Genomic DNA, 55,188 nt, shown 5'->3' with positions numbered 1-55,188 from the left:
TCGTGACCGAGCGTCATCGGCAGCGCGTAGGGGAACTGCTCCTCGGGCCAGCCCATCACCGCCAGGTCCGAGTGGCACAGCCCCGCCGCCGTCACCTTCAGCAGTACCTGGCCCGGCCCGGGTTCCGGCACCGGAACCTCCACCACCTCGGGGGCGTGCCCCACCCGTCGGTACTGAACAGCTTTCATCGTCGGACCTCCTTGCTGGTGGTTTCCGCCTGACGGGTCCCCGTCCGGCGGCGCAGAACGGCGGGCAGGGCGACCCTGCCACCCGTGAGGACCAGCGCCACGATGAGGACCGAGCCGGTGAACAGGCTCGCGGCCCACTGCGCGCTGGTGGCGAGCCCGAGTCCGGTGATGCCGGTGCCGAGCAGGAGGACAGCGAGGACCGTGCCCCAGGCGTTGAAGCGGCCCGCCCGCAACTGGGTCGCCCCGACGAACGCGGCGGCGTACGCCGCCAGCAGATAGGGGGTGCCCGCGGTGGGCGAGCCCGAGCCGACCGAGGACGCGAAGACGACGCCGGCGAAACCGGAGAGCAGCGCGGAGGCCACCAGGGTCAGGAAGCGCAGCCGGTCCGTGCGCACCCCCTGCAGCCGGGCCGCGTCCGCGTTGAAGCCGGTCGCGTACAACCGCCGCCCGGTGGCGGTGTGTTCGAGCAGGAACCAGATGGCGACGGCGGCGAGCAGCAGATACAGCACCGGCAGCGTGATGCCGCCCGCGTCGAGCTGGGCGATGCTCGCGAACGGCTCGGCGAGCAGTTGCACACCGGTGATCGAGCTGTCGTTGGTGACCATGGTGATCAGGGACTGGATCAGCGCGCCGGTGGCCAGGGTGGCGATGAACGAGTCGACGCGCAGGACCACCACCACGATGCCGTTGACGACCCCGATCAGCAGCGCGGCGGTCATCGCCAGGGCGATGGCCGCGCCGGGACCGAGCCCGGCGGAGACCATGAAGTAGGCGGTCAGCACGCTGGTGAGCGACATGGTGTAGGCGATCGAGAGGTCGAAGACCCGTGCGGCCAGCGGCGGTACGACGCTGAGGGCCACCAGGCCCGCCACGGCGTTCCCGTTCAGTACCTGCTTGACCGTGATGGCGGTCGGGAACGTGTCCGGCGCCCACACGGAGAAGAGCACGACGATGACCAGCCACACGTACACGGCGCCGATGTTCCGGAACGACAGGGCGGCCACCGCCCGTCGGACCGCTGTCCCCGGTACGGACACCATGGATCTCTCCGGTGCGGCCGGCGGGAGCCCCGCCGCCCGGGTCGGGGTGGACGTCATGTCACTCGGTTCCTTCCAGGACACATGTCACTCGGTTCCTTCCATGGCGTGCACGAGCGCGGACTCGGTGATGTCCCGGCCGCTGATCTCCCGTGCGATCCGGCCGTCCCGCACCACCAGGACGCGGGTGCACAGAGCGAGCAGGTCCTGTGTGTCGGTGGAGGACACGATGACGCCCATGCCCTCGCCGGCCTGCCGCTCTATCAGGTCGTACAGCTGCAGACGGGTGGCGATGTCCACGCCCGCCGTGGGTTCGCACAGCGCCAGCACCGGCGGGCGCTGTGCCAGACAGCGGGCCATCACGACCTTCTGCTGGTTGCCGCCGCTCAGTGTGGTGATCCGCGCCCCGCGGCCGGCCGTCCGGACACCGACCCGCCGGATCCAGTCCTCCACCAGGGCGGACTCGCGGCGGCGGCGCAGCCGCCCGGACCGGGCGCGCAACCGCCCCAGGAGCGGCAGGGTGAGGTTCTCGCCGACCGAGAAGTCGCCGATCACGCCCTCGCCCGCCCGGTCCGCGGGAACCAGGGGAAGGCCCAGACCGTCGGCGTCGCGCGCCTGCGTCCACCGCTCGGAGCGCCGGGGCAGCCGCAGCCTGCCGCTCACCCGCCCGGCATGGGCCCCGCAGACCGCGTACGGCACGATCTCGTGGCCGGAGCCGGCCAGGCCGGTGATGCCCAGACGCTCGCCGCCGGCCAGGTCGAAGCCGACGCCCCGCAGGGGTCCGGCCCACAGGTCCCTGACCTCCAGCACCGGGTCGGCGCGGCTCGAAGGGGGCGGTGGTCGGTGGTCGGTCTCCATCTCCTCGCCCGCCATCAGCTCCGCCAGCGCACGCGGGGTGAGCTCGGCGACCGGGCGGGTGGCGATCCGGCGTCCGCCGCGGATCACGGTGACCCGGTCGGCGAGCGCGAAGATCTCGTCCATCCGGTGCGAGACGTACAGGACGCCGGCGCCCGCGTCGCGGACCTCGCGCACGATGTCGAAGAGGCGGGCCACCTCGCCGGGCGGCAGCACGGCGGTCGGCTCGTCGAGCACCAGGACACCGCGCCGGCCCTCCCAGCCCTGCAGCGCGGCGGCGATGGCCACCACCGTGCGCTGGACGGGGGTCGCCGTCGCCAGCGGCCGGCGTACGTCGATTCCGAGGCCGAACCGCTCGACGAGGGCGCTCGTGCGCCGCTCCATCTCCGGCCAGCGGATGTTGCCGAAGGCCGTGCGGGCGAAGCCACGGCTGAGCGCGAGGTTGTCGATGGCGCTCAACTCGCCCACCAGCCCCAGCTCCTGGTGGACGAAGCGGAGCCGGTCGTGCCGGGACGCCGTGACCTGGCCGAGGTCGAAGGGCTCACCGTCGAGTTCGGCCACGGCGCCGGGCTCGGCGTGGTGGTAGCCGGCGAGGATCTTGATGAGGGTGGACTTGCCGGAGCCGTTGGGCCCGATCAGGGCGTGGATCTCGCCCGGCGAGACCTCCAGATCGACGTCCTGGAGTGCCTGGGTGCCGCCGAATCTCTTCGACAGGGCGGACACCCGGAGCACCGGCCCGGTCAACTCAGCCCCCACAGCGCCTTGAACTGCGCCTGGTAGTCCTCGACGATCGGGAAGTCGCCGTCGGCCGAGGGCAGGTTGTCCTTGGTGACGAGCATGTTGGGCAGCGCGGCCTTCTGGTCCACGTCCATGGGCTGGCCGGTGAAGTGCCGGGCGAGTGCGTCGGCCTGGAGCCAGGCCGTCTCGTGGGAGTTGAGCGCCATCGCGCCGTCGGTGAGACCGCTCTGGATGTACTGGTAGTTCTGCGCGTCACCGACGTTGACGACGATGTGCTTGCCGGTGATGCCGGCGGTCTTCAGCGCGCTCGGCACGCCCACGTTGAGCAGGCCCAGGGAGAAGACGACGTGGGTCACCTTCGGGTGCGACCGCAGGTACGACACCACGCGGTCCGGCATGTCCTTGCCCACGGCGGTGATCGGCACGTCGACGTTGTCCAGCCCGCAACCGTCGCACCACTTCTTGTACTTGGCGGCGAAGGAGTCCTTGACGGGCTTGAGGATCGTGTACGCCGGAAGGTCGAAGTAGACGGTGTTCGCCTTGGCGTCACTGTTCGACACCACCCATGAGGCGAGCATCTCGCCCTGGACGCCGACGTCGTCCGGCCCGTTCTTGAGCAGGGAGATGCCGTCGCCCAGCAGGTCGTCGGCGTTCGACTGGATGACGGGGATCTCGGCGGCCTCCAGCCGGGCCAGCTGCTTGGCGTAGACGGCGCGGGGGAAACCGGAGGCGACGACGGCGTCCGGCTTGTCGCGCAGGGCCTGTTCGTAGGCGGCCTGGACGGACTCCGGGGTGCCCTGGGTGGCGATCTGCTTCACCTCCCAGCCGAGTTCCTCGGCGGCCTCGGTGAAGAAGTCGGCGAGGTCCTTGCAGGACTGGACGCCGCAGAGGATGAAGTCGATCTTCTTGCCCTTGGGGATCTTCTTGCCGACGGGCTGGGTCACGGAGATCGTGGCCGGTCGCTCGGAGTACTTCGCGAGGGCCTCGCGGGCCGCCGTCAGGCCGGGGGAGCCCGGCGCGGCCGCCTGCGTGGAGTCGGTGGCGGGAGTGCTGCCGCCGCCGCACGCCGCCAGGGCGAGCAGTGAGGCGGCGGAGAGGGTGGCGGTGAGGGCACGGCGGACCGCGCGACGGGGTCTGGAACTCATCGTTGAGTACTCCCGAGAGGTGTCGCCTGCGCTGCCGCGACCCACGTCGCTCCCGCGTCCGCGGTGGTCGGGCTCCGGTCAGGCGGATCGATTCTGTGTCGCCCCGGGGCGAGGACGCCGCGGCGCTGGGGCCGGGACGGCGAAGACCGTCCAGCAACGGAGAAACTTTTGAGGAACTACAGCCTCAAGTGGGTCGGAGTGTGACATGTCCCAGCGGTCTTGGGGAGAGGTCCGCCCTAAGAAATTCCGGTCCCGGCGGCGAACATCGTGGTGGGCGAGGAAACCGTGAGCGTCCATCCATCGGTACGAGTGTTGCTCCACGCCGTCACCCGTAACTACACTCACTCTAAAGTTTCTGCCGGAGGAGAGATGATGGACGAAACATCGGAGCTGGGCGCCGCGCGGTGCCCCGGGCCCAGCGTCCAGGACTACCTCGACCAGGACAGCCGCCCCGTTCCCCCCGCCCTCAGGTTCGAGCGGAACGACCACCTCGGCAGCGAGGACGTCGACACCGCCCGCTTCACCTCCCGCGAGTGGGCCGAACGGGAGATGCGGCAGGTCTGGCGGCGTGTGTGGCAGTTCGCCTGCCTGGAGAGCGAGATCCCCGAGGTCGGCGACCACGAGGTCTACGAGATAGGCGACGACTCGCTCATCGTCGTCCGCACGGCGCCCGAGGAGATCCGCGCCTTCGTCAACGTCTGCCTGCACCGCGGACGCAAGCTGCGCACCGCCGGCGGCAACGTCGGCGAGTTCCGCTGCTCGTTCCACGGCTTCACCTGGAACCTCGACGGCACGATGCGGACCCCGCCGTGCGCCTGGGACTTCCCGCACGTCAGCCCGGAGAAGTTCGCCCTCCCCGAGGCCCGGGTGGCCACCTGGCGCGGCTTCGTCTTCATCAACATGGACCCGTACGCCGAGTCCTTCGACAGCTACCGCGGCACCTTCGACGACTACTACATCTGGCCGCTGGAGAACCGCTACAAGTCGCTGCACATCGGCAAGGTGCTGCCCTGCAACTGGAAGGTCGCCCAGGACGCGTTCATCGAGTCCTTCCATGTGATCGCCACCCACCCGCAGATGCTGCCGTGGCTCGCCGACGCCAACTCGCAGTACGACGTCATGGCGGACCAGCCGAACTGGAGCCGGATGATCAACATCCAGGGCGCGCCCAGTCCGCACGTGGCGGACTCCGTCACGGAGGAGGACGTCCTGGAGACCTTCTACGACTCGCGCGCGTTCTACTCCGCCGCCCAGGGCCGTGACCTGGTACGGCAGGAGGGCGACGAGCTGCCGACGATCCCGCCCGGCGGCACCGCCCGCCAGGTCCTCGCCGAGCGGATGCGCGCGCAACTGGCGGTCACCTCGCGGCAGGACTTCTCGAACACCCCCGACACCGAACTGCTGGACGCCATCAACTACTTGCTGTTCCCCAACTTCAACCCCTGGGGCGGCGCCAAGTCGAACATCATCTACCGGTTCCGGCCCAACGGCCTCGACCCCGACTCCTGCACCGCCGAGATCATCTTCATGTCGTCCCCGAAAGAGCCCGGCGAGATGCCGCCACCGGCGAAGATCCGCTGGGTGCCCGAGGACATGCTCTTCGCCGACATCCCCGAACTCGGCGTGCTCGGCCCCGTCTTCGACCAGGACTGCGAGAACCTGCCCTACGTCCAGCAGGGCCTGAAGGCCATGCGCAAGCCGGGCATCACCCTGGCCAACTACCAGGAGAGCCGCATCCGCCACTTCAACCGGACCCTCGACCGGTGGATGGACAAGTGACCCACCGGGTGTCGGTCAGACCCTCCGGCGTCGAGCTCGAGGTCCTCGACGGCGAGGACCTGTTCACCGCGGCCCGGCGACTCGGCTACCGCTGGCCCACCGTCTGCGGCGGCGAGGGCACCTGCCGCATCTGTTTCGTCCGGGTCGAGGAGGGTGCCGAGAACTGCTCTCCCGTGGGCCCGCTGGAGCGCGAGGGCATCGAGTCCCTGCGCCGGCCGGTGGACGGCTCGACCAGACTCGCCTGCCGGCTCCTGGTCGAGGGCCCGGTGACCGTGACCAAGAGCGGCGTGCGCCGCCGAGTGCAGGAGTGAGACCCCATGTCCAAGCAAGTGATCCACCCACTGACCGGGCATGTGTACCGGCTCACCGAGGACGGGCTGGTCGAGGTGACCGACCCCGGGACGGGGGTACAGGGCGTCTTCGACTTCCAGGCCCGGTGGCAGTCGGGCGAACTGCGCCACGCCGACCTCCAGATGGCCGGCTGGGTCGGCCGCCTCGCCCAGCGGCGCACGACGCCGCAGCCCGAGGAGTGACCCGGTGACACCCCGCACCACCCGGGCGGTCTGTCTGGTGCGCCGCCCGGACGGTGAGCCGCTTCCCGGTGACTTCGCCGTCGAGGAACGCCCGCTGCCGCCCCTGGGGGAGGGGCAACTGCTCGTGCGCAACCTCTACATGAGCGTCGACCCGTCCATGCGCGGCCGCCTGGAGAGCACCGAGAAGCACTACACGCACAACTTCACCCCGGGTGCCCCGCTCGACGGACGCGCCCTCGGCGTCGTGGAGGAGAGCCGCTGTGCCTCCGTGCCGCCCGGCACCTACGTACGCCACCAGCTCGGCTGGCGGGAGCGGGCCGTGCTCGACGAGAGGGCCGTGGACGGCGCCGGTCGCATCGACCCGGAACTCGCCCCGCTGCCCACCTGGTTGGGCCTGCTCGGCCAGACCGGGTTCACCGCCTACGTCGGCCTGACCCGGATCGCGCAGCTACGTCCGGGCGACACCGTCCTCGTGTCGGCGGCGGCCGGCGCGGTCGGCACCGCCACCGGTCAGTTCGCGCGCCTGCTGGGCGCGGACCGCGTCGTCGGTACCGCCGGTGGGCCGGACAAGTGCGCCCTGCTGGTGAAGGAGTTCGGCTACGACGCGGCCGCGGACTACCGTGCCGAGCCGGTGCGCGACGCGCTGGCCCGGCTGGCGCCCGACGGCATCGACGTCTACTTCGACAACGTCGGCGGCGAACAGCTCGCCGCCGCGCTGCACGCGCTGCGCACCGGTGGCCGGGTCGCGCTGTGCGGCATGATGTCGCAGTTCGGCGGCGACCGGCGGTCCGCGGACATCAACCAGCTGATCCAGGCGGTCCTCAAGCGCCTGACCCTGCGCGGTTTCATCGTCCGCGACCACGACGACCTGCGGCCGGAGTTCGAGCAGCGGGTCGCGGACTGGCTCGCCGAGGGCCGGATCACCGCGCGCGAGACGGTCGTGGACGGCCTGGAGAACGCCCCGGGGGCACTGCTGTCCCTGCTCGACGGTGGCAACGTCGGCAAGATGCTGGTGCGGCTCGGGGAGTGACAGGACGAACGGCGCCCCCGGAAGGGGCGCCGTTCAGCGCATCGGGCGGGTCTCGGCGACCGTGTGGGCCTCCAACGAGACGCCCACCCGGGTCAGTCCGGCCGACGCGGTCCTGAACTCCTTGATGTGGGCGGTGCCGAAGTGCTCGTCGAGGGCCTGCTGGGAGACCCACCGCTCGTACACCCGGATGCGCCGCTCGTCGCCGGGGTCCGCCGTCATGGCGTAGTCGAGACAGCCCGGCTCCTCCTCGCGGGTCCGCCGGCCCAGTGCGACGAGATGCCGCAGCATCTCGTCGCGATCGCCGGGTTCGTAGTCCATCCAGCCGGCGACGATGATCTCCTCTGACACGGTGGTCCTTTCCCCTTCCACGGTCATGGCTCATGACCGTGGGCCCGCCGCCCTCTGCCAGGAAGGAGCGACGGGCCCACGGTTGCTCAGATGCCGAGTGCCGCCGGGACGCCGTCCACGGTGACCGTGCCCTTCTCGCCGTCGACCGTGATCACCATGCCGTCCCGCAGCCGCCGTGTACCGCCCTCGACGGAGATGACGGCCGGGATGCCGAGTTCGCGGCAGACCACGACGGCGTGGCTGTTGAGCGCGCCCACGTCCACGACGGCCGCTCCCGCCACGAGGAACAACGGGGTCCAGGCCGCGTCCGTGATCGGCGCCACCAGCACCTCGCCCGGCTCCAGCGCCTCGCACGAGGCCGGGTCGGTGACCACCCGCACCCTGCCGGTGTAGGCGCCGTGGCTTCCGCCTACGCCCGTCAGCACATCGCCCTCCGCGGCGGTCGCGACGCCATCCTCGCTGCGCCGCGGCCAGCCGTCGATCTCGGTCTGTTCGTCCTGTGCGACGAAGAACGGCGGTTCCAGCTCGCGCAGCCCGGCGTATTCCTGAAGTCGCTGGGCGATGACGGGCTCGAAGCCGCCCGGGTCGGCGACATAGTCGTCGAGCTCCGTCTCCAGCAGCATCATCACGTCCTCGGGCTCGGCGAAGCGTCCCGCCTCGACCCCGCGACGACCCAGCTCCCTCACCGTCATGCGGATTTCGTTGATGACGGTCACACAGTTGGCCTTGGTCCGCTCACGTGCCGGGATCCACACCTGGGAAGCGTGCATGCCGGCGTCGAACATCGGCCGAGCGTCCTCGGGGAGGGCCGCTCGGATCTCCGCCGCGAGTTGTTCGCGGCGCTCGGTCAGCCTGCGGTGACGCGCGGCCGGAGCGTTGTCGTCGGAGGTGTGCCGGATCCGATCGACCAGAGCCAGCGCCTGGACCGGCGCCGCCTCCCAGGACAGCGCGTGGATGTCCCACTCGTTGGGGCCGCGGTCGCCGGACTCGGCGATGAACTCGTCGAAGGAGTCACGGAACGCCTTGACGTCTCCGGTCGCCCCTTCGAGGGCCTGCCGCACCGCGGCCGGACCCCGGTCGAACAGAGCTGTCAGCTCCGCCGAGGCCACCACCTGGCGGGACAGCGTCCACAGCCCGGTCGACGGAGAGGCGGAGTCCACGCCTCCCAGCCCGCCGATGAGGTCGAGCATCGCGCCGGGACGGTCGACGCTCGCGCACAGCGGTCCGAGGATCGCCGGCCCGACGGACGCGGGCAGCGAGGACTCGACATGCCGTTGGAAGGTCGTCTCCACGTCGGCCAGCAACGAGCGGGCGTGGGCCACCAACTCGACGTCGGACAGGGACGCCAGGTCGGGTCGCTCGCGCCTGACACGGCGCAGCCGCTCATGGTCGGCGTCGCCCTCCGGGTAGCCGGCCTGGCCGAGCATCCCCTGCAGCGTCGCTGTGGCCTTGGCCGTCAGTTCCGCGTCCAGGTCGTCGGGGTGCGGCACGTACACCGGCGTGTCGGAACGCTGGCCCACGAAGGCGGCGTCGATCTGGTCCGCGGTCTGCCCCATGCGGATGCCGAACAGCCGCAGGTGGGACAGGTTGAGGTAGAAGTAACCGCCGAAGATTCCGACGAACGGAGGGCGAGGGCCGCTGATCTCGTCCCCGCGGTAGATGCCGAACTCGACGAAACCGTGACGCCAGCCCTGCAGGCCGCGCCCCCATACCAGGGTCCAGCCCAGCGGGCTGGCCGGCTCCGGCAGGGTTTCGCCCGCGTTGGCCCGGGTGTAGTGGGGCAGTCGCTCGCTGCGCTGCCAGTCGGTGATCCAGTGCTTCATGGCGAGGGGGTTCCCGCCGTCCGTTCCGGCGCTCACCACTGCGCCGTTCCGCCGTCGACGCTGATCAGCGTGCCCGTGATGCCCGCGCCGGCGTCGCTCGCGAGCAGCGAGGCGACGCCCGCGATCTGCTCCACGGTGGTGATCTTCTTGGTGGCGGCGTGCTCGGCGAACCGGGCCAGCCACTCCTCGTACGAGATGCCCTCGGCCTCGGCCGCGGCCGGTCCGGCGGCCCGCATCAGGTCGGTGTCGACGGCGCCGGGGCAGATCGCGTTGCAGGTGATGCCCATGGTGCCGTACTCGAAGGCGGTCGCCTTGGTCAGACCGTGGATGGCGTGCTTGTTGGTGATGTAGTGGCTGATCGCGGGCTTGTTGGCCTGCTTGCCCTCGACCGAGGAGATGTTGATGACCCGGCCCCAGCCACCTTCCAGCATGGGCCTCAGCGCACGGCGGGTGCCGTAGAAGTAGGCGTTCAGGTTGAGGTCGAGCGCCTTGTGCCACGCCTCGTCACTCAGCTCGTGGACCGGGGCGAAGCCCTCGGTGCCTCCGACGTTGTTGACCATGACGTCCAGTCGACCGAAGCGCTCGACCGTCCAGTCGACCAGCGCCTCGATGTCCGACTGGCGGCTCGAGTCGCAGGTGTGGAAGACGGCCTTGTCGCCGGCCTGGAGTTCTTCCAGCGCCTGCTTGCCCTTGATCTCGGAGCGGCCGCTGAGCACGACCGTGGCTCCGTCGGCCAGGAAGGCCTCGGCGATGGCGCGGCCGATACTGCGCGTGCTGCCCGTGATCACCGCGACACGTCCGTCGAGGCTGCCCGTAGCCACCATGTTGTTCTCCTGCGGTCTCTGAGGGTTCGTCATCTGGACGCTTCGTCCAGGAGGCGGTGGATGGTGCGGTGGAAGTGCTGCAGTCCGGGTTCGTTGCGTCCGAAGACGAAGTCGGTCCCGGCGAGGGCCTTCAGCCCCCGTTGGACTCCGTAGGTGGTCGCGTAGTCCTCGTCGCGGACCACCTCGTAGAACCACTCGCCGAACTGGTCCGCGGCGTGGCGCTCCTCCTCGGTGACGGCCGGTTGGCGCAGCAGGATGATCTGCTGGGTCACCGATTCGGTGGCCGTCCGGGGGATCACGATGGAGACGGCGATCTTGTTGCGCCACGTACCGGCGATGGCCAGGCCGGGGAAGAGCCAGTAGATGGCTCCGACGATGTCGCCGGGGTCACGCTTGTCCGCGGGCAGGTCCACCATGTCGGCGATGGGCCGTAGGGCCGCCGCGAGACGCTGGTGGGGCCCCCAGGTGTCGTGGGCCATCATGTTGGAGAAGTTCGTCTCGAAGACCGTCTTCGTGTGCAGCGAGGCGAAGTGGTACGTCTCCAGGTACCCGTCGAGGGTGACTTTCCAGTTCGGGCTGGTCAGCTCTCGGGTCGCGTAGTGGTGGCAGTCCGCGAAGCGGAGCCCCTCCAGCAGCGGCTGCAGATCTCCCAGCCAGGCGTCCAGGTCGTGCTCGGCGTTCGGATCGAGCGATACGAAGACGATGCCGGCGCGCTCACCGACGGGGAGCTGGATCAGGCTGCGCTTGTCGCGTGGTACGTCGCCGAAGGTCTTCTCGGCGTACACGCCGCGCAGTTCCCCCGACAGGTCGTAGGACCAGGCGTGGTACGGGCAGGTGATCCGCTTCGCCACGCCGCAGCCCGGCTCGACGAGCTCGGCGCCACGGTGCCGGCAGGCGTTGATCATCGCGTGCACCACGCCCTGGCGGTCCCGGGTGATCAGGATGGGAGTGCCGAGCACGTCCAGTGCCTTGTAGGTGCCGGGCTTGGGAAGCTCGGACGACATGGCGAGCGGCAGCGGGACGCTCCGGTGGACGGCGTCCATCTCACGCAGCCAGCGGTCGACGTCGAGGTAGTTGTCGACGGGTTCCGTCCACTGCTCCTCGGCCTCGTGCGTCGTGTTGTTCCGGTAGTGCTCGATGACACGCTCGGCAAGGTCGGCCGCATCCTGCCGCATCGCCTTGCCCGCGTCGTCACTGGAGCGGTCCTGGCCGATCCATGAGTGGTATTCCGGGGCGGGGGGCGGCAAGGGGCGCTCGTCGCCCGCCGCTCGGGTCTCCGGTGAGATCTGGACCACGGTGTCCTCAATCCTCCCAGTCGCGAGCTGGTGAAGGGTTCCTGTGCTTCAGCTCCGCTGTGACCGACACAACAACAGGAGTTAGTGTTGTGTGTCAATAGAAAGTCGCGAAGTTTGGCTGTGCGGCATTCCGCAGGTCACCTTCGCTTTCTGCTGCGAGGGTAACCCCCGCTCAGCTCGATCTTTCTGGGGATCGACTCCAGCTGACGGGTGGGTGCGGGTGGCGAGTGGGCGGAGGGGGTCCAGTGGCCGATGAGAGGGCCGAGCCGGCTCGGGTGTCCCGAGGAGTGGCGATGACCCAGCCCTTCGAGGTCGGTGTCGTGGTGCGCGACCTGGAGGTGTTGGAGCGCTTCTATGGCGAAGTGCTCGGCTGCGTTCCGGTGCACCGCTCGCACATCCCGGACGCGATCGGCGGCCCGGCCGGATTGGGCGGGCCCCTGTCGGTCGTCTGGCTTCAGGTGCCGTCCGGGGGCCGGATCAAGCTGATACGACTTCGGGCGGATGCGGATGCGGATGCGGATGCGGATGCGGATGTGGGTTCGGCTGTGGCTGCGCGGCCGTCGGCCGTATCGCTGTCCGCACGCCGCGGCTTGTCCTACGTCACCTTCCACTTCGACGACATCGTGCCGGTCGTCGCCGCACTGCCGGCCGCCGGTGCCCGGCCGCTGTCGTCCCCGGTCGTCGTGGTGGCGCGGGACCGGCGGATCAGCTTCTGGGTCGATCCGGAGGGCAACGTCCTCGAACTGGTGGACCGGCGAGGCGGTGAACAGGAGACCCGTTGAACCCGGCCCATAGTAATTAGAGAACCTCTTCAGTAAGGTGCGCCCTGCTGGTTACTGTAGACCGGCAACAGAAAGTCCGATCGGTTGGAAACCTCGCAACGGGGCGAAGGGGCGGACGATGGTTCAAAGAGCACCGCGGAAGTCGGCCGCGAAGACCACACACCCAGCATCCGCGCAGGTCATCAAGGACCTGCACGAACGCATGGTGCGCATCAGGCTGTTCGAGACCGAGGCGGGAAAACTCATGGAGGCCGGGAAGCTGCCCGGCTTCCTGCACCTCTACGTCGGCCAGGAAGCCGTGGCCGCAGGCGTGATGGCGGCTCTGCGCGACGACGACCAGATCACCTCCACCCACCGAGGCCACGGGCACGCCGTGGCCAAGGGCGTCGGCTTCCGCGAGATGTACTCCGAGCTGTACGGCCGGGTCACCGGCGCCTGCCTCGGCCGCGGCGGGAGCATGCACATCAACGACCTCACCCGCGGCATGCTCGGCGCCAACGGCATCGTCGGGGCCGGCGTCCCGATCGCCGTCGGCGCGGCCTTCGCCGCCCGGTACAAGGGCGAGGACAACATCGCGGTGACCTTCTTCGGGGACGGCGCCACCAACATCGGCGCCTGGCACGAGGGCGCCAACATGGCCGCGATCCTGGACCTGCCCGTGGTCTTCGTCTGCGAGAACAACGGCTACGCGGAGTTCACCCCGCAGTCCGCGCACATGCTGATCACCGACGTCGCGGACCGGGCCGCCGCCTACGGCATGCCGAGTGTGATCGTCGACGGCATGGACGCGGTCGCCGTCCACCGGGCCGCCACCGAGGCCGTCGAACGGGCCCGGTCCGGCGCGGGCCCGATGATGATCGAGGCCAAGACCTACCGCTTCTTCGACCACCAGGGCGTCAAGGGTCTGCGGCACCCCTACCGCTCGGACGAGGAGGTCGCCGAGTGGAAGTCGCGCGACCCCATCGACCTGATCGAGGCCCGGGCCGTCGCCGACGGCACCGCCACCCGTGCGGAGCTGGACGAGGTGTGGCAGCGCACGCGCGACGAGATCGCCGAGGCCATCGCGTACGCGGAGGCGAGCCCCCTGCCCGACCCCGCCGACATGCTCCTCAACGTCTATTCGGGATGACCGCCATGACCCTCACCACCGAAGCACCGGCCGGCGTCCCGGTCGCAGCCGCCCGCAGACTGTCCTACGTCAAGGCCTTCAACGAAGGTCTCGCGCAGGCCATGCGCGAGGACGAGAACGTCTTCGTCGCCGGCGAGGACGTGGCCGGATACGGCGGCGTGTTCCGCATGTTCGACAACCTGCTCGACGAGTTCGGCCCCCGCCGCATGATCGACACCCCGATCTCCGAAGCCGCCCTGGTCGGCCTGGGGGTGGGAGCCGCCGCCCGGGGTCTGCGCCCCGTCGTCGACCTGATGTTCATGGACTTCATCGGTGTCTGCCTCGACCAGATCGTCAATCAGGCGGCCAAGATGAAGTACATGTTCGGTGGCGGGTTGTCCGTGCCGCTGACCATCACCACCGCCTCCGGCGCCGGCCTCGGTGCCGCCGCACAGCACAGCCAGAGCCTGGAGGCCTGGCTGGCCCACGTGCCCGGCCTCAAGGTGGTCATGCCGAGTGACGCCTACACCGCCAAGGGCCTGACCGTCTCGGCCATCCGGGACGACAACCCGGTCGTCGTCATGCTCAACAAGGTCCTGCTCGGCAGCACCAGTGAGGTGCCCGAGGAGATCTACGGCATCCCGCTGGGCCAGGCGCACACCGCGCGGCAGGGCTCCGACGTCACCGTGATCGCTCTCGGCCGCATGGTGGGGGAGGCACTCGCGGCCGCCGACGAACTCGCCGCCGAGGGCGTGGAGATCGAGGTCATCGACCCCCGCACCGTGCAGCCCCTGGACACCGAGACGATGTTCGCCTCCGTCCGCCGCACCAACCGGGTCCTCGTGGTGCACGAGGCCGTCACCTTCGGGGGTCTCGGAGCGGAGATCGCCGCCCAGATCCAGGACGTCGTCTTCGACTATCTGGACGCGCCGGTCCTGCGCATCGGCGCCCCCTTCTCCCCGGTTCCCTTCTCGCCGGTCCTGGAGAAGGCGTACGTGCCCGATCGCGCCCGTATCGCCCAGGGCTGCCGGCGTCTCCTCGAAAGGTCGTGACGGACGTGGCGGTCGAGGTTCTGCTGCCGAAGATCGGCCTGACCATGCAGGAAGGCACGATCGACGAATGGCTGGTGGCCACCGGCGCGGCCGTCGCGGAGGGCGACGCACTGCTGCGGCTGGCCACCGACAAGGTCGACGTGGACGTCGAGGCGGAGGCCGGGGGACTGTTCCACCCGGTGGTTCCGGCCGGGACCACCGTCCCCGCCGGAGCCCTCATCGGCTGGCTGCTCGCCGAGGGGGAGCAGCCGCCGGACCCGGGGGGTACGCCGATGCCTCCCGGGTCCGGATCCAGCGCGGGTGTGGCGGTCGTGCCCGCCCTGGACGGCGGCGGCGCGGAAACGACCCTCGTGCCCGCTCCCGCAGGCGGTGCGACTCCGGCCGGCCGGCCGGGGCTCACCGGCACCGGCGCCGCCCTCGACGCCGGGGTGCCCTCCGTCAACGGCACCGGCGGCCGGCTGCCGTCCTCACCGAACGCTCGAAGGGTCGCCGCCGACGCCGACGTGGACCTCACCGCCGTACGTGGCACGGGGCCGGGCGGCCGGATCGTCTCCGAGGACGTGGAGGAGTTCCTCACCGCCCTCACCGACGACCTCGTCACGTCGGCCGCGCCGGTCGGCGCCCCCTCCTCGCCTCTGGTCCGCAAGCTCGCCAAGGAGCGGGGCATCGACCTCTCCGAGGTGAACGGCACCGGCCTCGGCGGCCGGGTCCGCCGCTCCGACCTCGACGCCGTCGCTCCCGTGCCCGCTCGCCGGAACGCGGTCCCCCGACCCGGCGACGTCATTCCCCTCACGGGGATGCGCGGCACCATCGCGCGCAGGATGCACGCCAGCCTCCAGGAGATGGCGCAGCTGACGCACGGCTACGAGGTGCGGATGGACGCCGTGGTGTCCCTGCGGGAGCGGCTCAAGGAGGAGTGGGCCGACAGCGACCTGCCGGTGCCCAGCCTCAACGACTTCCTGCTGAAGGCCGCCGCCCTGGCCCTGCGCGAGCACCCGCTGCTCAACGCGACGGTGCGGGAGGACGGCATCCATCTGCTCGACGGCGTCCACCTGGGCTTCGCGGTGGCCGTGCCGGGCGGCCTGATGGTGCCCGTGATCGAGGACGCGGTGGCACTGCCGCTGCCCGAGATGGCGCGCCGGTCGAGGGCTCTGGCCGAGGCCGCGCGCGAGGGGCGGATCTCCCCCGCCCAGCTGGAAGGGGCCACCTTCACCGTCACCTCGCTCGGTGGATACGGCGTCGACTTCTTCACCCCCGTGATCAACCCCGGCAATGTGGCGATCCTCGGGGTGGGCAGGGTCAGGGACGGCGTCGAGTGGGACGGCGACCGGCCGCTGCGGACACGGGTGCTCACCCTGAGCCTCACCTTCGACCACCGTGCCGTCGACGGGGCTCCCGCCGCCGAGTATCTGCGCACCGTCGGTGAGTTGCTGCGCAAGCCGCTCCGTCTCCTGGTGTGAGCCACAGCGCCGTGTCGTCGCCGTGACCCCGACTCCGTCCAGGCGAGAGGCCCCTCACACTCAAGTGTGAGGGGCCTCTCGCCTGGACGCGCTCTTGCCGCCGCGGCACTAGGTGGTCGGGTCGGCGATGCGTTCCGCCAGCTCGGCGACCTCGCGGACGAAGGAGCGGTGCCCCAGCGACCGGTAGACGTCGTCGCCCCGGACCTGTGAGATCGCCGCCGTCTCCAGCAGCGCCAGCAGGCCCAGGCCGATCACGGCCGCCTCGGCGTCGGAGACGGACTCGCGGGCCTTGCGGATCAACCCCATCATCTCGTGGAGCAACTCGGCACGGCTTTCCTGGCGCAGTGCCTCCGCGTCCTGGCTCATGCCGGCCGACGACACGAAGAACACGGTGGCGGCGGATCGGTGCTCGCCCATCCAGGCCAGCAGCACGGTGACCGCCGCCGCGATGTCCGAGCCGGGTTCGTGTGCCTCCGTGAGCGCCCGCAACTGCTCGCGCAGCGCTGTGGCGAACGCCCGCATCCCCTCTGCCAGGACCTGGTCCTTGGAGGAGAAGTGGTAGTACACCGCTGCCGAGGTCATCTCGGCGCGAGCGGCGATGTCGGCCACCGTCACCTCGTCGGGCGGCTGGGTGGCGAACAACTCGGTGGCTGCTTCGATCACCCACTGCTTGCGCGACGGACGATGAGCGGCTCGGGTCCGGGAGGTCGTCATGGTGTCAAGTATGCCGGGATCCGAAGGTCCCGGAGCCCCATACACAGCAGGAATTATGCCGACCAACGGTGCTACTTACTGCATAGAATGGTCAGTACGCAGGGCCCACGGACGCGGGTTCACGGCAGTCGGCAGGGAGCATGATGGCCACCACGAAGAACGGCAAGCAGCCCGCCCACCGACCCTCGCGACGGCAGCACATCATCACCGCCGCCGTCCGGGTGTTCGGCCGCAACGGATTCGCCGAGACCAGCATCCAGGACATCGCGGACGAGGCGCAGGTGGTGCCGACGGCCGTCTACTACCACTTCGACGGCAAGGAGGAGCTGCTCGAACTCGCCATGCGCCGGGTCTTCGACCAGCTCAACGCGGTCGTGGAGGCGGCCCGGCCGGAGTCCGAGCCGGGTGACGCGGAGGGTCTGGTCCGCGTCATCGACGCCGTGTGGGACTGGGTGGAGAAGAACCCGGAGGAGGCCCGTCTGTACCAGGTCCAGGTCGCCTCGGCCAACGGCAGTGTCAAGGTGCTGCGGGACGAGTTCGAACAGCGGCACATCCAGCGCGGCTACGACTATCTGCCGGAGAGCACCACCCGCAGCCCCCGGGCGGCGAGGACCCGGCACGCGGCACAGGCGCTCGCGGTCCGCACACTGATCAGTACGACCATGCTCGTCACCGCGCTGCGGGCGGAGGGCGGCCCGCTGTCCCAGTTGCCCTCCCGGTCCGTGCTGGAGGCGGTCAGGGAGCTGGCACTGCGCATCGTCGCCACCGAACAGACCCCGGCGAAGACGGCCCAGGCTCCGGCGACGTCACCGAGCTGAGGCGGTTCACCAGGGCAGTGGCCGGCGCTCGACGAACAGCCCGCCCGTCGTCGAGTCGCCCTCGGGGAGGGTCGCCAGCCAGACCGGGGTGTCCGCACCCTCCTCCGGCCCGCGCGGAGCGGACGGGCCGCCCATGCCGCTGCGGGTCCAGCCGGGGTCGGCGGCGTTGACCAGGACACCCGTGCCGGCCAGCTCGGCCGCGAGCATCCGGGTCAGGGCGTTGAGCGCCGTCTTGGAGATGCGGTAGGCGGGGTGCCGGCCGGAGTTCATCAGCGCCAGTGAACCGTAGGAGCTGGTCACGTTCACGATCCGGCCGTAGCCGGCCTCCACCATGCCCGGGACGACGGCCTCCGCCACGCGCCAGGCGCCGGTGAGGTTCGTGTCCAGGGTCGAACGCAGAATGTCCTCGTCGAGGTACGGGGGCCGCAGTTCCCCGTCGAGAGACACGCCCGCGTTGTTCACCAGGACGTCGATCCCTCCGGTCAGCTCCCGAGCCTCCCGCACCGCTTCGGTGACGCTCTTCGCGGAGGTCACGTCCAGTGCCAGCGGCAGTGCCGCCCGGCCCACGGCACGGCACGCCTCCTCGGCCGCCGCCCGTTGCCGTGCCCCGACCAGGACCCGTAGCCCCCGGTCCGCGAGCTGTCGGCCGATCTCCAGGCCGATGCCGCGTGCCCCGCCGGTCACCAGCGCTGTTCTGTCGCCGTGCCCCATGATGTGTGCTCGCCGCCTCTCACAGTGTCAAGATCGAGCAGGCGCTGATTCCGGGCGCCCCGTACACATGGGTGAAGCCCACCCGGGGAGCACCCGGCACCTGCACACCGGGTGCCCGGCCCTGCAACTGTCGTACGACCTCGTGGAACTGCCGTAGCCCGGAGGCGCCGACGGGCTCCCCGCCGGCCAGGCATCCGCCGTCGGTGTTGACCGGTGTCCGGCCCATGGCTTCGGTGGCGCCGGCGGCCAGCAACTCCTCCTGCTCTCCATGGGCGCACAGCCCGGTCTCCGCCAGGTGGATCAGTTCCGAGCCGCTGTCGGTGTCCTGCAACTGGGCGACCTGGACGTCCGCCGGCCGCACTCCCGCCGTGCGGAAGACCGCCTCCGCGGCGTCGACGCTGGGGCTGCGGTGCGGGCCCGGCGGCAGCCAGGGCGAGAACACCTCGAAGGAACCGAACCGCCTGGTCCGGAAGGCCAGCGACGCCAGCCTGACCGGTCGCTCGCACAGGTCGAACGCACGGTCGCCGAGGGCCAGGACCAAGGCCGCCGCGCCCTGTCCGGGGGAACAGAACATGTACTGGGTGAGCGGGGGACTGACCTCGGCGGACTCCAGGATCTCCCGCTCGGTCAACGGCTTGCGCCGCCAGGCCAGGGGATGGTGCGAACCGTTGCGGAAGGCCCGCGCGGCGACCATCGCCAGCGCCCGCTCCGAGATCCCGTGCTCGTACAGGTACCGCTGGGTCTTCAGCGCGAAGAACTGCGTCGTCAGCATCATGCCGGTCTCGGCGTACCAGTCACCCAGGCCGTAGCGCGCCGCGGAGACGTGGAACGCCCCCCGCTCGTGCTTGTCGAACCCCACCGCCAGCCCCACGGAGGCCTCGCCCGCGCGCAGCGCGTTGGCCACCGTGAGCACGGTGGAGGCGCCGGTCGCGCAGCCGTTCTGCACGTTGACGAACGGCACTCCGGTCAGGCCCAGCCGGCCCACCAACGTGTCGGGCTTGCCGGACACGTCGGAGCCGCCGGCCGCGTAGCCGATGTCCTCCCAGGCGACGCCCGCGTCGGCCAGCGCCTCGCGCACCGCGTGCTCGGCCATGTCCATTCCGGTGACGCTCTCGTCGCGGCCGAAGGGATGCATGCCGCATCCGACCACGTACACGTCGTCGGCCCGGCTCATCGCTCACCCTCCCGCTCCGGGCGGAACGCGAAGGTCACCACTTCGGTTCCGTCCTCGTCCTCGTAGGCGGGCACCGTGGTGAGCCGGACCGGCAGACCGATGCGGATCTCCGCGCGGGGCACAGCCAGCCGCGCCTCGACCAGCACCTCACCGAGGTCCACATAGCCCACGTGATAGGGCCGGTGGCCGCCGGACGGCACCCGGTACGGCGACTTCGGCGGGAACGCCTGAAGCGTCCACGACCAGACCCGCCCGCTCACCGGCAGCACCCGCGGCGTCATCGTCCCGTCCGAACACCGGGGGCACGAGTCCTGCCGGGGGAAGACGACGGTGGCGCAGCCGGAGCAGCGGGCGCCCACGAGACGCGGTGGATCCCCGTTGCCGTACTCCCCGCTCTCGAACAGGGACTCGTCGATGAGTCTGGTGGCCATGCCGTCCCGCCTTCCAGTCACCAGCCGAGCAGCCCGGCCAGCCGTTCCCGATGGTGTGCGGCGCCGCCCAGCAGGACCGCGTCCGACTGGGCGCGCCGGAAGTACAGGTGCGCGTCGTGCTCCCAGGTGAAGCCCATCCCGCCGTGGAACTGCACGCACTCGGCGGCGACGGAGACGAACGCCTCGCCGCACCACGCCTGTGCCACCGCCGCCGCCTCGGCCAGCGCCTGCGGGGATCCGTCCGCCCGGACCGCGCGGACCACGGCGGACCGTGCGGCCTCGACCTGGAGCAGCATGTCGGCGCAGGCGTGCTTGACGGCCTGGAAGCCGCCGATCGCCCTGCCGAACTGGGTCCGTTCGCGCACATGGGCCACCGTCATGTCCAAGGCGGCCTGCGCTCCGCCCAGTTGCTCGGCGGCCAGAGCCACCAGGGCCACGTCCAGGGCGCGGGAGACGATGTCCGCCCCCTCGCCGCCGACGGTCAGCGGCCGTGCCCGGGCAGCGGAGAAGGTGACCACCGCCTGGCCCCGGCTGAGGTCCAGAGTGGGCACCCGGCGCACCGTGACTCCCGGCGCGCGCGGGTCGGCCAGGAACACGTCCACACCGTCGGGTCCGGCGGCGGCCACCACCAGCGCCTCGGCGTCGGCGCCGTCGAGGACGAACGGCGCGGTGCCGTCCAGCAGCGGGACGCCGCCCCGCCAGGAGACGGCCACCGGTACGGCGTCCGCCCGCCACGCCCCGTCGGGCGCGGCCACCGCCAGCGCGTGCACGGTGCCCTCGGCCAGCGCGGCCGACGCCTCGTCGGCGGTGCCACAGCCGGCCAGCACCTGCCCGGCCAGCACGGTGGAGGACAGCAGCGGTACGGGTGCCAGCGTCCTGCCCAACTCCTCGCAGACGGCGGCGATCTCGGCGAGTCCGCCGATGCCTCCCGCCGACTCGGGCAGGCCGAGCGCCGCGAGACCGACCTGCCGGCCGAGGGTGTCCCACAACCCGGCGTCGATGCCGGGCGCCTCCTCGGACAGCCGGCGTGCCGCGGCGGTGCCGCCGGCATCCGCGCACACCGAGCGAACGGTCTCGCGCAGGTCCGCAAGCTCGGTCTCCGACAGGGCCGCGGCCTCGGTCATGGTGCTCGTCATCGTGTGCTCCCGCTCTCGTCGCGCCGCTCGGCGTCCTGCCGTCGGCCCAGGGCACTGTGCGCGGCCGCCATCCGGGCCACCGGCACGCGGTGCGCGGAACAGGAGACGTAGTCGAGGCCGAGGTCGTCGCAGAACGCGATCGACTCCGGATCCCCACCGTGCTCACCGCACACGCCCAGCTTGATACCGGGCCGCGCGTCCCGTGCCCGCTCGGCGGCCAGGCGGATCAGGGCCCCCACCCCGTGCGGGTCGAGCCGCGCGAACGGGCTTGCGGTCAGCAGCCCGCGTTCCTGGTACGCGACGAGCACCTGCCGTTCGACGTCGTCCCGGGAGAACCCGTAGGTGAGCTGCGTGAGGTCGTTGGTGCCGAAGGAGAAGAACTCGGCGTGCTCGGCGAGTTCACCGGCCAGGAGCGCGGCGCGCGGGGTCTCGATCATCGTGCCGAGCCGGTACGGGACCCGCACCCCGGTGCGGGCGGCGACCGTGTCGGCGGCGCCCCGTACGTACGCGGCGGCGGCCGCCAGTTCCTCCGGCAGGCTGACGAGCGGGATCATCACCTCCAGCTCCGGCCGGACCCCGGTGGCGGCGACATCCGCCCAGGCGGCGAAGAGGGCCTCGGCCTGCGCCGGGTAGAGCCTCTCGTGCAGCAGCGCCAGCCGCACACCGCGCAGCCCGAGCATCGGATTCGCCTCGCGCAGCGCGGCGGCCCGCTGTTCCTCGGCCGCGTCCAGGGCCTGCCCGGGGGCGGGCAGGAACTCGTGCAGCGGGGCATCCAGCAGGCGCACGGTCACCGGGCGGTTCCCGACCGCGGCCAGCAGCGCGCGGAAGTCCTCGTGCTGGGCGCGCTCCAGCTCCGTCAGCGCCTCGTCGCGGGCGGCCGGGTCGGCGGCCAGGAGCACGCGCCGGATCAGTGGCAGCCGCTCGCCGAGGAACTGGTGCTCCGTACGGCACAGCCCCACCCCCTCCGCGCCCAGGGCCAGGGCCGTGTCCACCTCGGCGGCCGTGTCGGCGTTGACCCGCACGCCCAGTCGGCGCATGCCGTCCGCCCACTCCAGCAGGGTGGACAGTTCGGGTGGCGGTCCGGCCACACTGACGTGCAGCGTCCCCGCGTACACGGCGCCGCTGCGGCCGTCCAGCGAGATCGGGTCGCCCTCACGCAGCACCCGCTCCCCGATGCGGACCGTCCCGGCCGCGGGGTCCACGCGCAGCCCCTCCGCGCCGCACACCGCGGGCGTGCCGGAGCCCCGCGCCACGACGGCGGCGTGCGAGGCGATACCGCCACTGCCGGTCAGCACGGCGGCGGAGACCAGCATCCCGGGGACGTCCGCCGGGGTCGTCTCACCGGCCACGAGCACGACCCGCGTGCCGTCCGCGGCCAGTTCGAGGGCACGTTCACTGGACAGGACGACCACTCCGGTCGCCGCCCCCGGGGACGCGGGCAGCCCCTTCGCCAGGAGCTCCTCCCCACCGGTCAGCCGTAGTTGGGGGTGCAGCAGTTCCTGCACCTGCGCGGGAGTGATCCGCCGGACGGCCTCCTCGCGGCCGAGCGCCCCGTCCCGGGCCAGGTCCGTGGCGACGCACACCGAGGCACGGAGCGGCGGGCGGGATTGCGGCGAGGCGGCGAGCAGGGAGATCTCGTCGTCGCGCACCTCGAAGTCGACCGACACCGGCGCGCGCAGATGCCGCTCCAGGGTGAGCAGGGAGTGTTCAAGGAGCGCGGTGCCACCCGCGAGCCGGTCCAGCGGTTCTCCGGTGTTCGGCGGCGGGGCGCTGCGGCGCACCCCGCGGAAGAAGGAGCCCCGCGGGGAGAGACGCCCGGTCTCGGGGTCGCGGCTGGTCGCCGTGCCGTAGCCGGAGTGGTCGGCCGGGCCGATGCGCAGGGCCTGGACATGCAGGGCGACAGCCAGGTCGGCGGGGAGCCGCTGGGATCGGCGGGACCTTCTCGCACGCGGCGAGTCCCACCGGGCGAGCAGGGCACGGGCGGCCAGCGCGAGCTGTTGCGCCGGCTCGTCGGGAAAGGGGCGGGAGCCGTGTTCCGCCGCCAGGGACAGCAGTACCTCCACCCGTACCCGTGGCGCCGGCGTGTCCAGGAGTGCGTCGTCGAGCACCGCGCCGGGCACGTCGAGGGCGTACTCGGCGATCATGCGCACCGTGGCGGCCCACACCTCGTACAGCGCGTCCGAGCGCCCGATGAGGGCGCACAGGTCGTCGGCACGGGCGGGAGTGACGCCGAGACAGGCCAGGTCGGGCGGCAGTCCGGCGATCTCGGTCGGCGCGCTCGCCGACAGGCGCAGCAGCAGCGGCCGGGCCGCGTCGTCGATACGCCGGCCCGAGAGCTGTTCGACCAGGTCCACGGCGGCCTGGGCGGTGTCGGGATCGCACAGCGACGCGGCGGCGCCGGCGGGCACGGTGAGCCCCGGCACGACCGGCAGACCGAGGGCCACCAGGCGGTCCATCGCCGCCCCGTGCGCGCCCAGTTCGTCGGCTTCGAGGCCCCGGGTGTGTCCCTGGCCGTAGGGCACCAGGAGCCGCCCGGGGGTCCCGGAGGGCGTGACGGAGGTCCGGGACCGTGCGAGCGGTCCCGCCTCGCGGTCGGTGACGCTCACCCTCTGCTCCTCGTGACCAGCTCCTCTTCGAGGGCCTCGTCCTCGGCCCTGCTGATGCCCAGGACGAGCAGCAGCTCCTGGTGCAGCCGCATCCACACGGTGTGGTACGAGTCGCACAGCGGCGAGGCCAGCCACTGCGGGGCGCCGTCGTCGAAGCGGTCGAGGGCCTCCTCCAGGGCCGTCAGGTACCGTCCGCTGCCCGCGAGCACCCCGTCCAGCCTGCGCAGCACGGGCTGGATCGCCTCGTGCACGTCTTCCAGCGACTCGCGCACCCCGGCGTCGTAGACCTCGTCGGAGTGGTCGTTGACCGAGCCGTCGGGGCGGCACTGCCAGGCCGTGCACACGTCGCGGATCTTGCGGTTGACCGGCAGGAACGCCTCGTACGCCGAGGTGATCCGCTCCTCCCGCTCGGAGCCCGGGGGGACCCGCAGGATCCGCGCGACGGCGGTCTTGGCGCGCTCGGTCGGCAGCACCACCGGCCCCTTCACCATCGCGAGCCCGGCGTCGACCAGCGGGCGGTGCTCGGACTCCGGCCGGCCGCGCCACATGCCACGCAGAACGAGGTCGACGACGCCCTCGGTGAGGGTCTCGTCGAATGCGTCCGGAAGGTCCACGGCAGCAGATTGCATCGCCACACCATTTCCCCGGTTCTGTGGTGACCGGTTCCTCGGTCCTGTGTTGCCCGGAGGTTACGCCCCGGCGGGCCTGTTAGTGAAGAGGGACTCAAGAAACACTTTCCGCTTTCCTGGCCCCGGCCCGGCCGTCATCCGCCTTCGGACGGCTTCCCGAAGCGAGGAACGACGCCATGCGGTCCTGCGCCTGACGGCCGTCGGCCAGGGCGGCGATCAGCCGCGCCTCCTCGGCGAGATGGCGGCGCAGCTCCTCGCCGGCGCCGACGCGCAGCAGCCCCTTCGAGGCCCGCAGCGCGTCCCCGGCGCCGGCGGCCAGATCGGCCGCGATCCGACGCGCCGCGCCGTCCAGTTCCCCGTCGTCCACCGATCGGGAGACCAGGCTCCAGCGTTCGGCATCGTCGCCGGTCAGGACGCGATTGGTCAGGATCAGGTCCGCCGCCCTGCGGGGGCCCAGCAGGCGTGGCAGGAACCACGAGGCTCCGCAGTCCGGCGTGAGGCCGATCGCCGTGTACGCCAGCCGGAACCGTGCCGACCGGCCCGCCAGAACGATGTCACCCACCACGGCGAGGCCGATCCCCCCGCCCGCGGCCGCGCCGCGCACCGCCGTCACCAGCGGTACCGGCAGTTCGTACAGGGCCTGTATCGCGGCGTGCGCGGCGCTCGCCACAGCGTGCACGTAGGCGCCGGTCCCCGCGCCGAGGCCGGCGAAGGCGCGCAGGTCACCGCCCACGCAGAAGCTGCCGCCCGTCGACCGCAGCAGGACCGCGCCGCCGGGGTCCGCGGCCACCTCGACGGCCGTGTCCCGCAGCGCCTCGGCCGTCCTCAGATCCAGGGCGTTTCCCCGGCCGGGATCGTCCAGCCGCAACTCGACGACTCCGTCGGGGTGCCGGACGATCCGGACCGGCTCGGTACTCGCAAGGACGCTCATCATGCTTCTCCTGCCGTCTTCCCGTCGCCGGGTGCTTCCCGGCAAGATACTGAAGACGCTATACAGTTTCCAAGACGCGGCGGGCACCGATGCCCGTACGCCCGTCGGCGGGAGGCCACGTGCCCATCCAGTTCGATATCGATCCGGCTGTCGCGCAACTCGCCGCGTCCACCGCCGCGTTCGTGCGCGAGGTCGTCATTCCGGCCGAGCGCGAGTGCGGCGGGTCCGTGCACGACGCCCCCGAGGCGCTGCGCGAGACCCTGCAGAAAGCCGCCCGGGACGCGGGGGTGTTCGCTCCGCACGTACCGACGCGCTGGGGCGGACACGGGCTCGACCTGCGCGGCCAGGCGGTGGTGTTCGAAGCGGCCGGCTACTCGCTGCTCGGACCGCTGGCGCTGAACTGCGCGGCCCCGGACGAGGGCAACATGCACCTGCTGGAGCAGGTGGCCACCGACGAGCAGAAGCAGAGGTATCTGGCACCGCTCGCCGCGGGCGAGTCCCGCTCCTGCTTCGCCATGACCGAACCGGCTCCGGGAGCCGGTGCCGATCCCCGCTCCCTGCGGACCACCGCGACCCGGGTCCCCGGCGGCTGGCGCATCGACGGGCACAAGTGGTTCATCACCGGCGCCCACGGCGCCGACTTCGCCATCGTCATGGCCCGGACCTCCGGCAGCCCCGGTGACCCGGGCGGCGCCACCATGTTCCTGGTCGACGCGGACACCCCCGGCATGCGCCTCGTCCGCTCCATCGAGACCCTGGACGAGTCGCTCTTCGCCGGGCACAGCGAGATCGTCTTCGAGGACTGTGTGGTGGGGGAGGGCCAGGTGCTCGGCGCGGTGGACCGCGGCTTCGAAGGCGCCCAGGTCCGGCTGGGCCCCGCCCGGATGACCCACTGCATGCGCTGGCTGGGAGCCGCCCGCCGCGCCCAGGACGTCGCGCTGGAGCGGGCGGGCAGCCGGATGGCGTTCGGCTCGGTGCTGGGAGACCTCGGCATGGTCCAGCAGATGCTGGCCGACTCCGAGATCGACATCGAGGCGAGCCGTGCACTGATCCTGCGCACCGCCTGGGAACTGGACACCGGCTCCGCCGCCGCCTCTCAGCTGACCTCGGTGTCCAAGACCTTCGTGGCGGAGGCGGTGAACCGGGTGGTGGACCGGGCGGTGCAGATCTGCGGAGCGCTCGGCATCTCCGCCGCCGACGCCCCGTTGGCCCGCCTCTTCAGGGAGGTCCGGCCGTTCCGCATCTACGACGGCCCCTCGGAGACCCACCGCTTCGCCATAGCGCGCCGCGCGGTACGGCCCTACCGCCGGCCACGCCCGACCACCACCGACGCCTGATCGTGCCGCGGGGCGCCTGACGGGAGGCCTGCCCGGGCGGGTGCCCTGCGTCTGTGCCGAGGAGGCCCGGGTTCTTCGGGGAGTGCGACACCAGGAGGTTCTTCCTGGGCCCGCTCGCTGAACTACGCATGGCCCGGTCTGCCCTTGCCAGCCGGACAGCGGTCCGCTACTTTCCAGAGTTCCGGACTATTGTCCGTTTGGCGGTGAGCTCGTGGGTGTGAGCCCGGAAGGAGGGGGAGTGCGGAGTGCGGACCAGGAACGAGGGACCTCAGCGCTCGGACGCGCAGCGCAATCGCGAGCGCATCCTGCGGGTGGCGCTGGACGAGTTGTCGCGCGACGTGGACGCCCCGCTGAGTTCGATCGCCAAGAAGGCGGGGGTCGGGCAGGGCACGTTCTACCGCAACTTCCCCAACCGCGAAGCTCTCGTCCTGGAGGTCCACCGCCACGAGGTGCGGCAGCTCACCGACGCCGCGGCGGCACTCCTCGGAACCCGGACGCCCGACCAGGCCCTGCGGGAGTGGATGGACCAGCTCGCCCGCTTCGCCGTGGCCAAGGCCGGCTTGTCCGACGCGATGCGTCGGATCGTCGGTACGTCGGACGGTCCGGCGCAGCCGGGATACGCGCTGGTCGTCGAGGCGATCGAGGCTCTGCTCGCCGCCAACCACGAGGTCGGCGCCATTCGCCCGGGCGTGACGGTGGACGACTTCCTCCTGGCCATCGCCGGTATCTGGCAGATCGATTCCCGCGGGGACTGGCAGGCCCAGAGCGCTCGCCTTCTCGAACTCGTCATGGACGGCCTGCGCGTGGGGGCCCCTGGACCGCGTTGAGGTCGACCTCGACCGTCGGTCGCAGAGCGGGCGTCGTCGCTGACGGCGCCGCCGTTGCCGCGGTGGAAGGAGGCGGGTCGATGTGCTTCTCGCCGAGCTCGACGGCACGTCGCAGGACGGCGCGACCGGTCCCGGGATCGCGGGCGGTCGAAAGGCTTCGCGAGCACTGACATCGCATGACGCGGAAGGCGATGCGGCGCCGCTCGTCAGTCCGTGATGACGGCCTGCCGGTTGATCCACTCGGTGCTTCGGGCCGCCTTGTACATGAAGTCGGCGACGTCCGCGCGGCTGATCGTCGGGTTTCCCTTCATCGGCAGGCGCTCGCCGACGCGGTAGGTGCCCTTGGCGGGGTCCTTGGTCAGCATGGTCGGATAGACCAGCGTCCAGTCCAGGCCGCTGGAGCGGATCGCCTTCTCGGAGATCTCCTTGTTCGCGTAGATGTTCCGCAGCAACGTGCTGTATATGACCTTCTGCACGGCGCTCGCCGACCGATAGGTGTCTCCCACGCCGAACGAGGACAGCCAGACCAGGCGGGAGACGCCCACGTCCTTGGCCGCACCGACGACGGCGGCCGCGGCGCGGGTGAACAGGTCGTCGGCGCGCACGGAGGTGCTCCTGCCGAGGGCTGCCACGACGACGTCCTGGCCGATCATGGCCTTCGCGACATCGTGGTGCGAGGTGGCGTCGCCGGCGACCACGGTGACCTGGTCCGCTTGGCCCGCCAGCTCCGTCATGTCCACCAATGCCTCCGGCCTGCGCGCCAGGAGTGTGACCTTGTCGCCGGACCGAAGGGCCAGGTCGACGATGTGGCGGCCGGTGGGGCCCGTCGCGCCGAGGATGAGCAGATTCATGGCAGAGGGAACCTTCCGTGTGCTCCGGGGAGGGGTGCGGATCCACCTAAGCGGACAGTTGTCCGCTCCTGGAAGAACGTACCGGACAGCTATCCGCTTGGCAAGGGTCGGCCGTCTCGCGGCCATCCGTCCGCCCGCGTCGTTGTGCCCCTCGCGAACGGGTTCCTCCCCGTAGGGCGACAAGGGCGGTGCAAGGTCGCGGCCGGTGATCCGGCGGCCGCTCGCCGCCTGGGGGCGGCGTCGGAGGGGCTCACCGGGACGAGCTGTCCCGCAGGAGGTCCAGGCCCGGCGCAAGGTCGCTGACCGTGGAGCCGCGGGCTGCTGTCGCCCCCCGGCCCCCGCATGCACTCGAAAGCGGGATGTTCGTCCCGTATAGTTAATCGGGATGGTCGTCCCGTTTGTGGTGGCCGTCCATCCCCACAGGAGGTTCACGTCATGAGCAAGGTCTGGTTCATCACCGGTTCGTCGCGCGGTTTCGGCCGTGAGTTCGCCCTCGCCGCCCTGGAGCGCGGCGACAAGGTCGCGGCAACCGCCCGGAACACCGAAACGCTGACCGACCTGGTCGAGCGGTTCGGTGACGCGGTGCTGCCGCTGCGTCTGGACGTCACCGACCGTACGCAGGTCTTCGAGGCGGTCGCGGCGGCCAAGGAGCGGTTCGGCCGGCTGGACGTGGTGGTCAACAACGCCGGTTACGCCCTGATCGGCGCCGTGGAGGAACTCGGCGAGCAGGAACTGCGCGACGAGCTGGAGACCAACGTCTTCGGCGTCCTCCACGTCACCCAGGCGGTACTGCCCGTCCTGCGTGCGCAGGGCAGCGGCCACATCGTCCAGATCTCCTCGGTCATGGGGCTGACCACCTTGGCCGGCGCGGGCGGCTACAGCGCCTCCAAGTGGGCGCTGGAAGGCCTGAGCGAGGCGCTCTCCCACGAAGTCGCGCCCTTCGGCGTCAAGGTCACGGTGATCGAACCCGGCGGCTTCGCCACCGACTTCACGAATTCGTCGGTCTTCACCGCGCACCGCCAGGACGCCTACGACCCCCTGCACGCGTCGCTGAACGAGATGAGCGCCGCCGCCCGGATGCCCGGCCCCGAGGCTGTCGGCGGTGCGATCCTCCAGCTGGTCGACGCCGAGCAGCCGCCGCTGCGCGTGTTCTTCGGTGAGCAGGGCACGCAGTGGGTGCCCGCGGTCTACCAGCAGCGTCTGGAGACCTGGGCCGAGTGGGCGCACGTGTCCAAGGCCGCGGAAGGCAAGTAACGGCCTTCCGGCCCTCGGGCCCCGGCACGCCCACCCCACGGCGTGCACCCGTACCGCCCGCGCCGGTGAGGGCCTGGGCGGCACACCCGCTCGGGCCTCCCTCACCCACAGACAGCAGGCGCTTCTCCAGCGAAGCGAAGCACCTTCGACGTCACCTTCGCCCCGCACGACCCACAGCAGCGCAACCAGGAGCGGGCCGATCGTGCCCACTCGTCCCACACCACCGAGGCCCACTGAAGGAGCCCCCGTCATGCCCACCACCAAGCGTCGCGCACTGATCGTCATCTCGTCCGGACGCCGGCTGCCGCTGGTCGAGCCCGCGGACGTCGGGTCGATCTCGACCGGGTTCTTCCTGGTCGAGATGGCTCAGGTGCTCAAGGAGTTCGAGAACGACTACGAGTTCACCTTCGCCACCCCCGACGGCAACGCCCCGCAACTCGACATCAACGGCATGGCCCTGTCCGTGCACTCCATCGAGAAGACCGGCGCCAAGACCCTCCCCCTGCGTATGCAGCAGCGCCGCCGCTCGTTCGACGCCGACAGCTTCCGGCAGCGCCACCCCCAGCTGGTCGCCCGCCGCGAGCAGGAAGTCCGGCTGCTGGAGCGGCACATCGGCCGGATCCCGGTCTCCGAACTGCTGCCCAACAGCGAACCGGAGCTCACCGAGTACCGCCCCGAACTGATCCGCCGCCTCGACAAGCTGCCCGAGGGCACCTTCCACTCGCTGCGGGAGCTCGTCCTGCGCCACCGCGACCCGGCCGACCCGTTCACCCTCGCCGACTTCGACTTCATCCACACCCCCGGCGGTCACGCCCCCATGGTCGACTTCCGAGACAACCCGTGGCTCGGCGAGACCCTCCACGTGGCCCGGGAGAACGGCGTCACCATCTCGTTGATCTGCCACGCCCCCATCGCGGTGACCTCCACCCGGCAGCGCGTGGACGCGCAGGGCGCCGCCTACTCCGTGAAGGACAACCCGTTCCTCGCCGCGACCATCTCGACCGTCCCCAAGATCGGCGAGCGGTTCGCGCTGCGGTTCCTCTACCCGCGGGTCCCGGGCAGGACGACCCGCCTCCCCTACTTCGTCGACGTGGCCATCAAGGAAGCCGGCTTCACGGTCGCGTCCTCCCTCAACATCTCCGCCCCGGCCCTCGCCTACGAGCCGTCCGTACGCCTGCTCACCGGCAACGGCCCCCAGGCCATCGACAAGCAGACCGCCGAACTCCGCAGCATCCTCACCCACAGCCCCGCTGCCCGCCGGACCAGCGGCAAGCACGCGAGCGCGTAGCGGCGACCGCACACTGTGCCGACCAGGCAGCCGACAACACGGTCGAACAGACCGGACAGGTACGGAGCGGGCCGATACGGCCGCCTCCGTACCTGTCCTGGTTCTGGTTCTGGTTCTGGTCTGGTTCTGGTCTGGGTCGGATTCCGTCGGCAGACACGCCTCCGACGACCCGGACGCCCTGCGGGCACCGCGCGACGCCGGTCTGCAACTCCGTCGAGGAAGCCGTCGCCCTGGACCGGGACCCGCACACGTCGAGAGCCGCGCACGACACCATGCCGCTGCACCACCGCCTCAAGGCACGGTCGCCGGCTCTCCCGCAGTCGGCGCCCGCCTTCGGTGACCACTTCCGCACCGACCTGCGCACCTGGGCCCTGGGCCGCGTCCCGGGCGACGGCACATGAGCGCGACCCTGCGACCGAACCCCGGGCTCACCGCTTCCCCGGTCCTCGGCGCGGTCGGCGGACGCCGCTACCGCTGGGCGCGCAGGCCCGCGCACGCCAGGTCGATCATGCGCCTGCGCGCCTCCGGGTCGGGACCCTGCTGCTCCCGGGCCAGACAGCCGACGATGAGCGCCTTGACGTCGGCACGCACGACGTCCGGCCGTACGGCGCCGGCCTTCTGCGCCCCGACGAGCAGTTCCTCTTCCACGGCCAGCAGATTGTGCTCGGGGGCCAAGGCCACCGAGTGGACGTCGAAGCCCGTCCCGCTCATCGCCTGCGACAGACCGAGATTGGCCGCGAAGTGATCGACCATCAGGGCGAAGAACTCGAAGAACGCCGTGCCCGGATCACGGGTCGCGGACAGTTCCCGGGCCCGGTCGACGATCTCGGCCACCAGACGCAGCACGATCGCCTCGTACAGCGAGTCCTTCGTCGGGAAGTGCCGGCTGACCGTCCCCGTGCCCACACCGGCCCGCCGGGCGATCTCCGCCACCGGTACCGACAGCCCCTCGGTGGCGAACGTCTCCAACGCCACCTCCAGGACACGCTGGCGGTTGCGCTCGGCATCAGCACGCATCAAAGACCCTCAGACTTCCGACCAAGCGGGACAACTGTCCCGATTGTAGTCGACCGGCCTTCCGGGACCGCCGCAGAGACGGGATCACCGTCCCGCCGCACCGTGCATGCCGGCCATCCCCGGCACGGGCTCGCTGTCCCAGCTGGAGGACCTCATGGGCGCCGACGAGATCACCCTCACACGCGCGACACCCGGCTGTACCTGAGCCGCGGCGCCGGGCCCCGGCCCCGGCTCGGCTCCCCCCCCATGTAGGGGACCGGATGCCCGAGAGCGGCCGCGCCCGGTCAACTCAGCTGTCCAGGACGAAGATCGGCTTGTGGCCGGCGCGGTCGGAGGTCAGCACGTCGGGGAGCTCGTTCCAGCCGTAGATCCCGCTGGTGACCAGCTCGGGGTGGAGCGTGCCGGCGGCCACCGCCTCCAGGGTCGGTGTCATGTTCGGCCGCGCGTGCCCCTTGCCGTTGTGGAAGTGGACTCCGCGCTGGTACAGCGCGAGCAGAGGGAGCTGGACCTCGTCGAAGTAGATGCCGACGCTGTTGACGTGGCCCTCGGGCATGACCGACAGCAGTGCCTTGCGCAGCCGCTCGGGGTCGCAGCTGGCGTCCACGGCGAGGTGGAAGTCCTTCTCCCGCTTGCCGTGGATGTCCTGGACCTCGGCGCCCAGCTGCTCGGCGACCTTCATCCTGACCGGGTCGTCGTCGTAGTAGACGGTACGGGCGCCGGCGCAGTGGACCGCCACGTCGGCCACGTACAGGCCGATGGAGCCGGTTCCGCCGAAGACCGCGATCTTCGGGGCGGTGATGCCGGCGATGGTCGGCATCACCGTCTCCCAGCCGAGCGCGAGATTGTCGCCGATGGAGGCAAGGTGCACGGGGTCGACCCCGGCGGGCAGCTTGGCGAGGTTGAAGTCCGCGTAGGGAACGCGGATCAGTTCGTCGAAGGTGCCGCCCCAGGCTCCGTTCACCGGAAGGCCGTACTGGGCGTCGCCGTGGGCGAGGCAGCGGGCGGTGTGCCCGAGTTCGCACTGTGCGCAGGTGCCGCACGCGATGTGCCACGCGACGCCGACGACGTCTCCGACCGTGACATCGGTGCAGTCGGGGCCGACCTCGACCACCGTGCCCACGCACTCGTGGCCGAGCGGGAAGGGACCGAATCCGGAGAACGGCGTCCTGTCGGCGATGACATGGTGGTCGAGATCGCAGGTCGTGGCCGCGAGCGGGCGCACGAGCGCGTCCGTGCCCTCGACGAGGGTGGGGGCGTCGACCTCGTCGAAGCGCAGCTGTCCGGGCGCGACGAACATCAGGCTCTTCATGGAGAAACTCCTCGGTTGTCCGGGATGCCGGCCGGCCGGTCTCGCCCGTCGGCCCGCTCCCCGTGGTCGGTCAGACGGCTCCGGCGTCCGGATCTCCGGCGGGGATCGGGTCCAGGAAGACCATGTCCGGCGCTCCGGCCAGCGCCCGTGCCAGGGCGGCTCCGACCTCCCGCATCACGGCGCCCTTCATGTGCGCGCCCAGCGCCTCCGGGGAGGCCCACTTCTCGATCATGAGGAACACGCCTGTGGTGCCCGCCTTGCGGTGCAGCGCGTACCGCAGGCATCCGGGTTCGGCGTGCACCTTGGGCAGCGCCGCCGTCAACGTCCTCTCGACCAGCTCTTCCTGGCCGGGCTTGGCGACCATCGTCGCCACCAGGACCACCGCCTCGGTCATGGGATACCTCTCTCGATATAACAGTCGTCATAATCATGGCAGATGCCGGAGCCGTTGTTCCACGGCGGCCGGCCGGGGTCCGGGATTCTCGCCCGCCGCTACTCCAGGGCCGCGAAAGCGGCCTTCACGTACTGGGCCGTGCGGCCCTGGCCGTCCGCCAGGCGATGCGGGGTTTCCGGGGAGGCCTCGGTGCGGACGATCGCATCGACGAGCAGGCGCAACTCGTGGCCGAGAGCGGCGATCGCTTCGCGCCGGTGCTTCAGGTGCTCGGCTGCCGGATCTTGCGGGGTGCGGCTTGAGGCGGGGAGAGGCGAGTTCATCAGGTGTCTCTGTGTGGTGAGGGCCTTCGCCCTCGGCGGTGGTCCGGGCGCCTTCGGAGTGCGACGAGGCTGCCCCACGCCCGGGTGCGGAGGGAGGCGGTGTGGAGACCGCCGCCGAGGACGCGGCTCACGGTAGACTATGACGAACGTTATAGCCAGAGGGGACGTAGCAGATGCCCAAGAGCAGCGCGCCGTCGCGCGATCGGATCGTGGCCGGTGCCGCCGACATGATCAGTCGGCGTGGTCTGAGCGCCACGAGCATCCGGGAGATGGCCAAGCACGCCAAGGCGCCGCTCGGCTCGACCTACCACTACTTCCCCCAGGGCAAGCAGCAGTTGGCCACCGAAGCCGTCCGCTACACCGGTGACTGGGTGGCCCGGAGCCTGCGCAGGGAGCTGGAGGCGGGGCCCGCCGCGGGCCTGAGTGCCTTCCTCGACCTCTGGCGCAGGATCGTCGTGGAGAGCGACTTCCATGCCGGCTGCCCCGTCCTGGCGGTCGCCATCGAGGAGCCCCCGGCCGACGAGGTCCCACCCGCCCTGGCGGCCGCGGCCGAGGTCTTCGAGCTGTGGGAGAGCCTGTTGGCCGCCTCCCTGCGGGAACACGGCGCCGAAGCCGAGCAGGCCGCGCAGGTCGCGACACTCGTCGTCGCCGCGGTCGAGGGGACGGTGGCCATGTGCCGCGCCAAGCGCAGCACCCAGCCCCTCGACCACACCGCCGAACAGCTCCAGTCCCTCATCGCCGCCGCCACCAGGGCGTGACCGACCGGATCCGCGGCGGCGACGCTGAGTGCATCCATGTGGTACTGAGCGTGTCCGTGGCCGGGCATACTGAGGGCGCCCCCGCCGTCGCAGCCGGGTGGCAGGGGGGAGGGGCCGTGACCGCCATGCGGATCGGGCCGTATGTGGTCGAGCGTGAACTCGGCTCCGGCGGGATGGGGACCGTGTATCTCGCCCGGTCGCGGGGCGGACGTGCTGTCGCCGTGAAGGTGGCACGCCCCGAGCTGGCCGTCGATCCCGCCTTCCGGGCCCGTTTCCGTGTGGAGATCGAAGCGGCGCGCCGGGTCGGCGGCTTCCATACGGCGCCGGTCGTGGACGCCGACCCGGACGGCGCGCCGCCCTGGCTGGCGACCGCGTACGTTCCCGGACCCACCCTCGCGGCCCGGTTGGCGACCGACGGGCCCATGGAGGAGGGAACGGTGCGGCAGCTCGGGGCCGCACTCGCGGAGGCTCTGCAGGCCATCCACGCGTGCGGTCTCGTCCACCGCGACCTGAAGCCGGGCAACATCGTCATGGCCGCCGACGGCCCCCGCGTTCTCGACTTCGGTATCGCGCGGGCCATCGAGGACACCCGGCTGACCGCCACCGGCCACGCCTTCGGGACGCCGGGCTTCCTCGCCCCCGAGCAGGCCGTCGGCGCGGACGTCACCGGAGCCGCCGACATCTTCGCCCTCGGCGCGGTCCTCGTCGTGGCCGCGGGTGGCCGGCCGTTCGGCGACGGCACTCCGATGGCCCTCATGTACCGCTCGGTCCACGAGGAAGCCGACCTCACGCCGCTGCCCCTCGCGCTGCGGCCCGTGGCGGCGTCCTGCCTGGCCAAGAACCCGGCGGACCGCCCCACCCCGAGCGCCCTTCTGGACCTCCTCACCACGCCCGGACCACAGGGCGGGCCCCCGGTCCACACATCCACGCCGTACCTGCCGCCGGGCGACCCGTCGGACGCGGGGAAGCCCCTCAGCCGCCCTTCGGCGACCCATGCCCGTCGCAGGGACGACGACACCTTCGGGACGAGGACGACCGACTCGCCGCGGTCCTTCACCGCCGCCGCCGACCGCAGCCGCGTCGTGGTGGACGAGGAGGGTGTCCTGCTCCAGGCCGACACCACCGAGATCGAGTTCCCATGGGAGGAGATCGGCGCGGTGACCACGACCGTCACGGGCCTCGGCCGTGTCCTCAGAGTGACCGTGCGGACGTACGAGGGCGAGTCCTATTCCGTGGATGTCAGGGCCCCCAACCGGCGTCTCCGCAAGGCGTGGTCGCTCCGGATGGACCGGGTCCTCGCACGCCACCTCGACGGTTAGGGCCCTGAGGGGGAGGCAGGCCCTCGCGCCGAAGTCCGCGCGCTGCTGCCGCAGGGTGACGACTCTCCGGCCGTGGCCTCAGGCAGTGGCCGAGCGTTCCGACGGGACGGTGCCCAGATTCTCGAACAGCACCATCCCGGCGGCCGTGTTGGAGGCGGGCACGTGGTAGGCATCGTGCACGCGGCGGATTCGTGGCCCGAGGGCGCCGCGCATGATCAGCCACATGATGAGCTCGATGCCCTCCGAACCGGCCTCGCGGATGTAGTCCTCCCGGGTCAGCGCTGCCAGCTTCTCCGGATCGTGCTCGATGGCGTCGAGGTACATCCGGTCGAAGTCCTGGTTGATCAACCCGGCGCGGGCGCCCGCGAGTTGGTGGGACATGCCGCCGGTGCCGAAAACAGCGACCTTGAGGTCCTCGGGGAAGGAGCGGATCGCCTCGCCGAGGGCCTTTCCCAGGGCCAGGCACCGTGCCGCCGTGGGCTGCGGGTACTGGATGACGTTGACCAGGACGGGGACGACAGCGCACGGCCAGCTCTCCCCGGGGTCGGGGCAGTACACCGACAGCGGCACGGTCAGACCGTGGTCCACGGCGAGGTCCTGGAACACCGTGATGTCGAAGGAGGAGTCGACCAGGCTTTCGATGAGGTGGTCGGAGAGCTCCGGGGCGCCGACGACGGTCGGGACCGGGCGGCTGCCCCATCCTTCGTCCGCCACCTCGTACGAGGCCGCCGCGCCGATCGCGAAGGTCGGTGTGACGGACAGGTCGACGGCGTTGGCGTGGTCGTTGTAGACGACCACGGCCACGTCCGGCGTGTGCCGGGCCATCCACTCCCGGGCCGGCGCGTACCCGTCGAACAGCGGTTTCCAGTACGGGTCCTCGGTCTTCCCGCGGTCCATCGCCGCGCCGATCGACGGCACGTGCGAGGTCGCCAGACCCCATGTCACCTCAGCCAAAGCTCCGCCCTCCCGCTTCCAGTGCCTGAGCGAACTCCTCGGTGGTCATGCCGGTGAACACGCCCCCGAGGTACTGCATGGACTTCTGGTCCAGCACCGCGAGTTTGAAGACGTAGAAGATGGAGCCGCCCAGCTCCAGCATCCGCGTCCAGTCCCGGCCCAGGACCGCCTCCCGCTGCTCGGCCGTGAGTCCGTACGCCTCGCAGTACGCCGCCTCGTCCGCGCTGAATCTCACGCGGTGGTCGGCGTCCTTCAGCGAGCCGCAGAGCCGGTTCAGTGCCCGCCCTCGACGGTTGTCGGCGGTGTCGAAGACGTAGGTACCCGTGATGTGGGGTGTGCCGGTCGACATGGCCCCTCCTCTCCCTCCCCTTCCGCTGTCGTTTTCGGGCGGCCGGTCAGCGCAGCAGTCCACCGCCGTCGCAGACGAGCGTCTGACCGGTGACCATGGCCGCGTCCGGCGAGGCCAGATAGGAGACGAGCCCCGCGAAGTGCTCCGGGGTGACGTACTCCCGGATCGCCTGCTGCCGCATGGTCGCGGCGAAGACCTCGTCGCCGGAGTGGGCCCTGGTGCCGGGGGTGGCGACCTGGGCGGGGGCCACCGCGTTGACGGTGATCCCGTGCTCGCCCAGTTCTCGCGCCATCACCCGCGTCATGCCGATCAGCGCGCCCTTGCTGGCGACGTAGGCGAGTTGGCCCGGTGAGCCGGTGAAGAAGGTGCGGGAGGCGACATTGATCACCCGACCCCGGTGTGCGCTCTTGACCAGCCACGGCACGCACGCCTGCACCATGAGCAGCGGGCCGACGGCGTTGACGGCGAAGAAGCGGTGCAGTTCCTGCGGGGTGGCCTCCAGCAGGCCGCTCCGGCCGGACAGCAGGCCCGCGTTGTTGACCAGGACGTCCACGCCGCCGTAGGTCTCCGCGATCTCCTCGACGGTACGGCGCGTGGCGGCCGGGTCACTGACGTCACAACGCCAGGCCCGTACGCCGGTGATCCCCGCCCCGTCGTCGAACCCTGCCGTGTCGTTGGGTTCGGTGATGTCCAGGGCGGCGACGGTGCACCCGTCGGCGGCCAGCCGGCGCACGATGGGCGCGCCCAGTCCGCCCGCCGCGCCCGTGACCACCGCGACCCGAGCGCTCCGCGTGGTCACGGTGCCTTCTCCTGCGGATGGGTGGCCAGGGCCTCCACGGTGATGTCCATCCACGTCCACATCGGCAGGGACACCAGTGCGTCGTGCAGTTCCGCCGGGTCGGCCGCCTCGTACAGACCGATGGTCGCGTTGCGGCCCGGGACCCGCCACAGCCGTTTGAGGATCCCGGCCTCGCGGAGTTCCTGTGCCCGTGCGCGCTCGCCCTTGCGCAGGCTCTCCCGGACGTGGTCGGGGGTGTCGGGGGGCAGGGTGTTCTCGGTGCGGACGAGAAATTCCATGCGGTGTCCTGCCTTTCGGGGCTTCGGGGCTTCGGGGCTTCGGGGCTTCGGGGCTGCGGGGCTTCGGGCTTCAGGCCAGATCCAGCAACACGTCCGCCAGTTCACCGGGGGAGGTGACCATGGCCTCGTGACCGGTGGCGATCTCGTGGACCGGCCAGCCCCGGGCGGCGGCGCGCTCGGCGTGCGGGGTGAACACCCGCATCCAGTCGGTGCATTCGACGAAGACACCGGGCACCTGGTCGGCCTTGCCGGTCAGCCTCAACGGCTCGGTGTAGGTCAGCCACGGGTGCGGGGACAGCCGGGGCCCGAGCCAGTCCAGGTCCGACTGTTCCTCCACCCCCAGAACGCTCAGTGAGCGCACCGGGATGAGCCAGCCGAAGCCGGGCCCGGCCACGGACTCCCGGTAGTGGCCGGCGACGGTGGCGGGCAGCAGGTCGATCGCCGCGTCCCCGTCGTCACCGACGAAGGCGTCGAGGTAGAGGCGCCTGGACAGCCGTTCCGGGACGCGGTCCGCGACCCCGGTGACGACCTGACCGGCGTAGCTGTGCCCGACGAGCACGACGTCCCGCAGGTCGTGGGCCTCGATCAGGGCCACGACGTCCTGGATGTGCGTCGCCAGGCCCACGTGGGGGCCGAGCAGGTGGGCGCGGTCGCTCACCCCGGTGAGGGTGGGGGCGTGCACCTCGTGCCCGGCGGCGCGCAGTCTCGGGGCCACGCGCTGCCACACCCATCCGCCGTGCCAGGCCCCGTGCAGGAGGACGAAGACGCTCATACCGGAACGTTCCCTCGCTGTTCGCGGGCCAGCATCTTCGCCAGCGCCCGGCGTCCGCGCAGGGCGGCCAGATCGGAGCGGATGCTGGACTCGGCGGTGCCGCCCGGGTCCGTGGCGTACATCAACTCCTGGGCCTCCAGGGCGTCGACGTCCTCCTGCATCACCGCGAGCTGCTGCTTGTGCTGGAACTCGGTGAGGTCCTCGTCGTCGATGAGGTAGTCGCGGGCCAGGGCGTAGAAGTCGTGGGTCTCGTTGCCGTGCGCGGGCGTCATGCCGTACAGCACCTTCATGTGGAAGCCTTCCGGTTCCTCGGTGCCGGTGGCCGCGACGCGGATGTGGAGGACGAAGATGCCGGGCGGGTGGAACTCGCCGTCCTGCCAGCGGTCCACCGGTGAGGTCAGTCCGCAGGACTTCTCGTAGAACGGCGGGGCCTCGATGCCGATCATGCGACGGCTGAAGCCGACCCGGTCGCCCTCCACGGTGACGTCGATCGGGGTGGCGGCGACGGCCGCGTTGCCGATGCTCGTCGGGTGCAGGAAGGTCTCGTGCGTCAGGTCGAGCAGGTTCTCCACCAGCAGCAGGTGCCGCGCCTTCAGCGGTACGACGCCGTGTACGTGGGTCCAGTGCGGGTCGGTCAGCCACGAGGTGTCGGGCAGCAGGCTCGCGTCGGCCAGGCCGGCCTCGCCGGGCCAGATCCAGATGGCGCCGTCCTTCTCGACCAGGGGGAAGCGGCGCAGGGCGGCCTTGGGCCGGTCGGCCTGCTCGGCGACGCCGACGCACACGCCCTGCCCGTCGAAGCGGTAACCGTGGTAGTCGCACTGGAGGGTGCCCTCGTCGTCCAAGTGGCCCAGGGACAGCGGGTACTTGCGGTGGGGGCAGCGGTCCTCGACGGCGGTCGCACTGCCGTCGGGCAGCCGGTAGAAGCAGACCGGGATGTCCGTGATCCAGCGGCGGGTGAGCGTCCGGCCGATCTCGTCGGACCAGGCTCCCAGGTACCAGCCGTTGCGCACGTGTGTGGAGAGCATCAGGGCAACGCCTTTCTCTTCGAAGTCTTCTTCGGGCGGCGGGTCGAGGCCCAGGAGTCACAGGCCGCCCAGGAGTCAGAGGTTCAGGAGCCAGGGACCCAGGAGTCAGAGGTCCAGGACGAGGCGGCCGCCGCGGGCGCGGGAGACGCAGATCAGCATGGTGTCGCCGGCGGCCCGCTCGTCCTCGGTGAGCAGGGAGTCCCGGTGGTCGATCTCGCCCGCCAGGACGGCGGTCTCGCAGGAGCCGCAAATGCCCTCCTCGCAGGAGGACATGACCGGTGCGCCCGCCGCTGTCACGGCCCCGAGCACCGACTGTCCCGGCCGCACGGTGAGCGTCACCCCGGACGAGCGCAGCTCCACCTCGAACGGCTCGTCGCCCTCGCCGTCACCCGGGAGCTGCCCCGGCGTCGCGGCGAACCGCTCCACGTGGAGCGAGCCCGGGGGCCAGGTGGCGCAGTGGGCCTCGACCGCGTCGATCAGCCCGGCCGGGCCGCAGCAGTACACCAGGGCGGCGGGATCGGGCTCACCGAGGTGGCCGGCGAGGTCGAGCAGGCCGTACTCGTCCTGCGGCCGTACGGTCACGCGCTCGCCGTAGCCCGTCAGCTCGGACAGGAACGCCATCGACGCCCGGCTCCGACCCCCGTAGAGCAGGGACCAGTCGGCGCCGGCCGCGTCGGCCTCGGCGATCATCGGCAGCAGCGGGGTGATGCCGATGCCACCGGCGACGAACAGGTACCGCGAGGCCTGCCGGAGGGGGAAGTTGTTGCGCGGGCCGCGTATCCGCAGCTCGCTCCCCTCGCGGACCTCGTCGTGGATCCACTGCGATCCGCCGCGTCCGTCGGGCTCCCGCAGCACCGCGACGCGCCAGCAGTCGGTGACGGCCGTCGGACCGCACAGCGAGTACTGGCGGACGGTGCCCGTGGGGAGGACGACGTCGATGTGTGCGCCCGGCTGCCAGCGCGGCAGCGGTACGCCGTCGCGCGGTGCGAGCACCAGGGACGCGACGCCGTCCGCCGCCGGCTTGCGGGACAGCACGGTGACCGTGCCGTCGTACTCGGTGTCGCCTGGCGCCGGGGTGGACGTGGCCGCGGCCTTCCCGAGCGGGAGCGCGGCCAGGGCGGCGGTCGACGGGCTCGTCATATGTGTCATCTCCTCGGCACGGTCGGTGGCGCGGTGGCACCTCCGACGCTAGTGGTGGGGAATGCGCAGGTCATCGCGCTAATGACCGGACCCGGCCGGAGGAAGGTCACGACCCGACTACGTCATTCGTCGCGCTCGCCGGGCTCTCGGCCGTGCCGGGCGGGGCCTGGTCGAGGTGGATGTGCAGCGGGTGGTCCGTGCTCCACAGGGCTTCCACCACGGTGTGCAGATGCTCCGCGTCGACCCGCCACAGGGGCTCGCCGTAACGGTCGTCCCACGTGACACCGTCCGACGGGACGGCGTCGGCCAGCAGCCGCCGGTGACCGGCGGCGTGGTCCGGGGCGTCCGGTGCCCGCGTGAACTCGACGAACAGGGAGGTGCCGCGGAAGGGCACCCAGATGTGCGCGGCCGCGGTCATGCCGGCGTCCCCGTGGTCTGGGACGGCGCGGCGCCGTCGGAGGGTCGGGACGTTGCGGGGGTCATGGGGGCTCCTTGGGTCGGACGGGACCGGGCGGACCGAGATGGCCCGTGGCGGACCGGGATGACCGGACGGATCGGCGGGCCGGCCTGCAGGCGGGACGGTCGGCGTGGGCCGGGATGTCGGCGACCTCGTGTGCCGGTGGCGGACCGCCGAGTCGCGGGCCCGCAGACCTGACAGAAGCGGGTCCGGCAGGAGGGTTCGGCCCACCGAGGGGATCACCGCCGACGGCCCGGGGGCGGCGGCCGGTCGGACGTAATGGGTGATGCCGGCCCTGGGCCGGACCCTCGTCCCGCAACGGCCGTCAGACTCCCGCCGAACCGGCCTTCTGGGCCGTCCTCCTGGCCCAGGCGACTTCGAGCTTGCCCGTCGGCGTGCGGGGCAGCACGTCCGTCAGCACGACGGAGCGCGGGACCTTGTATCCGGCGAGGCTGCGACGCACCCAGTCGCGCAGTTCCTCGCCGGTGACGGTGGCCGCCGGTCCGACCGCGACGACAGCCGCCACCCGCTCGCCCCAGGTCTCGTCGGGTACACCGACGACGACGCAGTCCTTCACCTCGGGGTGCGTCAGCAGCACGTCCTCCACTTCCTGCGGGTGCACCTTCTCCCCGCCGGTGTTGATCACCCCCGAGCCGCGCCCGAGGAACCTGATCGCGCCGTCGGCCTCGATCTGGGCGAGATCGCCGGGGATGGCGTACCGCACCCCGTCGATGGTGCGGAACGTCCGGGCGCTCTTCCCGGTGTCCTTGTAGTAGCCGAGCGGCATGGGCCCGCCGTAGGCGAGGATCCCGGTCTCCCCGCTGCCGGGCTCGACGAACCGGTCACCCTCGCCGATCACCCTGGTCGCGGGCACCGGACGGAACCGGGCAGGCAGCTCCCGTACCGACGAGGTGACCGCCAGGGCGAAGGGGCCGCCCTCGCTGGAGGCGATGGCGTCGACGACCGTGACGTCGGCGCGTTCGTGCAGCGCCTTCTTCAGCCGGTCGTCGAGCGCGGTACCGGAGCTGAGGACCGTGCGCAGGGAACGCAGGTCGTACGGTGTGCCGGTGCCTTCGGCGCGCACCAGTTCGTCGACGAGCGGTCGGCAGACGGCGTTGCCCGCGACGAGCAGGGTGTCGATCTCGCGCTCGGCGAGCGTCTGCCAGACATGGGCCGGATCCAGTCCGCCCTGCCGTGCCATGACCGCCCGGCCGCCCACCAGCAGGGTGCCCATGGTGTTGAACAGACCGGTGGCGTGCATCAGAGGAACCACCGGCATGGTGGTGGGCGCTCTGCCTTCGTGGCGGGCGGCGACCGCGGTCGCCGCGGCTTCGTCGAGCGTCTTCGGCAGTTCGGTGACGCCGGCCTGCCGGAGGATCGGGATGGAGTGGAGCAGATCGCTGAGCTGCCACATCACGCCCTTCGGCTTGCCCGTGGTGCCGCCGGTGTACATGAAGAGCCGGTCCGAGCCGGGCCGGGGCCGGGCCGCGCGGGGCGCGTGCGTCGCGAGCAGCTCTTCCAGCTCGGGCACCGTGGGCCCGGCCGGGCCTTCGGCGGGCGGATCTCCCGCCCTCACGAGCAGCTTCAACGTCCGTACGTGTCCGGCGGCGTGCGTGACCCGGTCCGCCAGGGCGCCACTGAAGACGAGCGCCGCCGCGTCCGCGTCCGTGAGCAGCTCGGACAACTCCTCGCCGGTGTACCGGTAGTTGGCGTTCGCCGGCACGGCGCCCAGTTTGAACGCCGCGAAGACCGTCTCCAGGTACGCGGCGCCGTTGTACAGGTAGCAGGCCACCGTGTCGCCGGCCCGCACCCCGGCGACCTCCAGCGCGGCTGCCAGCCGTGACGCACGCTCGTCGAACTCCCGGTAGGTCAGCTCGCGACCGGGCTCGGAGATGGCGACGGCATCGGGCAGGGCGCGGGCGACCGCCTCCCAGATCGTGCCGATGGACACGTCCATTCCTCAGACCTCCTCGTCCTCGGGGATCGGACACCAGGGCGGCGCGGGCCCGGACCGGCCGTGCGGCCGTGCCCGCCCCGCGAACCTCGCCGGATCCGGTCCGGGGGAGAGGAGCGGAATCCGGCGAGGTGGATGCCCAGGCTAGGCGGGTGCCGCCGGAGGGGGAACGCGAGCAATGACCGAACCCGCTCGCCGCTTCGACAGGCGATGAACAGGTCAAATGACGTAGTACCGCCGTCGGCGCGCCGGGCTACGATGCTGCCGTCGGCCGTATCCCGACGCCTCCACCAGTCCCCTCGACCAGTCCCTTCCACCAGTCCCTGCGCCCCCGCCCCCGTGGGATCCGTCGCACGCAGCTGATGAGGAGATAGGCCATGTCCGCTGCACGGCTCGTCGCGTGGGAAGACGTGGCCGAGGCGACCGTGGACGGCCTCGCGGTGGTGGACTGCGCCGGCTGCTTCGTCCAGCTGAACCCCGCGGCCGTCGCGCTGTGCGGGGAGCGTCGGGAGGCCGATCTGATCGGCCTCCCCGCTCCGTTCGCTCTCACGACGAAACCCACCGCCTGCCCGGGGCTGCTGGAGGATCAGTCGGACGAGCAGGTGGCCTACTGGGTGACCGGCTCCGGGGCGCGCCGCGAGTTCGCCTACCGGGCCCGCAACCTGCCGGCCGACCCGAGCCTGAAGGTCGTGTCGTTCCGCGACGTGACGGACGAGGGGCACCGCTACCGCAGGGTCGCGGCCATCGCCCGCACCTCCGTCTCCCTGGCCTCCGAGGGATCGCTGGGCTCGACCCTCGACGCCGTCGCCCGGCAGATCGTCCGGACCGACGGACTGGCCGGCGTGCAGATCCTGATCCTGGACAGCACGGGCCGGGAACTGCGGCTGATGGGATCCGCCGGGCTACGGCGCTCGGACACGTTCCTCGACCGTCTGCTGGAGTGCCGCGACCGGGGCGCCCGGCTGGTCATGCTCGACACCCTGAAGGCACGCGAACCGATCGTCGTCCCCCACCGATGGGCGGAGATCCGCTCGGACCCGGCCTGGGAACCGCTGCACGACTACCTCGGCGAGCTGGCCTGGGACTCCTTCGTCAGCGTGCCGCTGACGGTGCGCGGCCGCGCCGAAGGCGTGCTGAACGCGTACTTCGCGCCCGGCCAGGAGGTCGGCACACGCACACTGGAGTTCCTCGCCGCCATGGCCGAACAGGCCGCCCTCGCCGTCGACTACGCCACGCTGCTGCAGCGCGAACGCGACGGAGCCCGGCAGGACGAACGCCAGCGGCTGGCCCGTGATCTGCACGACTCGATCGTCCAGCAGGTGTTCTCCATCGGCATGCAGGCCAACGCGGTGGGAGTACTCGGGACGCGCGGCGTACCGGTGCCCGCCGAGGCCGTCCAGCACTTCGCGGACGAGATCGGAACGCTCTCGCGGACCGTGCTCGCCGACCTGAGGGCCATGGTGCACGAACTGCGCCCGTCCTCCACCGCCGACCTCGGTCTGGAGGAGACGGTGCACACGCTCGTCAAGAGCACCGAGAACCGGACCGGTCTGGACTTCCGGCTCCGGCTCGGAGGAGGACTGGACGCGATCGACCCCGAACTCGCCGAGGACGCCTACCGGATCATCGCGGAGGCCATCCACAACGTGGTCAAACACGCGGAGGCCACCCTCGCCACCGTCCGCCTCGGTGTCCACGGCCACACCCTCACCGCGAGCGTCTCCGACAACGGCCGCGGCCTGCGGGACGCGGGCGGACGGCCGGTCCCCCCGGACGGCGACCGGGGCGTCGGCGCGGAGGGAGACGGGGAGGGCTACGGACTGACGACCATGCGGGAAAGGGCGGAACGATGGGGCGGCACCATGAGGATCAGATCGCGCGCGCCGAGGGGTACGACCGTGCGCGTGGTCATACCCCTGCCCGTACAGGTGCCGGACTCGTCCCCCGAGGGCCCGGACAGCTCCGCGAACGCCCCGCTGACGGTGCGGCTCTGACCGGCGGGGAGCCCCGGCCGACCAGGGTGCTGATCGTGGACGACCACGCCGTCGTACGCCGTGGCATCCGCGCCTACCTGGAAGTCCTGGACGACATGGAGGTCGCCGCGGAAGCGGCCGACGGGCAGGAGGCGCTCGCCCGGCTGGACGCGATGGCGGCCCATGGCGAGCTGCCGGACGTGGTACTGATCGACCTGCTCATGCCCAGGATGGACGGCTCCACCGCGATCGGGCTGATCAAGGAGCAGCACCCCGGGGTACGGGTCGTGGTGCTCACCAGTTTCGGCGAGATGGAGCGCGTCCACACCGCCCTCGCACAGGGGGCCGCGGGCTATCTGCTCAAGGACGCGGATGCCGGCGAGGTGGTCTCCGCGATCCGCGCGGCGGCACGGGGAGAGGTCTTCCTCGATCCCGCGGTGGCCCGGGGGCTCACCCAGAAGATCGTGGCGCCGCCGACCGGACTCGCCGCGCTCACCGGCCGCGAGCGCGATGTCCTCGTCCTCGTCGCCGAGGGGCGGTCCAACCAGCAGATCGCCGACGAGCTGGTGATCAGCGAGCGCACGGCCCGTACGCACGTGAGCAACGTGCTGCGCAAACTCCGTCTCACGTCACGCACCCAGGCGGCGCTGTTCGCCGTAGGGCAGGGACTGGTACCGCCGCGCGGCTGAGCGCCGAGCCGTGCGCGTCGCCGAGTGCCGAGCCGTGCGCATCGGCCGCGACCGGAAGAACCGCCCCGGTGAGCGACGCCTCCGAGCGCGACATGTGTCCCGGTCCCGCCGGGACACAGGACGGCGGCGGAAACCGTCATCGGGCAGATCCTTCGAGGCTTGGAGCCTGTCAGGCTCGGGGAACGCCCTACCGGATCTCCCTTTTCAGCAGGAGGACAACATGCTCGACGGCCGAGTCGCCATCGTCACGGGTGCGGGCCGCGGCCTCGGGCGGTCCTACGCCCGTGCGCTGGCGGCAGCGGGTGCCGCTGTCGTCGTGAACGACCTCGACGCCGACGTGGCCGACGAAACCGTCGACGCGATCACCGCGGCGGGAGGCGCGGCCGTCGCCCATGTCGGCGCGGTCGGCGGCTCCGAGTTCGCCGACGCCCTGGTCGAGCGTGCCGTCACCGAGTTCGGCCGCCTCGACGTGATGATCACCAACGCCGGCGCGCTGCGGGACAGGACCCTGCGCAACGTCACCGACGAGGACTTCGACGTCGTCGTCACCAGCCATCTGCGTGGAACGTTCACCTGCGGCCGGGCCGCGGCGGCCCGCTTCCGCGAACAGGGCGACGGCGGCCGGCTCATCCTCGTGGGGTCTCCCGCGGGACAGCGCGCCAGCTTCGGCCAGACCGCCTATTCGGCCGCCAAGGGCGCGATCGTCGCGATGACCCGCACATGGGCTCTCGAACTCGGGAAGATCGACGTCACCGTCAACGCCGTCGTGCCGACCGCGCTGACCCGTATGGTCGCGACCATGCCCCGCGTCGGTGACCTCGTGGCGAAGGCGGACGCGGGCGAGCCGATCCCCGAGGGAGCCCGCCGCCAGGGGCTGGGCTCACCGGACGATGTCGCCCCGCTGATCGTCTACCTGGCGTCGAAGGAGTCGGGCCATGTCACCGGGCAGGCCGTCGCCGCCGGAGGCGACCGGATCGCCCTGTGGACGCACCCCGCCGAGGTCGCGACACACCTCCGGCCGGGCGGCTGGACCCCCGATGCGGTGAGCGAGCTCTTCACCGACGCGTACGCGAACCGGCTGCAGGAGTTCCGGCCCACCCCGCTCGACCTCGAAGCCATCGAAGGCGTCTGACCGTACGCCCCGACCGGAGCAGCACCGCGAAACGGGCCCGTGCCGCGTCGGCACGTGCCCGGCGGACGGCCCGTTCCTATCAGCCGGGGCGCGGGTCCCCCGTCCGGCCGCGCACGCACACCACCGTCAGGCGAGACCTCACTCGCCACGAGACCTCACCCGCCAGGAGCATCCGCCAGGAACATCCGCCAGGAGAGACATCACCACCAGGAGAGCCGCATGTCCCAAGAGGTTGGTACCAGACCAGAGGAACCGCCGGCCGCCACGGTGCGGACCGGACTGCTCATCGACGGCAAGACCGTCGAGACCGACAGCCACACCGCCGTACACGATCCCGCCGCCCCGGACCGGATCGTCGGCTACGCCGCCGCTGCGACACAGGAGCAGGCCCGCGCGGCGGTCGCCGCCGCCGACGCCGCCTTCCCCGGCTGGGCCGGCATGCCCGCCCGGCGGCGCGCGGAGATCATCGAGCAGGCGCTCGGCCCGCTCGACGACAGCGCGGCCGACCGCGCGGCCCTGATGACCCGCGAGAACGGCAAGATCTCGTTCGAGAGCCAGGTGGAGATGGGGGTGTTCGTCGCACGCACGCGGGCGGCGCTCGACCTGGTCGACACCCTGGACCGGGTGCGGCACCTCGACGGTCCGCCGCTGAACTCACGGATCCACCAGCTGCCCATGGGCGTGGTCACCGTCATCGTGCCGTTCAACTGGCCGATCGCGATCCTCGGAGCGAGCCTGCCGTACGCGCTGCTCGCCGGGAACACCGCCGTCGTCAAACCTCCGCCGACCGTGCCGCTGGCGTTGGTGCACACCCTGGAGCGGTTCGCCGCGGGACTCCCGGCAGGTGTGCTGAACGTCGTCACCGGCGACAACGACGCGGTCGCCCCGGTGCTCACCGATCCACGGGTGCGGAAGATCGTGTTCACCGGCAGCACCGCCGCCGGCCGGACCGTCATGGCCGCCGCCGCGCGGAATCTGGCCTCGGTGACGCTGGAACTCGGCGGCAACGATCCCGCGATCGTCCTGGACGACGCCGACCTGTCCGAGGAGCACATCGGCCGCCTGGCCCAGGGCGCGTTCCTGACGAGCGGGCAGGTCTGCATGGCGGTCAAGCGGGTGTACGTCCACCGGTCGCGCTACGAGGAACTCGTCGCCAAGCTGTCCGCCTCCCTCGACACCCACCGTGTGGGACCGGGCTCCGACCCCGCCTCGACCATGGGCCCGCTCAACAGCGCGGCCCAGCGCGGGAAAGTGCTCGCCATGCTGGCCGAGGCGGCCGACGCCGGGGCCGAGATCCGCGAACTGGGCACGCTGCAGGCGGGTGTCGCGTCCTCCGGCGGCCACTTCCTGCGCCCCGCGCTCGTCCTCGACCCCGAGCCGGGCCTGCGGATCGTCACCGAGGAGCAGTTCGGCCCCGCCCTGCCGATCCTGCCGTTCGACGACCTCGACCCGGTGGTGGACCACGTCAACAACGACTGGTCGGGGCTGTGCTCCTCGGTCTGGAGCGCCGACCCGGTCCGTGCCTCCGCCGTCGCGGAGCGGCTGCGCACCGGCACCACATGGGTCAACCACGCCAACGCCGTCGTGTGTGACGACCGGGCCCCCTTCGGGGGATTCCGGCAGAGCGGCATCGGACGCGAGATGGGTCAGGACGGCCTGCTCACCTTCACCGAGGCGCACACCGTCACGGTCCCGGGCGGCTGAGCCCCGCCTCCTGTCGTCCTCCTCCCGGCTGTGCCCCGGAACGCGTCGGCGTCCGGGGCACAGCCGGGTCGCGATCACCCGGTGACCGGTCGTGGGACGAGCGGTACGCAGACGGCGTCGTACGGGGTGTCGGCGTCCCGGACCGGAGCGCTGAAGCGTGAGTTGGGCAGGTAGAGACGGCCCCGGTACACGGCGGCGGTGGTGGGGAGGTCGAAACGGTCGTCCCTGATCACCCCGATCGCGGTGCCACGCGTTCCCGAGCGGTTCAGTCGGATGACGTCCACCTGGTTCGGTGTCGGCCGGACCACGTAGAGAGTGCGGCCGACGAGCGCCAGCCCGTCGCCGCCGGGCAGGGTCGTCGCACCCAGGTCGACCTGCCTGGCCGCCCCGGTGCGGGGGTCGACGCGCATCAGTGAGCCGCCGTCCACGGCCGCGTTGGTGACGAGCAGGCCGCTGCCGTCGGGAGTGCGGGCGATGCCGTTGGCGGTGAAGCCGGACTGCACCCAGTCACCGCCGAGCTCGATCGTCTCGGGCTCGGCGAGACGGCCTCGCCGCCCCAGCGGCAGTCGGTGGAGCCGTGCGCCGAAGGACTCGGTGAACCAGGCGGCGTCCTCGGTGAGCACGACATCGTTGACGAAGCCGCCGGTCCCGCCGACCGCGTGGGAGGCGAGCAGCTCTCCGGTGCGGGCGTCGACGACGCGCAGTTCGCCACTGCTGCCACCCGCCAGGAACAGCCGACCCCACGCGTCCAGCTTCAGCCCGATCGTCTGGCGGCCCAGTCCCGCGTGGACGATCTTGCCCTCACCGGTCGCCAGATCGACCCGGTAGACCCCGCCGCCCGCGATCGAACCGAAGTAGGCGTACGGCGCGAAACCGATCGCGATTCCCTCCGGCTCCCAGCCGTCGGGCAGTGGAAACCTGGTCGGCCAGGTCCGGGTGCCACGGTCGGCCGCCTGGGCCGTGCCGCCGAGCAGCGCGACGGCGCTCAGAGCGGCCCCCGCGCCGAGTACCTGCCTGCGTGCGAGAGAGCGTTCCATGGAGCATGTCCTTCCTCGATGAACAGCGGGACGGACACATTCTTTAAGTTTCAAGATTTTCGGGCCAGCGACGAATGTCCCGACCTCCGAAGCACGACCGCTCCTGAATGACGGGCCGTCGAAGGCCGAATGTCGGGACCCGGCTACGTCATCTGTCTCCACTTCCTCCGCTGCGCCCCCTTCCTCGTTGTCCGGCGGCCGGTGCGCGGTCATCATCCGACCACCTGCCGGTCGCAGTGGCGCGACCGGCGCCGGCACGGTGACGGCCACGGGTCGCACCGAGGAGGCGAGCGGATCATGAGCGTGCAACGGCCGCACATCGAACCGGGGAGGCTGTTCATCGCCGGAGAGTGGCGGGAGGCGGAAGCCGGGGGACGGCGTGAGGTCGTCGACCCGTCCACCGGGAAGGTCGTCGCCACGGTCGCGGAGGCCGACCAGGCCGACCTCGACGCCGCGGTGGCCGCCGCCCGCGAGGCGTTCGACGAGGGACCGTGGTCCCGCACACCGGCCCGCGAGCGCTCCCGCGTGCTGCACCGGGTGGGCGAACTGGTCCGAGAGCGGGCCGACGAGATCGCCGCCGTCGAAAGCCTGGACGTCGGCAAACCCGTGACGCTCTGCCGGGCGGTGGACGTGGAGACCGCGGCCGAGACCTACGAGTACTACTCCGCGCTGGCACAGAGCCTGGACGGGGTCACCCGGCAGATCCCGATCCCCGCGCACGCCTACACCCGTCGGGATCCCGTCGGCGTGTGCGGCCTGATCACCCCGTTCAACTTCCCGCTGATCCTGAGTTCCTCCAAGCTGGCCCCGGCGCTCGCGGCCGGAAACACCGTCGTGCACAAACCGGCCGAGGACACGTCGCTCAGCGCGCTGCTGATGGCGGACATCCTCACCGACGCCGGTGTGCCCGCCGGTGTGGTGAACGTGGTCACCGGCGGCGCCGCCGTCGGCGGGGCCCTGCTGCGCCACCACTCCGTGGACAAGATCGCCTTCACGGGCTCGACCAGAATCGGACGCGTCGTGGCCGGCACGGCGGGCCAACAGCTCAAGCCCGTCACCGTCGAACTGGGCGGCAACGCCCCGCACATCCTCTTCGAGGACGCCGACATGGAGAAGGCGGTCGGCGCGGTCATCAAGGGATTCGTCTACAACACCGGGCAGTTCTGCATGGGCGCCCCCCGGCTGCTCGTCCACAGCTCCCTGCACGACACGGTCGTCGGCATTCTCACGCAGGCCGTGCCCGGCGTGCCCGTCGGCGACCCCTTCGACCCGGCCACCGTGGTCGGCCCGATGGCCGGCGAACGGCACCTGGAGAACGTCGAGAGGTACGTGGAACTCGCCAGGAAGGACGGCGGCCAGGTCGTCGTCGGCGGCGAACGGCTGGAACTCGGCGGCGGCTACTACTACAGGCCCACGGTCATCACCGGCCTGGACAACGACGCCCGAACCGTGCAGGAGGAGGTCTTCGGCCCCGTCCTGACCGTCCAGTCCTTCGACACGGAGGACGAGGCCGTCGCCCTGGCGAACAGCACGGCGTACGGGCTGGCCGCCGGTCTGCACACGGCCGACCTGGCCCGCGCCCACCGTGTCGCCGCCCGCCTGGAGGCCGGGATCGTCTGGGTCAACGACTGGGCCATGCTCGACCCCTCCATGCCCTTCGGCGGTGTCAAGCAGTCGGGCTACGGGCGCGAATCCGGCCCGGAGGCACTCCAGGAGTACACGAAGACCAAGTCGGTCGTCATATCCCTGGCGTGAGCCGGACGACCGTGCGGCTGCGGCCCGTGCCTTGTGCGAGGCGAGGGCCGCAGGTCGTCGCGCATCCGCTCTTGTAAGGTGCAAGCGGAGATCGCTCCGGGTTTCTGAAACCGCATGAGGGTCTCCGCGTGTCCAGGGAGGACCTGCGCGGACAGGAGAAGGAGTAGGCGTGACCGGTGCACCGCGGCCGCTGCGGGCCGACGCGCGCCGCAACCGGCAACGCATCCTCGAGGTCGCCACACGGGCGTTCTCCGAGCGGGGTGCCGATGCCTCGCTGGACGCGATCGCCAAGGCGGCCGGTGTCGGTCCCGGTACGCTCTACCGCCACTTCCCCTCCCGCGAGGCGCTCATCGAGGCCGCCTACCGCAGCGAACTGGCCCGCGTGTGCGACAGCGCCACCGAACTGCTGGCCGGTCATCCGCCGGACCGGGCGATGCGGCTGTGGATGGACCGGTTCATCGACTACCTGGCCACCAAGAAGGGCATGGCGGAGGCGTTGCGCGCGGTGGTCGCCTCCGGGGCGGATCCCTTCGCCGAAAGCCTCGACCGGCTCAGCGCCGCGATCGGCGCACTGCTGCAAGCGGGTGCCGGCGTCGGTCTCCTGCGCTCCGACGTCGACCCGCTCGACGTGGCTTTCAGCCTCGGCGGCGTGTCCCTGGTCGCCAACGACCCGGTGCATCGCGAGAGGGCGGGCCGCATGCTCGACCTGATCCTCGACGGCCTCCGCTACGGAGCCGGCCGGGACGCGTCGACACGGACGGCGTGAAGCTGTCGTCCGGCGCCGTTGTCGTCGTCCCCGGGATGGACACGGCCGAGAGTGCTTCTGGACGACCGGAGAGTTCTCCGGTTACGCTCCCGTCAATCGGAGTGTTCTCCGCTTACAGTTCGCCGTGCCGCCCGAGCCGTTCCCGCGAGGGGAGGGCTCGGTGTCACGGCGCCGCAGCGCACGACACGAAAAGGACCTGGACGACCTGATGAAGTTCGGCCTGCACTACTGGAACTACTCGACCCCCGACGCCCCCACGCTCATCGCTCCCACGCTGGCGGAGACCGCCCGCGTGGCCGAGCAGGCCGGGGTGGCGTCGTTCACGGTGATGGACCACTTCTTCCAGATGGACGCCATGGCCCCCGCCGAGGAGCCCATGCTGGAGGGCTACACGACCCTGGGGTACTTGGCCGCGGTGACGGAGCGGATGACCCTCGGCATGCTCGTCACCGGCGTGATGTACCGGTACCCGGGAATCCTGGCCAAGACGATCACCACGCTGGATGTGCTCTCCGGCGGGCGAAGCCGACTCGGCATCGGCGCCTCATGGTACGAGCGGGAACAACTCGGTCTCGGCGTCCCGGTGGTGCCGGTCGCCGAGCGCTTCGAGCGGCTGGAGGAGACACTCAGGGTCTGCCTGCAGATGTGGAGCGACGACAACGGCCCCTTCGAGGGTGAGCACTATCAGTTGGCGGAGACGCTGTGCGTACCGCAGCCGCTCAGCCGCCCCCACCCGCCCATCATGATCGGCGGCGGCGGAGAGAAGAAGACGTTGCGGCTGGTGGCCCGCTACGCCGACGCCTGCAACCTGTTCGGCTCCACTCCGGCGGAGGTGTCGCACAAGCTCGACGTCCTGCGCGCGCATTGCGACGACGAGGGGCGCGACTACGACAGCATCGAGAAGACCGTGCTGCTGGTCCGCCCGGTCCTCCAAGACGTTGACGGCACCCTGGCGGACATCGAGCAGTACGCCGCCCTGGGCGTGTCCGAGGTCCTGGCGACGCCCGACCGCCACCCGGTCGAGTTCGCCACGGGGGTCGCGGAGAACCTGCTTCCGCGTCTCTCCTCCCTCGCCTGATCGCTTCGGCGGGGCCCGGTCGGCCCGTTGGCGCTCACGCTGGACGAGTTCGCCCTGGAGCTGTCAGAGGACGATCTCGATCAGGCTGCCGCCCGCCTCGACGGCGGTCGTGACGTCCGATGCCTGGGCGTGGAGCGGGCGGTCGGGAGGTGGGCCCGGGCGGCAGTTCGGCGGTGAGATTCGCGGGCTCTGCTTTCGTGGCGGGACAAGGGCCCCGCAGCCGGGCCTGACGGTTTCAGGTGGTGGCCGGGTTGCGCCGGGCTGAGGTGGTGCACGGGGGTCTGCGTGGTGTGCGGGGCGAGCAGGGCCCGCAGTTCCTCCGCCGCGACCTCGAGGGGGCCGCCGTCGCGCTGGCGCTCGTCCGAGTCGGTCGCTCTTTGCCAGGGCAGCTACCGCGTTCGCGGGACAGGGCGACCGCGTCGGAGCCTCTCAGTGCGAGAAACGAGTCGATAGCGCGCATCCACGGCCATGTCCAGCATCTGCAGCAGTGTCGCGTTCCCGCCGGCCTGGTCCACCATGCCGTGGAACTGCCGCATGCCCTGCGGGATCTCCTCGATCAGCTTCCGCTCCTCGGCGCTGCCCGGAGCGAGTCCGGCCGCCCGGCCGCGCAGGCGGTCGGCCTTGTCGAGGACGGCGCGCATCCGCCGTCTCTGTTTCCGCGGTCGACTTCTCCGCGGCCAGACGTGCGGCCAGGGCGCGGATCGATTCCCCGATCATGGAGGACTCCCGCAGTTCCTCCTCCCCGCGACGACCTCCTCGTGACGTGCCGGGCGGCACGTCGTCCTCCTCCTCGGTAGTGAGGATGACGTGAGTCACCGCGGTGCGTCCGTCCCCGGAGACGGTGGCGCTCGCGGACGGGTCACTGACCTCAGCTCACCCTGGAGACCCGGTCCGTGGCCTCCAGCGTCGCCTCCAGGGACGTGCGTGGACGGTGAGCCGGGAATCGAGCCGCTGTCCGTGAAGGTGCCGACGAAGGAGACCCCATGCAGGCACGCCGGTCACCAGCAGGGGACCGGTGGCCCGACAGTCGACGCTCGCCCGTCGCGCGAACGTCGCCTGCCGCGGCACTAGCCGGCGCCCCGCAGGACCGCGGACTGCTCCTCGGCATGCTGCTCCAGCCGTAGCGGGAGCCGCGCGGCGAGGTAGTCGATGAGTGCGCTGACACGTCGCGGGACATGGCCGTCCTCCTCCAGGAGGGCGTAGATGTCGGCGGCCGGTGTCGACAGGTGCGGCAGGACCCGGACGAGCTCGCCGCGGTCGAGATGCGGCCTGACGTGCCACTCCGAGCGCATGATGACACCACGGCCCTCCAGGGCCCAGCCGGTCACCACGTCACCGTCATTGCTGGACAGGCTGCCGTGCACCCGCACATGCCGGGGACGGTCCGCGTCCCCGAAGCGCCAGAGCGCGAAATCGCTCTCGTTCTCCCGCAGCACGATGCAGTTGTGGTGGGCCAGATCCTCGATCTCGGCCGGCGTGGGGGGGGGGGGGGGGGGGGGGGGGGG

General features: G+C 71.4%; 57 protein-coding genes (1 of these 57 only partly in view). 24 read left to right on the top strand and 33 right to left on the bottom strand.

Annotation, left to right across the window (positions count from 1 at the left end):
* The 4 genes in view from RM704_RS31995 to RM704_RS31980 are tightly spaced (at most 27 nt apart) and all read right to left on the bottom strand, a layout consistent with a single transcriptional unit that may run on beyond the window.
* Positions 1–188, bottom strand: partial view of an NAD(P)-dependent alcohol dehydrogenase gene (locus RM704_RS31995; RefSeq protein ID WP_033530885.1) — the start only. 856 nt of this gene lie to the left of the window's left edge; 188 of the gene's 1,044 nt are visible here — the first part of the coding sequence; its start codon is at positions 186–188; its stop codon lies beyond the left edge, outside the window.
* Positions 185–1,285: an ABC transporter permease gene (locus RM704_RS31990; protein WP_157856782.1), complete on the bottom strand. Its 1,101-nt coding sequence runs from the start codon at positions 1,283–1,285 to the stop codon at positions 185–187. The genes RM704_RS31995 and RM704_RS31990 overlap by 4 nt, the downstream gene beginning before the upstream one ends.
* A 27-nt stretch (positions 1,286–1,312) precedes the next feature.
* Positions 1,313–2,803, bottom strand: coding sequence for a sugar ABC transporter ATP-binding protein (locus tag RM704_RS31985; RefSeq protein WP_311591577.1), 1,491 nt, complete (start codon positions 2,801–2,803; stop codon positions 1,313–1,315).
* Positions 2,804–2,820: 17 nt separating this feature from the next.
* Positions 2,821–3,963 carry a sugar ABC transporter substrate-binding protein gene (locus RM704_RS31980; protein ID WP_033530887.1) on the bottom strand — a complete coding sequence of 381 codons (1,143 nt, stop codon included), beginning with the start codon at positions 3,961–3,963 and terminating at the stop codon, positions 2,821–2,823.
* A 369-nt stretch (positions 3,964–4,332) separates the two neighbouring features.
* On the opposite strand from RM704_RS31980, the gene RM704_RS31975 reads away from it, so the two are divergent.
* From RM704_RS31975 to RM704_RS31960, 4 genes are read left to right on the top strand one after another with little or no spacing between them, the layout of a single operon-like run.
* Positions 4,333–5,742 (top strand): aromatic ring-hydroxylating oxygenase subunit alpha, encoded by a 1,410-nt coding sequence (locus tag RM704_RS31975; RefSeq protein ID WP_033530888.1) that lies wholly within the window; start codon positions 4,333–4,335, stop codon positions 5,740–5,742.
* Positions 5,727–6,053: a 2Fe-2S iron-sulfur cluster-binding protein gene (locus tag RM704_RS31970; protein ID WP_311591574.1), complete on the top strand. Its 327-nt coding sequence runs from the start codon at positions 5,727–5,729 to the stop codon at positions 6,051–6,053. The genes RM704_RS31975 and RM704_RS31970 overlap by 16 nt, the downstream gene beginning before the upstream one ends.
* A 6-nt stretch (positions 6,054–6,059) precedes the next feature.
* The gene (locus RM704_RS31965; protein ID WP_033530890.1) at positions 6,060–6,275 is read left to right on the top strand and encodes a hypothetical protein; all 216 of its coding nucleotides are present in this window, start codon (positions 6,060–6,062) and stop codon (positions 6,273–6,275) included.
* 4 nt (positions 6,276–6,279) lie between these two features.
* The gene (locus RM704_RS31960; RefSeq protein ID WP_033530891.1) at positions 6,280–7,305 is read left to right on the top strand and encodes an NADP-dependent oxidoreductase; all 1,026 of its coding nucleotides are present in this window, start codon (positions 6,280–6,282) and stop codon (positions 7,303–7,305) included.
* A 33-nt stretch (positions 7,306–7,338) separates the two neighbouring features.
* Here RM704_RS31960 and RM704_RS31955 read toward each other — a convergent pair whose 3' ends face one another.
* From RM704_RS31955 to RM704_RS31940, 4 genes are all read right to left on the bottom strand, one after another.
* Complete coding sequence (locus tag RM704_RS31955; RefSeq protein WP_033531091.1) at positions 7,339–7,653, bottom strand: putative quinol monooxygenase; 315 nt, start codon at positions 7,651–7,653, stop codon at positions 7,339–7,341.
* 86 nt (positions 7,654–7,739) lie between these two features.
* The gene (locus tag RM704_RS31950; RefSeq protein WP_311591570.1) at positions 7,740–9,512 is read right to left on the bottom strand and encodes a PEP-utilizing enzyme; all 1,773 of its coding nucleotides are present in this window, start codon (positions 9,510–9,512) and stop codon (positions 7,740–7,742) included.
* The gene (locus RM704_RS31945) at positions 9,509–10,300 is read right to left on the bottom strand and encodes an SDR family NAD(P)-dependent oxidoreductase (protein ID WP_033530892.1); all 792 of its coding nucleotides are present in this window, start codon (positions 10,298–10,300) and stop codon (positions 9,509–9,511) included. The genes RM704_RS31950 and RM704_RS31945 overlap by 4 nt, the downstream gene beginning before the upstream one ends.
* Positions 10,301–10,329: 29 nt before the next feature.
* Positions 10,330–11,595, bottom strand: a complete 1,266-nt coding sequence (locus tag RM704_RS31940) for an aromatic ring-hydroxylating oxygenase subunit alpha (RefSeq protein ID WP_052146395.1) — start codon at positions 11,593–11,595, stop codon at positions 10,330–10,332.
* Positions 11,596–11,888: 293 nt separating this feature from the next.
* Between RM704_RS31940 and RM704_RS31935 the strand changes: the two genes are divergently transcribed.
* The 4 genes from RM704_RS31935 to RM704_RS31920 all read left to right on the top strand — a co-directional run bounded on the left by RM704_RS31935 (position 11,889) and on the right by RM704_RS31920 (position 15,997).
* Positions 11,889–12,377 (top strand): VOC family protein, encoded by a 489-nt coding sequence (locus RM704_RS31935; protein ID WP_311591566.1) that lies wholly within the window; start codon positions 11,889–11,891, stop codon positions 12,375–12,377.
* Positions 12,378–12,495: 118 nt separating this feature from the next.
* Positions 12,496–13,506 (top strand): thiamine pyrophosphate-dependent dehydrogenase E1 component subunit alpha, encoded by a 1,011-nt coding sequence (locus tag RM704_RS31930; RefSeq protein ID WP_311591565.1) that lies wholly within the window; start codon positions 12,496–12,498, stop codon positions 13,504–13,506.
* Positions 13,503–14,537, top strand: coding sequence for an alpha-ketoacid dehydrogenase subunit beta (locus RM704_RS31925; protein ID WP_311591563.1), 1,035 nt, complete (start codon positions 13,503–13,505; stop codon positions 14,535–14,537). Before RM704_RS31930 ends, RM704_RS31925 begins: the two co-directional genes overlap by 4 nt.
* Before the next feature lie 5 nt (positions 14,538–14,542).
* A complete protein-coding gene (locus tag RM704_RS31920) occupies positions 14,543–15,997 on the top strand; it encodes a dihydrolipoamide acetyltransferase family protein (protein ID WP_033531096.1) in 1,455 nt (484 codons plus the stop codon).
* A gap of 108 nt (positions 15,998–16,105) precedes the next feature.
* Here the strand turns inward: RM704_RS31920 and RM704_RS31915 are convergent, their stop codons facing one another.
* Positions 16,106–16,711, bottom strand: coding sequence for a TetR/AcrR family transcriptional regulator (locus RM704_RS31915; RefSeq protein ID WP_033530894.1), 606 nt, complete (start codon positions 16,709–16,711; stop codon positions 16,106–16,108).
* 140 nt (positions 16,712–16,851) lie between these two features.
* Between RM704_RS31915 and RM704_RS31910 the strand changes: the two genes are divergently transcribed.
* Positions 16,852–17,529, top strand: coding sequence for a TetR/AcrR family transcriptional regulator (locus tag RM704_RS31910; RefSeq protein WP_033530895.1), 678 nt, complete (start codon positions 16,852–16,854; stop codon positions 17,527–17,529).
* A 6-nt stretch (positions 17,530–17,535) separates the two neighbouring features.
* On the opposite strand, the gene RM704_RS31905 is transcribed toward RM704_RS31910, so the two are convergent.
* The 7 genes from RM704_RS31905 to RM704_RS31875 all read right to left on the bottom strand — a co-directional run bounded on the left by RM704_RS31905 (position 17,536) and on the right by RM704_RS31875 (position 25,150).
* Positions 17,536–18,240: an SDR family NAD(P)-dependent oxidoreductase gene (locus RM704_RS31905; protein WP_033530896.1), complete on the bottom strand. Its 705-nt coding sequence runs from the start codon at positions 18,238–18,240 to the stop codon at positions 17,536–17,538.
* Between the two features lie 19 nt (positions 18,241–18,259).
* Positions 18,260–19,414 (bottom strand): thiolase family protein, encoded by a 1,155-nt coding sequence (locus RM704_RS31900; RefSeq protein ID WP_033530897.1) that lies wholly within the window; start codon positions 19,412–19,414, stop codon positions 18,260–18,262.
* Entirely contained in the window at positions 19,411–19,845 is a 435-nt protein-coding gene (locus tag RM704_RS31895; protein ID WP_033530898.1) for a Zn-ribbon domain-containing OB-fold protein, read from the bottom strand. The genes RM704_RS31900 and RM704_RS31895 overlap by 4 nt, the downstream gene beginning before the upstream one ends.
* Positions 19,846–19,862: 17 nt before the next feature.
* Positions 19,863–20,981 carry an acyl-CoA dehydrogenase family protein gene (locus RM704_RS31890; RefSeq protein WP_033530899.1) on the bottom strand — a complete coding sequence of 373 codons (1,119 nt, stop codon included), beginning with the start codon at positions 20,979–20,981 and terminating at the stop codon, positions 19,863–19,865.
* Positions 20,978–23,587: a putative PEP-binding protein gene (locus tag RM704_RS31885; RefSeq protein WP_033530900.1), complete on the bottom strand. Its 2,610-nt coding sequence runs from the start codon at positions 23,585–23,587 to the stop codon at positions 20,978–20,980. Before RM704_RS31885 ends, RM704_RS31890 begins: the two co-directional genes overlap by 4 nt.
* The gene (locus tag RM704_RS31880; protein ID WP_311591557.1) at positions 23,584–24,216 is read right to left on the bottom strand and encodes a hypothetical protein; all 633 of its coding nucleotides are present in this window, start codon (positions 24,214–24,216) and stop codon (positions 23,584–23,586) included. Before RM704_RS31880 ends, RM704_RS31885 begins: the two co-directional genes overlap by 4 nt.
* A gap of 94 nt (positions 24,217–24,310) precedes the next feature.
* Positions 24,311–25,150, bottom strand: coding sequence for an enoyl-CoA hydratase/isomerase family protein (locus RM704_RS31875; protein WP_311591555.1), 840 nt, complete (start codon positions 25,148–25,150; stop codon positions 24,311–24,313).
* Positions 25,151–25,266: 116 nt separating this feature from the next.
* On the opposite strand from RM704_RS31875, the gene RM704_RS31870 reads away from it, so the two are divergent.
* The 3 genes from RM704_RS31870 (at position 25,267) to RM704_RS31860 (ending at position 27,528) form a co-directional block, all read left to right on the top strand.
* On the top strand, positions 25,267–26,484 hold the full coding sequence (locus tag RM704_RS31870; protein WP_033530902.1) for an acyl-CoA dehydrogenase family protein: 1,218 nt from the start codon (positions 25,267–25,269) through the stop codon (positions 26,482–26,484).
* A 245-nt stretch (positions 26,485–26,729) separates the two neighbouring features.
* Positions 26,730–27,311, top strand: a complete 582-nt coding sequence (locus tag RM704_RS31865; RefSeq protein WP_033530903.1) for a TetR/AcrR family transcriptional regulator — start codon at positions 26,730–26,732, stop codon at positions 27,309–27,311.
* An 82-nt stretch (positions 27,312–27,393) separates the two neighbouring features.
* Complete coding sequence (locus RM704_RS31860) at positions 27,394–27,528, top strand: hypothetical protein (protein ID WP_311591552.1); 135 nt, start codon at positions 27,394–27,396, stop codon at positions 27,526–27,528.
* Here RM704_RS31860 and RM704_RS31855 read toward each other — a convergent pair.
* Positions 27,518–28,162 carry an NAD(P)-dependent oxidoreductase gene (locus tag RM704_RS31855; RefSeq protein WP_033530904.1) on the bottom strand — a complete coding sequence of 215 codons (645 nt, stop codon included), beginning with the start codon at positions 28,160–28,162 and terminating at the stop codon, positions 27,518–27,520. The two genes, RM704_RS31860 and RM704_RS31855, sit on opposite strands and share 11 nt — an antisense overlap.
* 435 nt (positions 28,163–28,597) lie before the next feature.
* Between RM704_RS31855 and RM704_RS31850 the strand changes: the two genes are divergently transcribed.
* The 3 genes from RM704_RS31850 (at position 28,598) to RM704_RS31840 (ending at position 31,105) form a co-directional block, all read left to right on the top strand.
* Complete coding sequence (locus RM704_RS31850) at positions 28,598–29,416, top strand: SDR family NAD(P)-dependent oxidoreductase (RefSeq protein WP_033530905.1); 819 nt, start codon at positions 28,598–28,600, stop codon at positions 29,414–29,416.
* Between the two features lie 250 nt (positions 29,417–29,666).
* The gene (locus RM704_RS31845) at positions 29,667–30,704 is read left to right on the top strand and encodes a type 1 glutamine amidotransferase family protein (protein ID WP_033530906.1); all 1,038 of its coding nucleotides are present in this window, start codon (positions 29,667–29,669) and stop codon (positions 30,702–30,704) included.
* A 272-nt stretch (positions 30,705–30,976) separates the two neighbouring features.
* Complete coding sequence (locus RM704_RS31840) at positions 30,977–31,105, top strand: hypothetical protein (RefSeq protein ID WP_311591548.1); 129 nt, start codon at positions 30,977–30,979, stop codon at positions 31,103–31,105.
* Positions 31,106–31,172: 67 nt separating this feature from the next.
* Here RM704_RS31840 and RM704_RS31835 read toward each other — a convergent pair whose 3' ends face one another.
* From RM704_RS31835 to RM704_RS31820, 4 genes are all read right to left on the bottom strand, one after another.
* Positions 31,173–31,721: a TetR/AcrR family transcriptional regulator gene (locus RM704_RS31835; RefSeq protein ID WP_033530907.1), complete on the bottom strand. Its 549-nt coding sequence runs from the start codon at positions 31,719–31,721 to the stop codon at positions 31,173–31,175.
* 289 nt (positions 31,722–32,010) lie between these two features.
* Positions 32,011–33,030, bottom strand: a complete 1,020-nt coding sequence (locus tag RM704_RS31830) for a zinc-dependent alcohol dehydrogenase (RefSeq protein WP_033530908.1) — start codon at positions 33,028–33,030, stop codon at positions 32,011–32,013.
* Between the two features lie 70 nt (positions 33,031–33,100).
* A complete protein-coding gene (locus RM704_RS31825) occupies positions 33,101–33,424 on the bottom strand; it encodes a putative quinol monooxygenase (protein ID WP_033530909.1) in 324 nt (107 codons plus the stop codon).
* A 98-nt stretch (positions 33,425–33,522) separates the two neighbouring features.
* Complete coding sequence (locus RM704_RS31820) at positions 33,523–33,744, bottom strand: hypothetical protein (RefSeq protein ID WP_033530910.1); 222 nt, start codon at positions 33,742–33,744, stop codon at positions 33,523–33,525.
* Positions 33,745–33,917: 173 nt separating this feature from the next.
* On the opposite strand from RM704_RS31820, the gene RM704_RS31815 reads away from it, so the two are divergent.
* Positions 33,918–34,502, top strand: coding sequence for a TetR/AcrR family transcriptional regulator (locus RM704_RS31815; RefSeq protein ID WP_033530911.1), 585 nt, complete (start codon positions 33,918–33,920; stop codon positions 34,500–34,502).
* Between the two features lie 125 nt (positions 34,503–34,627).
* Entirely contained in the window at positions 34,628–35,821 is a 1,194-nt protein-coding gene (locus RM704_RS31810; RefSeq protein WP_033531098.1) for a serine/threonine-protein kinase, read from the top strand.
* A gap of 78 nt (positions 35,822–35,899) precedes the next feature.
* Here the strand turns inward: RM704_RS31810 and RM704_RS31805 are convergent, their stop codons facing one another.
* The 9 genes from RM704_RS31805 to RM704_RS31765 form a co-directional block, all read right to left on the bottom strand.
* The gene (locus RM704_RS31805) at positions 35,900–36,766 is read right to left on the bottom strand and encodes a class III extradiol dioxygenase subunit beta (RefSeq protein ID WP_202808160.1); all 867 of its coding nucleotides are present in this window, start codon (positions 36,764–36,766) and stop codon (positions 35,900–35,902) included.
* Between the two features lies 1 nt (position 36,767).
* Entirely contained in the window at positions 36,768–37,124 is a 357-nt protein-coding gene (locus RM704_RS31800; RefSeq protein WP_033530913.1) for a protocatechuate 3,4-dioxygenase, read from the bottom strand.
* A 46-nt stretch (positions 37,125–37,170) separates the two neighbouring features.
* Positions 37,171–37,923 carry an SDR family NAD(P)-dependent oxidoreductase gene (locus tag RM704_RS31795; protein ID WP_033530914.1) on the bottom strand — a complete coding sequence of 251 codons (753 nt, stop codon included), beginning with the start codon at positions 37,921–37,923 and terminating at the stop codon, positions 37,171–37,173.
* Positions 37,920–38,201, bottom strand: coding sequence for a muconolactone Delta-isomerase family protein (locus RM704_RS31790; protein ID WP_033530915.1), 282 nt, complete (start codon positions 38,199–38,201; stop codon positions 37,920–37,922). Before RM704_RS31790 ends, RM704_RS31795 begins: the two co-directional genes overlap by 4 nt.
* 70 nt (positions 38,202–38,271) lie before the next feature.
* The gene (locus tag RM704_RS31785; RefSeq protein WP_033530916.1) at positions 38,272–38,973 is read right to left on the bottom strand and encodes an alpha/beta hydrolase; all 702 of its coding nucleotides are present in this window, start codon (positions 38,971–38,973) and stop codon (positions 38,272–38,274) included.
* Complete coding sequence (locus RM704_RS31780) at positions 38,970–39,998, bottom strand: Rieske 2Fe-2S domain-containing protein (protein ID WP_033530917.1); 1,029 nt, start codon at positions 39,996–39,998, stop codon at positions 38,970–38,972. The genes RM704_RS31785 and RM704_RS31780 overlap by 4 nt, the downstream gene beginning before the upstream one ends.
* Before the next feature lie 105 nt (positions 39,999–40,103).
* Positions 40,104–41,138: a PDR/VanB family oxidoreductase gene (locus tag RM704_RS31775; protein WP_033530918.1), complete on the bottom strand. Its 1,035-nt coding sequence runs from the start codon at positions 41,136–41,138 to the stop codon at positions 40,104–40,106.
* A gap of 106 nt (positions 41,139–41,244) precedes the next feature.
* Positions 41,245–41,556, bottom strand: a complete 312-nt coding sequence (locus tag RM704_RS31770) for a hypothetical protein (protein ID WP_311591542.1) — start codon at positions 41,554–41,556, stop codon at positions 41,245–41,247.
* Between the two features lie 364 nt (positions 41,557–41,920).
* Entirely contained in the window at positions 41,921–43,552 is a 1,632-nt protein-coding gene (locus tag RM704_RS31765) for an AMP-binding protein (protein WP_033530919.1), read from the bottom strand.
* Positions 43,553–43,926: 374 nt separating this feature from the next.
* Between RM704_RS31765 and RM704_RS31760 the strand changes: the two genes are divergently transcribed.
* The 4 genes from RM704_RS31760 to RM704_RS31745 all read left to right on the top strand — a co-directional run bounded on the left by RM704_RS31760 (position 43,927) and on the right by RM704_RS31745 (position 49,047).
* Positions 43,927–45,543: a sensor histidine kinase gene (locus tag RM704_RS31760; protein WP_033530920.1), complete on the top strand. Its 1,617-nt coding sequence runs from the start codon at positions 43,927–43,929 to the stop codon at positions 45,541–45,543.
* Between the two features lie 26 nt (positions 45,544–45,569).
* On the top strand, positions 45,570–46,211 hold the full coding sequence (locus RM704_RS31755; RefSeq protein WP_078937390.1) for a response regulator: 642 nt from the start codon (positions 45,570–45,572) through the stop codon (positions 46,209–46,211).
* A 220-nt stretch (positions 46,212–46,431) separates the two neighbouring features.
* Positions 46,432–47,343: an SDR family NAD(P)-dependent oxidoreductase gene (locus RM704_RS31750; protein WP_033530921.1), complete on the top strand. Its 912-nt coding sequence runs from the start codon at positions 46,432–46,434 to the stop codon at positions 47,341–47,343.
* A 219-nt stretch (positions 47,344–47,562) separates the two neighbouring features.
* On the top strand, positions 47,563–49,047 hold the full coding sequence (locus RM704_RS31745) for an aldehyde dehydrogenase family protein (RefSeq protein ID WP_033530922.1): 1,485 nt from the start codon (positions 47,563–47,565) through the stop codon (positions 49,045–49,047).
* A gap of 74 nt (positions 49,048–49,121) precedes the next feature.
* Here RM704_RS31745 and RM704_RS31740 read toward each other — a convergent pair whose 3' ends face one another.
* A complete protein-coding gene (locus RM704_RS31740) occupies positions 49,122–50,084 on the bottom strand; it encodes an NHL repeat-containing protein (RefSeq protein WP_033530923.1) in 963 nt (320 codons plus the stop codon).
* Positions 50,085–50,381: 297 nt separating this feature from the next.
* Here RM704_RS31740 and RM704_RS31735 point away from each other — a divergent pair, with 297 nt between their 5' ends.
* From RM704_RS31735 to RM704_RS31725, 3 genes are all read left to right on the top strand, one after another.
* Positions 50,382–51,839: an aldehyde dehydrogenase family protein gene (locus tag RM704_RS31735; RefSeq protein WP_033531100.1), complete on the top strand. Its 1,458-nt coding sequence runs from the start codon at positions 50,382–50,384 to the stop codon at positions 51,837–51,839.
* Between the two features lie 169 nt (positions 51,840–52,008).
* Positions 52,009–52,605 carry a TetR/AcrR family transcriptional regulator gene (locus RM704_RS31730; RefSeq protein ID WP_033530924.1) on the top strand — a complete coding sequence of 199 codons (597 nt, stop codon included), beginning with the start codon at positions 52,009–52,011 and terminating at the stop codon, positions 52,603–52,605.
* Positions 52,606–52,813: 208 nt separating this feature from the next.
* The gene (locus RM704_RS31725; RefSeq protein WP_033530925.1) at positions 52,814–53,683 is read left to right on the top strand and encodes an LLM class F420-dependent oxidoreductase; all 870 of its coding nucleotides are present in this window, start codon (positions 52,814–52,816) and stop codon (positions 53,681–53,683) included.
* A gap of 389 nt (positions 53,684–54,072) precedes the next feature.
* On the opposite strand, the gene RM704_RS31720 is transcribed toward RM704_RS31725, so the two are convergent.
* Entirely contained in the window at positions 54,073–54,324 is a 252-nt protein-coding gene (locus tag RM704_RS31720; protein WP_033530926.1) for a hypothetical protein, read from the bottom strand.
* A 426-nt stretch (positions 54,325–54,750) separates the two neighbouring features.
* Positions 54,751–55,149, bottom strand: coding sequence for a LysR substrate-binding domain-containing protein (locus RM704_RS31715; RefSeq protein ID WP_311591614.1), 399 nt, complete (start codon positions 55,147–55,149; stop codon positions 54,751–54,753).
* Positions 55,150–55,188: the final 39 nt, after the last annotated feature.

The sequence above is a fragment of the Streptomyces gottesmaniae genome, assembly GCF_031845845.1.
Lineage (GTDB): Bacteria > Actinomycetota > Actinomycetes > Streptomycetales > Streptomycetaceae > Streptomyces > Streptomyces akebiae.
This window is presented reverse-complemented; position numbering and strand designations above follow the sequence as displayed.

What these genes read in the sequence shown, in the direction of transcription:
- RM704_RS31735 (WP_033531100.1), top strand. Translation starts at nt 50,382, where the DNA reads ATGAGCGTGCAACGGCCGCACATCGAACCGGGGAGGCTGTTCATCGCC.
- RM704_RS31890 (WP_033530899.1), bottom strand. Translation starts at nt 20,981, where the DNA reads ATGACGAGCACCATGACCGAGGCCGCGGCCCTGTCGGAGACCGAGCTT.
- RM704_RS31790 (WP_033530915.1), bottom strand. Translation starts at nt 38,201, where the DNA reads ATGGAATTTCTCGTCCGCACCGAGAACACCCTGCCCCCCGACACCCCC.
- RM704_RS31875 (WP_311591555.1), bottom strand. Translation starts at nt 25,150, where the DNA reads ATGATGAGCGTCCTTGCGAGTACCGAGCCGGTCCGGATCGTCCGGCAC.
- RM704_RS31880 (WP_311591557.1), bottom strand. Translation starts at nt 24,216, where the DNA reads ATGCAATCTGCTGCCGTGGACCTTCCGGACGCATTCGACGAGACCCTC.
- RM704_RS31845 (WP_033530906.1), top strand. Translation starts at nt 29,667, where the DNA reads ATGCCCACCACCAAGCGTCGCGCACTGATCGTCATCTCGTCCGGACGC.
- RM704_RS31900 (WP_033530897.1), bottom strand. Translation starts at nt 19,414, where the DNA reads ATGAGCCGGGCCGACGACGTGTACGTGGTCGGATGCGGCATGCATCCC.
- RM704_RS31740 (WP_033530923.1), bottom strand. Translation starts at nt 50,084, where the DNA reads ATGGAACGCTCTCTCGCACGCAGGCAGGTACTCGGCGCGGGGGCCGCT.
- RM704_RS31760 (WP_033530920.1), top strand. Translation starts at nt 43,927, where the DNA reads ATGTCCGCTGCACGGCTCGTCGCGTGGGAAGACGTGGCCGAGGCGACC.
- RM704_RS31820 (WP_033530910.1), bottom strand. Translation starts at nt 33,744, where the DNA reads ATGAACTCGCCTCTCCCCGCCTCAAGCCGCACCCCGCAAGATCCGGCA.
- RM704_RS31785 (WP_033530916.1), bottom strand. Translation starts at nt 38,973, where the DNA reads ATGAGCGTCTTCGTCCTCCTGCACGGGGCCTGGCACGGCGGATGGGTG.
- RM704_RS31965 (WP_033530890.1), top strand. Translation starts at nt 6,060, where the DNA reads ATGTCCAAGCAAGTGATCCACCCACTGACCGGGCATGTGTACCGGCTC.
- RM704_RS31895 (WP_033530898.1), bottom strand. Translation starts at nt 19,845, where the DNA reads ATGGCCACCAGACTCATCGACGAGTCCCTGTTCGAGAGCGGGGAGTAC.
- RM704_RS31800 (WP_033530913.1), bottom strand. Translation starts at nt 37,124, where the DNA reads ATGTCGACCGGCACACCCCACATCACGGGTACCTACGTCTTCGACACC.
- RM704_RS31930 (WP_311591565.1), top strand. Translation starts at nt 12,496, where the DNA reads ATGGTTCAAAGAGCACCGCGGAAGTCGGCCGCGAAGACCACACACCCA.
- RM704_RS31855 (WP_033530904.1), bottom strand. Translation starts at nt 28,162, where the DNA reads ATGAATCTGCTCATCCTCGGCGCGACGGGCCCCACCGGCCGCCACATC.
- RM704_RS31750 (WP_033530921.1), top strand. Translation starts at nt 46,432, where the DNA reads ATGCTCGACGGCCGAGTCGCCATCGTCACGGGTGCGGGCCGCGGCCTC.
- RM704_RS31910 (WP_033530895.1), top strand. Translation starts at nt 16,852, where the DNA reads ATGATGGCCACCACGAAGAACGGCAAGCAGCCCGCCCACCGACCCTCG.
- RM704_RS31725 (WP_033530925.1), top strand. Translation starts at nt 52,814, where the DNA reads ATGAAGTTCGGCCTGCACTACTGGAACTACTCGACCCCCGACGCCCCC.
- RM704_RS31815 (WP_033530911.1), top strand. Translation starts at nt 33,918, where the DNA reads ATGCCCAAGAGCAGCGCGCCGTCGCGCGATCGGATCGTGGCCGGTGCC.
- RM704_RS31720 (WP_033530926.1), bottom strand. Translation starts at nt 54,324, where the DNA reads ATGCGCGCCGTCCTCGACAAGGCCGACCGCCTGCGCGGCCGGGCGGCC.
- RM704_RS31980 (WP_033530887.1), bottom strand. Translation starts at nt 3,963, where the DNA reads ATGAGTTCCAGACCCCGTCGCGCGGTCCGCCGTGCCCTCACCGCCACC.
- RM704_RS31765 (WP_033530919.1), bottom strand. Translation starts at nt 43,552, where the DNA reads ATGGACGTGTCCATCGGCACGATCTGGGAGGCGGTCGCCCGCGCCCTG.
- RM704_RS31745 (WP_033530922.1), top strand. Translation starts at nt 47,563, where the DNA reads ATGTCCCAAGAGGTTGGTACCAGACCAGAGGAACCGCCGGCCGCCACG.
- RM704_RS31830 (WP_033530908.1), bottom strand. Translation starts at nt 33,030, where the DNA reads ATGAAGAGCCTGATGTTCGTCGCGCCCGGACAGCTGCGCTTCGACGAG.
- RM704_RS31840 (WP_311591548.1), top strand. Translation starts at nt 30,977, where the DNA reads ATGCCGCTGCACCACCGCCTCAAGGCACGGTCGCCGGCTCTCCCGCAG.
- RM704_RS31990 (WP_157856782.1), bottom strand. Translation starts at nt 1,285, where the DNA reads ATGACGTCCACCCCGACCCGGGCGGCGGGGCTCCCGCCGGCCGCACCG.
- RM704_RS31770 (WP_311591542.1), bottom strand. Translation starts at nt 41,556, where the DNA reads ATGACCGCGGCCGCGCACATCTGGGTGCCCTTCCGCGGCACCTCCCTG.
- RM704_RS31945 (WP_033530892.1), bottom strand. Translation starts at nt 10,300, where the DNA reads ATGGTGGCTACGGGCAGCCTCGACGGACGTGTCGCGGTGATCACGGGC.
- RM704_RS31925 (WP_311591563.1), top strand. Translation starts at nt 13,503, where the DNA reads ATGACCGCCATGACCCTCACCACCGAAGCACCGGCCGGCGTCCCGGTC.
- RM704_RS31775 (WP_033530918.1), bottom strand. Translation starts at nt 41,138, where the DNA reads ATGACGAGCCCGTCGACCGCCGCCCTGGCCGCGCTCCCGCTCGGGAAG.
- RM704_RS31905 (WP_033530896.1), bottom strand. Translation starts at nt 18,240, where the DNA reads ATGGGGCACGGCGACAGAACAGCGCTGGTGACCGGCGGGGCACGCGGC.
- RM704_RS31975 (WP_033530888.1), top strand. Translation starts at nt 4,333, where the DNA reads ATGATGGACGAAACATCGGAGCTGGGCGCCGCGCGGTGCCCCGGGCCC.
- RM704_RS31825 (WP_033530909.1), bottom strand. Translation starts at nt 33,424, where the DNA reads ATGACCGAGGCGGTGGTCCTGGTGGCGACGATGGTCGCCAAGCCCGGC.
- RM704_RS31780 (WP_033530917.1), bottom strand. Translation starts at nt 39,998, where the DNA reads ATGCTCTCCACACACGTGCGCAACGGCTGGTACCTGGGAGCCTGGTCC.
- RM704_RS31935 (WP_311591566.1), top strand. Translation starts at nt 11,889, where the DNA reads ATGACCCAGCCCTTCGAGGTCGGTGTCGTGGTGCGCGACCTGGAGGTG.
- RM704_RS31850 (WP_033530905.1), top strand. Translation starts at nt 28,598, where the DNA reads ATGAGCAAGGTCTGGTTCATCACCGGTTCGTCGCGCGGTTTCGGCCGT.
- RM704_RS31915 (WP_033530894.1), bottom strand. Translation starts at nt 16,711, where the DNA reads ATGACGACCTCCCGGACCCGAGCCGCTCATCGTCCGTCGCGCAAGCAG.
- RM704_RS31835 (WP_033530907.1), bottom strand. Translation starts at nt 31,721, where the DNA reads ATGCGTGCTGATGCCGAGCGCAACCGCCAGCGTGTCCTGGAGGTGGCG.
- RM704_RS31810 (WP_033531098.1), top strand. Translation starts at nt 34,628, where the DNA reads ATGCGGATCGGGCCGTATGTGGTCGAGCGTGAACTCGGCTCCGGCGGG.